The following is a 57,671-nucleotide window of genomic DNA, read 5'->3' as shown; positions in this document are numbered from 1 at the left end:
GACCTTGTGTCTGGAACACTTATGTCAGATTGCCAGGGATGGCAAGAATCTGACCTTGTGTCTGGAACACTTATGTCAGATTGCCATGGATGGCACAAATCTGACCTTGTGTCTGGAACACTTATGTCAGATTGCCGGGGATGGCAAGAATCTGACCTTGTGTCTGGGACACTTATGTCTGATTGCCATGGATGGCACGAATCTGACCTTGTGTCTGGAACACTTATGTCAGATTGCCATGGATGGCAAGAATCTGACCTTGTGTCTGGAACACTTATGTCAGATTGCCAGGGATGGCAAGAATCTGACCTTGTGCAAGCTTGTCCTGTTAGTGGCCCTTAGACTCCCAAGGTGTAATTCCGGTCATATCATCGAGATTATATGGCGTTAGCTGATAGACATAATAGTTAAGCCAATTACTTACCAGTAAACTACCGTGACTATGCCAACGCGCGATAGGTTCTTGCTGTGGATCATCATTTTTAAAGTAGTTTTGCGGTAAGTCAGGTGTTAAACCCTGAGCGAGATCGCGCAGGTATTCATCTTTCAAGGTCGACTTTTGATATTCGGGATGACCCATTACAAACAGGTTTCGATTATTTTTACTGAGCACCATATACGCGCCAGCCTCATCAGATTCGGTCAAGATCTCAAGCTCTGGATGCGCGCGGAGTTTGTCGATATCCATCTCAGCAAAACGTGAATGTGGTGCAAAAAACTCATCATCAAAGCCACGTAGCAAGGGATAGTGTTCAGTGGTGCGACGGTGAGTAAAGACCCCAGAGCGCTTTGTTGTAAGCAATGAACGGTTTAAATCAAACAGATGATAAAGCGCAGCATGCGCAGCCCAACATAGGAAAAGGACTGAGGTAACATGCTGTTGTGACCAATCGATAATCTCACGAATATGATCCCAGTAAGATACGTCTTCAAACTCGATTTGCCCCAGCGGCGCACCTGTGATGATTAGACCATCGTAGTTTTTCTGACGTACTTGCTCGAAATCTCGATAGAAATTATTCATGTGATCAATCGAGGTATGCCTAGACGCTTTATCGTGAATTCGTAGCAGATCTACATCGACTTGTAGCGGAGTATTACCTAAAAGGCGTAACAGCTGGGTCTCGGTCTCAATTTTATTGGGCATTAAATTCAGAATTAATACCTTCATTGGACGAATATCTTGATTCGCAGCCCGAGTTTCGCACATGACGAAAATGTTCTCTGACTCCAAGATCTCTGCTGCGGGCAGATCATCGGGAATTTTAACCGGCATAACGCGCCTCTTTCTAATTTGAGTGACTATCAGAAGAGACGCGCTGGTTAAATTAACTCTCAGTCAATTAATTTAACGCGCCACCTTCTGCACTAAAACTGACATTGGCTCACTTGAGTCCAAATCAATTCGGTAAGATTGTGTGTTAATAAACATCAATTTGTCGTCAAGACTAATGCGCGCCCCTATCGTGTAGGTATGGCCGTCTTCAAATTGATCTCTATTAATCAAAAACTGAAAGGGTGTTGGTGTGCTCACGTCATTACGCTCAAATTCTGCAATCACTTCGGCTGGCGCATCCGCTAAAGACACATCCTGAACCTGAATCGTAATCACCGCATCTTCCGGCAGCATCATGCGTTCTTTGTACCAAACCTCACCTTGGATCTCCACCACTGCATTAGATGTTGCACAACCCGTCAACATACTTGCTGCTACCGCTAAAGGTAATAAAGGCTTAAACCACTGTTTCATATTTACGCTCCTAATAATACATTAAGACTTCTAGAAGTCTATATGTCCGTACTTGAATTTTATATCAGTTTATTAAAAAGTCTTACACACACTAACGACCGATCCTTCAATCAACAAAATGTGTTCTCACAATCCTTGTCACAGCAACAGACAATTAATCTTGTTCTAATACACTTATCTTTCTATGATAAGTTACCTATTCGAAGTCGAATACCCATATGACACAAGCAACTGCAATAATTGTGGGCGCTAGCTCATTACTCAGCCGTGAAATTGCAAAACAACTTGCAGATGAAGGCGTTGAACTGGCCCTATTAGCACAAGATCCACAATCTCTTATCGAGTTTAGCCAATCCTTGCCCACTAAGGTGCAAGTTTTTCCGCTACAAATTGATGAGCCTGACGCCATCATCAGTAGCTTGAATGCGGTTTGGCACTCGCTAGGTGGCGCTCATCTTATATTGGTCAATACTGGTTTAACTCATTATGATCCTGAGCTGCCTTGGCAGCCAGAGCAAGATATCATCACAGTTAATGTGCAAGGCTTTTCAGCCATTTGCAATACGGCCTTTAGGTTATTTCGCGATCAAGGCTATGGTCAGCTTGCAGCCATTAACTCAATTGCTGGTCTGCGCGGTGGCCCGAGTGTGGCTTATCATGCCTCTAAAGCTTATGCACAAAACTACTTTGAAGGCCTAAGTATGCATGCCCAGCGTTTAAAGCTGCCTATCACTATTACCGATATCCAGTTGGGCATGTTAGATAAAGCGGCCATGCAGAAAAATCGCCTCTGGTTATCGCCGCTGCCAGTTGTGGCAAGTCAAGTGATTAAGGCGATGAAAGCGGGTAAGCGTAAAGCCTACGTCACTAAACGCTGGCGCTTAGTGGCATGGTTAACCAAAGGCTTACCGGAGTTTGTTTACAATACTCGCCATTGGAAGACCAAAGAACAGAAGAAAGCTGAGCGCGCCGCTAACAAAGAATCTAAGTAATACTAGACTATCCCGCCCATTAAAAAGGAGCCAAATGGCTCCTTTTTAATGGGCGGGATAGTCCAACTTAGCTAATCTTAGAAAGTGTAACCTACGCTCACCATATAAACCCAAGGGTCGATATCTGTATCAACCTTTTGCGCTGCGTCGCCTAAGTTAAACTTCACATCAGTGCTGATCTGTGCGTACCAAACTGAAGCATTAATTAGCCAGCTATCATTGATTTGATAATCTAGGCCCACTTGGGCTGCCGCTCCCCAAGAGTTTGACAAGCTCAATTCTGACAAACCTAAATCTTTAGCTTCTTGAGTGAACTCATTGTCATAGAAATTAGTGAAGTTAACACCAGCACCGATATAGGGACGTAGTTTAGATTGTGCATCCCCGAAGTAATATTGAACAACTAAGGTTGGTGGTAGCTGCTTAGTCTCGGCGATCTTACCTAACGAACCTAATGAAATATCATGACTAAATGGTGTTGCAGCAAGTAGCTCAATGCCTATGTTATCAGTGATCATATAACCAAAGTTCAAACCAAGCTGGGTATTATCGCTCACACTAAATTCTGCGATATCGGCAACGACTGGGCTAGATTCATTTGGGGCAACTACGGCAACACCGGCACGAACGATAATATCGCCAGCTTGGTGAGCAAGTGCTGAAGAGGTAAAACCAGTAGTGAGCAGGGCCGTCGCAATCAAACCAGAAACGATACTTTTGTTCATTATATTACTCCATCAATACAACATGATATGCTGCTTTTATTATCAATATCCTTACAATTGCGTTCATCCTGCCAGAACATCAGCACTCAAAACTTGATCTAAATCAACTCACAACCGAGATACCCACTTAGATATAGATTAAACCGATCTGGATCACACTAATCAAACACATATAGACATTGCACCTTTGATATTTGTGAGAAAAGCACGCTTTGATCACTTTACACTCAGAGGTATACATTGCTTGTGGACACAATTAATTAACGTACTTTTACAGTTCGATTATCACTAAAGATCAAATATGGGTAATAACAATATTGAGGGGGCTTGATAAATAAGTGGACTCGCAACAAGTCGTTGCTATTCAATGCTTACATAAGCAAATATGCAGTTTTAGAAGTGTGTGGATTTTTCAGCTGATTGACTAAATAAAAAACTTAAGGCACAGCCTTAATAATAGCGACCAGAAACAAACTAAACCGAAATAAACCGTGACCCGAGTGACAATGTCAAATGACAATCTCGAGGGATGAGCTATAAAAATCTGGAACCATAAGCGCGCAAATGAAATGACATATCTAGCCAGCGCTACTGTAACGTTTTGAGGCTCGGTATTTGATAAAGCCAATCAATAGAAATATGACCGTTGAAAGCAAAAAGGCCGTTGAGCCAAAAAGATCTTGCTCTACAAGGTTATAAAGCAGGCCTAAAAACATGACAAACGATCCGATAAAGTAATCACTCGATTTAGATAATAAGTTTGTTTTCATTGGTGATTCCTTTCATCAAAACCAGCACACTAACATGTTAGTAAAGATCAAGCCACCGCCCCCATACCATTAGTCAATGCCGCACCACATGTTGACAAAAGTAGCTCACCACGAAGAGAGGCAATAGCTCAAGCCGTTTAAGTGCCTGTTCTTTAGCTTCGTACTCTTCGTGAAAGCGCAGCGCTTCGTGGTGAGATGAGCATTTTGGAAAGAGTTATGCTGGTCCTAAATTCTCTTCCAATAACTCCTTATGGCCGTCAAGATTAATGCCTAGAACAAGGAAAATCGACTTCCTGATAACTCGCTTATGTTGGCGGATTTTAATGACGATACAATCTGGATAAACAACGGGATAAATAGCATCTAGAGGGCGGATTTGTCATTCATCAAAAGCTTGGACGATATCACGAGTGCTCGCGCCTTGAGAGTAGAACCACAGGATTTTTTCATCCATAGAGGTCAATCTAGATTGCTGCTTTTTGACTAATTGGGGTTCAAAACCACCATCACGCTCACGTGGGGTATTAAGCTCGAGCTGACCATCTTCGGTCTAGATCCGTTTGCTCGTTTTACCGTTACGGCTATTAGGTGAGGTTGATGGGGGGCGTTTCTCATAACCAAGATGCTCATCCATCTCAGCATTAAGGGCGGCCTCTACAGTGATTTTTTTGAGCATCTGACTAAATTGATTTAAGTCTTCAGGTGTTTTAATGCTTTTAGCCGCTTATTGAGCAAAAGCCTCAATATCTTTTTTGTTCATGAGTATCTGCCTATCCTTGACTCTTTTTAGACTACAGTTTGATAAGCAGTGACACAAAGTTAGTTACAGTCTCGGCTGTCACTGTTTCTAAGATCTAATAGCACAGGCTATTTCAGCATACCCGTCTCAATTGCGCCATGAAGCTTAGTTTCAAGCACAGACCAAAGCTTTCTACTGCCTTTACCAATTCGACTGTTCACATTCAGCACTTGCTCTTTAGCAATATCATTCTCTTTCCAGCTATGACCATCACCATGAAGATTGTGCAGTAATGGCGGAACTCGGTCGATAGCCTTAGCAAATCTAGCATCCGCCGTATTCCCCGCTTCAAACTCACGCCACAATGCCAAGTATTGCTCAGCCTGCCCTTGAGGCAACAAGCCGAATATACGCGTTACCCCAGCTTCCTCCTTTGCCTTCAATTCAGGAGTTTCACTGGCATAGATAATGGTATCGCCTGCATCAATCTCTCCCACATCGTGGATAAGTAGCATCTTTATAACACGATCAATATCCACGGGCTCGTTAGCATAGTCCTTTAGTATCAATGCAGTAAGACATACATGCCAAGAATGCTCTGCAGAGTTTTCATAGCGCTGTAAACCTACTGGCCGAGTCTTACGCTGCACATCTTTTAGTTTCTCAAGTTCAATAACAAAATTGAGAATTTGTTCAATATCGTTCAAAATCCATCTCCAATATTTTATTAACCTGTCGGGATAATATCTCAGCAAATATCCTAGTTATGCGAAGCTTTTCTTCAGCCAATAACGGCTGTGTCCTTGGGAGTAATTTTCAAGCTCCCCAAAAACTTCATACCCCTGCTTGATATAAAAGTCAGCAGCTTGATAACTAAAACTTGTTAAGTGAGAATGACTCGCTCCATTTTTGCTCGCCTCGGCTTCAATACGAGTTAATAGCTCAATCCCATAGCCTAACCCTCTAAGACTCTTTGCCACCCATAATGAGTCAATCCAAAGCCAGCCGAAGTTGTCAAAATTACCTTGTACGCCGCCTTTTAATTTACCATCTTGGTCATGAAGCAAAAAAGACAGCTCATAGCGTCCGGTATTACCTACAATTGGTTGCGTAAAACGTTCAATTCCATCCCAAATAGTCTGCTGTTCGTTATCAGATAGCTTATCTTTGCGTGTTATTTCCACTTTCAATTCAAATTTCCTTTTGTCTAAATCCCCAAGCAATTAGCTCCCACGCATTACTTTGCGCTATCCCCTGAAAAGATGCTATTCCCCTGAAAAATGCTCTTCCTGCAACGACTAAATCATGATTATAAAGAGATAGCTATCGCTTAATAAGCAAATTCACTGAGTCAATCGTACTTAAATCATAGCTATAATGTTGCTGGTCTTATTAATTAATCCTATGTTTAGTTGAGTCACTATATTTATTGTTAATAAAAACACTTTACTACTGGAGATTAGGATATGAACAAATGGGTAATAGGCATAGTCACCGTTGCCGTACTAGCCTTTGGGAGCGTGATTGGTTTTAATCTTTTTGTTAATAAGAAAATAGCGACCACTCTCGCCAATCTCCCTGAACCAATCTATCCCGTTACCATAGAGAAATTAACCCCTAATACTTGGGATCAAAACATTAAAGCTATTGGTTATATTGAGCCTAACCAAGGGGTCGATATTTCTAATGAAGTGGCGGGTTTGGTCACTGCTATTAATTTTGAAAATGGCGATAACGCCAAAGCCAATACCACCTTGGTCAGTATCAATTCATCAGTGCAAGCGGCACAGCTAAAGGAGCAACAAGTCCAACTACCCGCAGTGAGAGATGATTACAACAGACAGCTCAGACTCTACCGAGACAAATCTATATCACAGCAAAGTTTGCAGGCTGCTCAAGCGAAATACGAAGCACTGCAAGCCAACATTGAAAGTCTTCAAGCTAATATTGAACTTCGTCAAATCAAAGCGCCATTTAATGGCGTACTTGGGATTAGAAATATCAACCTTGGACAATTCCTTTCAACTGGCACCGATATTGTTCGCCTAGAAGACTTATCGGTAATGCGAGTTCGCTTCAGCGTCCCTCAGTCTCAACTAGGTAAACTGAGTGTTGGTCAAGCGATTACATTAACCGTAGACCCCTACCCTGAACGCATATACTCAGGAAAAATTAACGCGATTGAACCTGTAATCAATTATAAAACGGGCTTAGTGATGATTCAGGCACAGTTGCCCAATGATGATCAAACATTGCGAGGTGGCATGTTCGCCGAAGTCAGTGTTGCCTTAAGTAATCTCGATCAGCAATTTGTTCTGCCGCAGACAGCCATTGTATTTGCTTTATATGGTAACTCTGTATTTGTAATCGATAAGCAAGGTGATGACACCCGAGTTAAACAGGTCACCGTTGAAGTATTACAAAGAAACGGTAACTACGCGTTAGTTAAAGGCGCCTTAAAATTTGATCAAGACGTTGTGACAACCGGTATTCTCAATCTTGGTAATAATACTAAAGTCAGCGTAACACCGAACCCAATTTCGCTTCCAGATAAAATGCCGAAGCTGTAGGAGCGACATATGAATTTCACCGACACTTTTATTCATCGCCCTGTCATGGCGGCTTCACTGAGCATTTTACTCTTTATTCTTGGCCTCAATGCGATAAAAGATCTGCAGGTCAGACAATATCCAGAGATGACCAATACCGTCATTACAGTAACGACGCCATATCCTGGCGCCGATGCCGAATTAATTGAGGGCTTTATCACTCAACCCTTAGAGCAGGCCCTATCTCAAGTAGACAATCTTGATTTTATGACCTCATCAAGCCAACTTGGCACCTCGACTATTATCCTAAATATGGTGCTCAACACCAACCCTGAAGAGGCGCTGGCAAATGTATTATCACAAATCAACTCGGTAACGAACCAATTGCCGAAAGAGGCCTATAATCCTTCGGTCACCTCATCGACAGGGGCGACTACCTCCATCATGTATATCTCTTTTTTCAGTAAAGAACTCGACTCCAGTCAAATCGTCGATTACCTTGAAAGAGTTGTAAACCCTCAGCTATCAACCGTTAACGGTGTCTCCAACATTCAAATGATGGGCGGTACCCCCTTCGCACTCCGAATATGGCCGAACCCAATAAAACTGGGGCAATATAACCTTACCACAGCCGATTTAATCAGTGTTTTACAACAAAATAACTACCAATCAGCAGTCGGTCAGTTTAATAGTAGTTTCACCATTTTAAATGGCACAATTGATAGTCAAGTCGACACCGTTGACGGGCTAAAAAAATTAGTCATTAAAAGTGATAGTGGCCAAATTGTACAGCTACAAGATGTGGCTGATATCAGCCTTGGAAAAAGCAGTGACAGCACTCGTGCGCTCGCTAACGGTCGAGAAGCCGTGATTATTGGTATTAATGCCACTCCGACAGCGAATCCACTTGATGTTGCCGCAGGAATACGTACGCAGTTTACTTTGATTGAAAAAAACCTCCCGACTACCATTCAATCGACGCTAATCTATGACTCTACGCTAGCCATTACAGACTCGATTAATGAAGTGGTAAAAACCATCGCAGAAGCCGCTGCTATTGTCATTGTGGTCATCCTACTTTTTCTTGGTTCCTTCCGTGCGGTTATCATTCCGATTATCACTATCCCACTGTCTTTAATTGGCGTGATGGCTGTAATGCAAGTATTTGGTTTTTCTATTAACCTCATGACATTACTCGCCATGGTATTAGCGATAGGTCTGGTGGTTGATGATGCTATTGTGGTGGTGGAAAATGTAGATAGGCATATCAAAATGGGGGCAAAACCTTTAGAAGCAGCGTTGGTTGCGACGCGAGAAATCGCTGTGCCCGTTATATCCATGACCATCACATTAGCAGCCGTTTATGCGCCGATTGCATTAATGGGCGGCGTTACAGGTTCGCTATTTAAAGAATTCGCCCTCACGCTAGCAGGTTCTGTGGTGATTTCAGGCTTTGTCGCACTGACTCTTTCGCCCATGATGTGCTCAAAGATGCTCAAACCACACTCTCAACCGAGCAAGTTTGAAGAGACTGTTGAACGAGTGCTCGGTGGCTTAACCGCACGCTATCACAAAACGTTGCTTGCGGTACTTGATCATAGGCGTGCAATGGCATTTTTTGCACTCATCGTGCTCGTATCCCTGCCCATCATATTTAGTTTCATTCCTTCTCAACTGGCACCGGATGAAGATCAAGGGGTTGTGGTAGTGATAGGTTCAACACCATCAACATCGAATAATGACTATATCCAAGCCAATATGGAGCTCATTAACCAGATTATCTCCAAGCAGCCACAAGTAGAGGCATCATTAGCATTAGTTGGAGTTCCTACAACGAGTCAAGGGCTAGCTATCGCTCCACTTGTACCTTGGAGTGATAGAGCGCTAAGCCAAAAGCAGATCTCAGCAAACGTTAATAAACAAGCCAAAAAAATCCCAGGGATTACCGCCACCGCTTACCAAATGCCTTCACTTCCAGGGGCGTCTGGCGGCTTACCTATTCAGTTTGTTATCACTAGCCCTGCAAGCTTTGAAACTCTCTATAGCATTGGTAATAAATTATTGGAAAAAGCAAAGAAGAGTCCACTGCTTGTTTATACCGATTTGAACCTAAAATATGATTCAGGCTTGGTACAACTAAAAATTGACCGTGAGGCTGCAGGAGCTTACGGGGTTACCATGCAGGAAATAGGCTCGACACTCGGTACAATGATGGGTGGCGGCTACATTAACAGGGTTAATATTGATGGTCGCTCTTACGAGGTTATTCCCCAAGTGGATCGCGTCTATAGGGCCAACCCTAAGTTAATTGACCAGTTTTATGTCACCGCGCAAAATGGCACAGCTATCCCCTTATCTAGCTTAGTCAGCTATAGCGTCAATGGTAATGCTAAGTCCTTACCCCATTTCAATCAAATGAACTCCATATCGATTGAAGCTGTGCCGGCTCCTAATGTCGCAATGGGTGATGCGATTGCTTATTTCGACCAATTGGCAAAAACAGATTTACCTCCGGGCTATACATACACCTTTATGGGGGAAGCACGCCAATTCGTCGAAGAAGGTAGCTCTTTGTATGTTACTTTCGCCCTCGCTCTTGCCATCATCTTTTTGGTTTTAGCCAGTCAATTTGAAAGTGTACGCGACCCATTAGTCATTATGTTCACCGTGCCTCTCGCAATTAGCGGCGCGTTAATCGCCCTAGGGTGGACACATGTATCAGGTGAAACATCACTTAATATATACTCACAAGTGGGGTTAATTACACTGGTTGGACTGATAACCAAGCACGGCATTTTAATGTGTGAAGTCGCCAAAGAGGAGCAAATACTTAAAGGCGCTTCAAAACATGATGCCATCATTGAAGCTGCCACAGTGAGACTTCGCCCGATTCTTATGACTACGTCTGCCATGATTGCAGGGTTAATTCCATTATTGTTTGCCAGCGGAGCGGGCGCTGCTTCGCGCTACAATATCGGTTTAGTGATCGTTGCAGGACTTGCGGTAGGAACACTGTTCACGTTGTTTGTTCTGCCCGTGATGTACACCTATATCGCGAGTAATCACAAGTTTCATGAAGGGCTTGATGAGCAGCAAAGCAATATAAGCGATGACGCTCAGCTAACACCGCACTAATTCCAAATTAATGCCAAATTAATGCCCCCCCTTTTACCATTGTGAGTAACGATAGCAATGGTAAAGGGCTTGGCGGCATACTAAAAATACCCTCCCCAAAAAAAATATAAAACACAAAAGGCCAATACAAAAACCAATACAAAGACTTAAATACAAAGGCTTAAATAACAAGACTTAAATAGCAAAACCCTAGCCAGATTTTAAACCGAAATTTGAGCATCAACACTCAAATAGCACGACAACTTGATGAGTCACTCCGTGAGTAAAAACTCATTCAAAGGCAAGCAAATTTGCTACAGGCTAAGCTAAAAATGAGGGTGTTAACAGCTTGCTCAATGCCCATACATTTTATCAAAGTTGGGAATTTTCTTTTCCCATATTGGCACCTCTTCTCCAATGATGGCTTTAAGCGTGTTAATAAATAATTTAGTTTTGATGGGAGCGTCTCGATGCGGATACACCGCATAAAACGTACCTAGATCGTTTAAATGTAGCTCAGTCATTATTGGAACAAGCTTCCCCTCGAGAATTTCGTTCTCAATCATCTGCGCTGTAACCACAGCCAGCATATTGCCCGCGACAGCCGTTTTGGTGATCATTTCAACATCATTAACTTTATAAACCACATTCAATTGCAGCTGTTTTGTTTCCTTGCTGGCATCAAGATAAGAGAACTTATCAATAAGCAACCCAGGAGCGGCGTAAACCGCAGCGGGTAAAGCCTCTAGTTGTTCAAGCGTCTTTATTTCACCGTGTTTTTTGATGAACTCTGGAGCGGCCACAATCAATAGCCGGTTTCGCGCAATCTTTCTAGTAATCAGGTTTGAGTCTTTTGGTTTGCCAATACGAAAGCCAATATCAAACCCCTCACCAACCATATCGATGAGCCTATCTTCTAAACGCAGTTCAATATCAACATCGGGATATTGTTGCTGAAAAACCAACACTGCTTGCTGTACATGTTGACGACCAAACAAGGTCGAGCTGGTGATCCGCAGTACGCCTTTGGGTTCAGAATGATAATACTGTGCCAATCGATGGGAGTCATTTAACAAAGTACGCAATGATTTTGCTTGGTTCACCATTTCATGACCCACTGCGGTTAAAGAGAGTGAGCGTGTGGTGCGATTTAGCAAATGCACCCCTAGTTCATGCTCAAGTCGGCTGATCTGTTTAGAGATAACAGATCTATCAACATTTCTTTGTTCGGCCACCTTACTAAATGAGCCCAGTTCAGCGACTTCAAGCAGCAGTAATAATCGACTTGGAAAATCCATACACCCTCTTTGTTGCATTTTTAGCACCAATCAAGTGCCAGTTTACGTATTTTTCTTAGCTTATAACAACTTTATAGTAGCTACACTTTAATGGCTTAAACAAACCGAGCCGACTAAATCATGAGGAAGATATTATGAGCACGTTATCAATTAGCCACAGCGAAGGCATAGCCACTGTTAGCATCAATAATCCACCATCGAATGTAATTACCAGTGATTTGATCAACGAAGTTAACGCCTTTGTTTTATCGTTAAAATATGACCGTGATACTAAAATAGTGGTGTTTAAATCGCTCCACCCACTGTTCTTTTTAGCTCACTTAGATCTGCATGTAATCAACGGTACGCCTGCTGGTCAAGCTGCATCGATTGAGTTTAATCACATGATCACCAACATTAAAGCCATGAAGCAGCTTTCTGTTGCCGTGGTAGATGGCGTCGCTCGCGGCGGTGGGGATGAATTTGTGATGGCCTGTGATTTGGCTTATGCAACAGAAAATGCTGTATTTGCTCAACCTGAAATCCATGTAAACATCCCTACAGGTGGCCAAGGCGCAGTGCAGTATGCTCGCAGGATGGGCAAAAACAAAGCACTACAGGCCTTATTATTAGGTAATGACTTCACAGCTCAACAAGCTGAAGCATTAAATATCATTACTCAGTATGTTCCCAAAGCCGAGATGGATGGCTTCTTAGCCCAGGTACTTGGCGTTATTAGCTCGTTAGAAATTCGTAATATTGTGATGTACAAAGAGATTATCGCGGCATCAATAATAGATGAAGATGCTGGCGCCGAGTTAGAGCTACGCTATTTTCTAGAACGTGCAAAAGAGAATAAAACACAAGCCATCATAGATGCATTTATCAAGCATGGTGGACAAACTGACCGTGAAGCAAAAGATATTCAAGGGATCTTTGTCGATACGGCAGCAGAGCTTGCCAAATAATTCAATGGCTAGATGCTCATCTAGTATGGGCAGCTATAAACACATCTATGGCTGCCATATTATTTACATTTTAAATTAATAAAAAACGTTATTAAATAATTAGATAGCCGTAAACCGGTTAAGTAAAGGTAAAAGTGAGATACGAAGGTAATATTTATCGTCCACCACAAGAGGCGGACGCCTACATACTGCAATGCACAATAGGCTGCTCTTACAACAAGTGCACTTACTGCTCTATGTACAAAGACGTGCGCTACCGTGCAAGGGATATCGGTGAACTGATAGAAGATATTCAGATGGCAAAACGTGCTTTTGGCGTCAATATTAACAAGATTGAAAGAGTATTCTTAAGTGATGGTGATGCTATTTCACTGCCTACTAATATGCTATTAGAAATACTAGCTGAGCTATACTCAGCATTTCCAAACTTAAGCCATGTCAGTACTTATGCTGGTCCACAAAGTACACTGAGTAAGACTGAAGAAGAGTTAATACAATTAAGACAAGCTGGACTCACTATGACCTATTTAGGGGTTGAATCCGGTTCAGATGAAGTACTCAGTATGATTCGTAAAGGCGTTAGCGCCGAAGAGATGCTTGTCGCTGGCCGTAATATTGTTGCTGCAGGCATCAAACTAGTCGCAATGGTAATGATTGGTATAGGAGGACGTGGTGACATATCGCAGACTCACATAAAAGAAACGGCAACATTAATCAATCAGATGAAGCCTTACCTGCTGGGCACATTAACCACAGTTGCCATTGAAGGGACTGCTTTATGTAGGCAAGTTGCCAAGGGGGAGTTTAATTTACTCGACCCTTATGAAGTACTAGAAGAGATGAAGATGTTGCTGGAACATATTGAGCTACCAGACTTATATATTGATGGTACTCACGCATCTAATTTATTGCCGATAAAAGGCTTACTTAAAGATGATAAACTTAAAATGCTAGCATCTATCAATAAGTACTTAGACAACAAAGATGAAAGCTTAATAGGTAAAGCTTACTGTGGCCGATTTTAACGTCAGAGATTTTAACGTCAAAGTAATGCCTATTCGACACAAAAAAGGGCTTGATAATCAGCCCTTTTTATTATGAATTTGATAGCCAATTAGTGTGAATCAACAGGCATATTTATGAGAGATGGGGTCGGCAATCACAATGATGTCGCCTCGGAGCATATAGTTACCGCCATGCAAGTCCATCACCCAGTGATCATCAATGATGTTATCGTCAATCAAGACAGGCTTGCGCTCAGCGGAATTCATATAAAAGTGCGAACGAGGCTCTTGGATCTGCTCACCAAATTCATCGACACTTGAAACCTCATCGGTAAAGGGCTTCTGTGGATCGGCAGATGTCATGGTCATGGTCATGGTACGCAAGTTTGCCTAAAGTTTGCCTAAACTTCACCCAAAGTCATCATAGTGAAAATGGCTGGGACGAGTGGGACCGGTACCAATATCGCTGATATCTTCAAGGCGCTCCATCACGTAAAAACGCACCACGCGACCGCTGCTCAATTCAACGGTATCTTCACGATGGGTGGTTGGAATATGGGGGTTTTCTTGATTTTCTGGGCGCAAGCACCAGCGTGCAAACAGCTAGTAACCATCTATCTTACTGATACACAGCTTGAGCACTTTGCCTGGCTCTGCGGCCACTTCGTACATCTCGGCGTTGATACCGGTGGCGATCAAATCAAGTTCAGTAAACCGCTCCAGATATATCGATACATCATCAAGCCGATGGCTCACCTCTGCGCTTACTAACCCTTTAATCTCTTTTATTGCATCAAGGTACGGGGCCATCGAGTAAGCCACCATTAACAAGCAAAATAAATTTAGAACAACAGCAACGACTAATACGCAAACGCTATCAAACGATATCATTATCGCCCTCTAACAATGCCCTAATGTGTCAGACAATAAATCAACAAAATACATATTGTATGCTCATAAGTTCACCACTTACCATTATCTCGCAGCTTCGGGTAGGTTTCCAACCACCGTTTTTGTGTCACTCTCTGTTCAAACAAAGCACGCTTTGTTTTTGGATTGTGCTGCAAAGATAGATCAAACAGGCAAGCTAGCTCAAACGGACTATGTAAGTTCAATGACACCTCACTTAGTGACCCCGTTGATATGGATATTGTTGATGTTGATGATTTTGCTATTAATTGACAGTTCACCCCAACAGCCGTTTGCTTTTCAGGCCAATAACTCATTGCATCAAGGCTCGATGCATATTCTTGATGCTGGTTTCGTAGATGCATTCTTGCTTGATTCTTAACTGACCATGGATACTTAGGCGCAATACGCTTCAGCTCTGCCTCTAACCCAATATCTTTATCAGGCGATAGATCGCTGGTATCAAAATAAATAAGGTCGATATCATTAAGCGGCGTTTTCAATCCATGCACCTTATCCCAAACTAAGTTGCGGACAAACCCTGCCGCCAGCATCCAATCGTTTAACTTAAGCTGCTCGGCAATGCCGAGCGCATTGAGTCGGTACTCATCTTCAAGTAGCCAGAGCTTTATTTGCTTTTCAAAGTCTATTGTATTGGTCAAACGTTACTCTCTTTAAAAATGTTAAAAAAGCAGTTACATGGCTTCTTGAGCTTAATTCAAGCAATCTCAATTCCGAGTCGAAACAGCCTATTTTAGGCAACAAAAAAGGAGCCTTAGCTCCTTTTCCTGTGGGATTGATTTAAGGCGCTGGCACGGCCTTCATCAACACCTCTGTGGTGTACTTATTGTTATTGATCACAGGGAAGCGATCGTAAGTCTGGAAAATCACTTTTCCTTGATATTGGATCATCGCAACCACGCCATAATGAATGCTGTCGTCAATAGTCTCAGCTGGCAGTAGAAACTTAAATGGTACTGGTGCTCTGACAATATCAAAACTCTTTTGCGCGACAATCACACCAGGGGTATCTAAGTCGATAATTGCGATAGTAATCGAGCTACCTTGAGGCAGTGGTAACTTTTCAAGATACCCCGCAGCACCGTTAACCACGACAGGCGGCTTATCTACAACGGTTACACAAGCTGTGAGTACCAATATACATAAGAGCGCGACACTCTTTTTCATTAATGAAATCATTTTACTTATCCTATTGATAAAAGTGTATCTTGCGTAACGGTTAAGCTTTCGTTGTCATGCGAATAAGGCCTTCTTGCGTGGCTGACGCCACTAATTCGCCTTGTTGGTTAAAGAATTGCCCCCTTACAAAACCACGCCCGCCGCTGGCATTTGGGCTATCTATGCTATAGAGCAACCACTGACTTAAATCGAATGGGCGGTGGAACCACATAGCATGATCTATGGTCGCCATACGCATTCCTGGCGTCAAAAACGATACGCCATGTGGCTGCGCTGCGGTGACCAAAAAGTTAAAGTCAGAGGCGTACGCGAGTAGGTAATCATGAACACTTAAATTGTCTGGCACTTGACCGTTAGCACGGATCCAAACATGCCGAGCCGGCTCAGATGCTTTAGGCGCTATGGGATCACTAGGATTAACCAAGCGCATCTCGATTGGTGTATCAGCCATAAATTTTTCAAGCACTCTCGATGGCACTTTATCACGCAGCGTCATCGCTAATTCTTGTTGGTTAAGTAAACCTTCTGGACCTGGAACATCGGGCATCACAGCTTGATGGTCATAACCCGCTTCATGGGTTTGAAAAGAGCAGGTCATATAGAAGATTGGCCGACCTTTTTGAATGGCTTTGACTCTTCGCGCACTAAAACTGCCACCGTCACGCATGATTTCGACATCGTAGACAATGGGAAGCTTCTCATCACCGGCACGCAAAAAGTATGAATGTAACGAGTGAACTTTACGGTCAGGGCTGACAGTTTGTTTTGCTGCGCTTAAGGCTTGGCCCATGACTTGGCCACCAAATACATGCCCAAAGCCTAAGTCTTGGCTTTGCCCACGAAACAGCCCTTCTTCTATCTGCTCTAAAGAAAGTAACGCTAACAGATCATCTAATACTTGACTCATTGCAACCTAAAACCCGACTAATAATGGCATTAAGCTTAACTCAAGTTCCCCTCACCTCGCCAGCTTTATACCCAAGCCACCTGAAGATGCAGGGTTCAGTGGGAATTTAATGCGCTTTAAGCAAGGCGTTGATTGCAGTTAATGGTTGTTCCCTTAGCAAGATCAATAACGCAGCAGAAAGTGCATTAAACCCCATCGAAGAAGGCTTTGCGCAAGCCCACTTCGTTGTTGCACTAGCTTAAAAGGGAGTTGCCATTCCTACGCTAATACGCCTAAAATTGAACTCGCGCAAGGCCTCTGAAATGAGCATGTTCAAGTCGTTTGGGTATATACCGAAGCGAAACTAACCCTAGGCTGATGAACACGCTAACTTCGATGCATAAAATACTTAGGCATTCATAGTGTTAGCCTAAGAAGGGATCGAGACTTAACCTTAACTCAAGATGATTTAAGCGGTATGGATTACTTTATCTGTATATGACGTTGATTTGCTGAAGCTTTTGCCCAGGCTAGCACTTGCGCTTCGCCACTGCTGTGCACTGTCACTGGTTTTGCGAGATAAATCTCTGGCCAACGCTCAGTTATCACCTCTGGGGTACACTCCTCCGCTTTAAAACGACTTGGAGAGAACTCCACCAACGCGGCATGACTAATACCACCAGCGGCGGCTAATAAGTGTTGTCCTGAAGGACTTTTAGAGCTGCAAAGGTACAACACAGTGGCTGTGACCGTGGTTTTAGAAAATAGCGGTCTTACGGCTGGCGCTAAATGATCTGCGGTCATCGGGGTAACAGCGTGGGGAATGATACTGTTAACACAGATCCCATATTCGGCACCTTCAAGGTGTAAGCTATTGACCAAGCCCATAACGGCCATTTTGCTAGCACTGAAACTGGTTTCATACATATCACCATAGACTGAGCTGGCACTACTCATCACCACGCGCCCATAACCTTGGCGTTTCATTATCGGCCAAACGGCCTGGGTCATATAAAAAGTACCGTTGAGATCGACATCTAAATGATGCTTCCAGTTTGATGCACTCAGTTGCTCAAACGCACAGGGATGATGGATCCCAGCATTATTGATAAGGATATCAACTCGCCCCCAGCTTTGAATAACCTCTTCAATCATCTTGTCGATATCATCAGTGCAAGTAACATCTAATGTAAAAGGCTTAAACTCAGCACCTATAGCGGCAATGGCATCACCGCACGTCTTTAGCCCCGAATCAGGCTCTAAATTTAGCGTCTCACTTGAGCTAACATCCTTTGTTTGAGTTGTTTCATTATCGACTAAAACAACTCTAGCTCCTCGCTCAGCTAAGGCGATAGCATAGGCTCGACCTAAGCCCGATGCCGCGCCTGTCACTATGGCGACTTGTCCCTCAAAACGCATAGTTATCGATCCCTAAAAAAATTTGGTTCATTACAAATGTAGTCGTTGACTGCTCTAAAAGCAGTTGTATATCCAAAGTGTGGATTACAGCTCACATTATTGAGTTCACTCTAGAGATGTAATATTGCATACACTCCTGCCTAACAGATGTGCGCTAGTTCAAAATTTTTCAATCCTCCAAACCTAAAAATGATAATGCAGAGCAATTTGTTAAGCTGACCACTTTTGAGTCGATAAAATCCACTTTTTACGAGTTGTTAAATTTGCTATGCTATGGCCACTTTTTTTACCTTTATGTCATCCTCGCTTGACGTAAACCTCTGTAAGTAAATATAAATCATGAACCCTTGGATACTTGCCATCCGCCCTCGCACCTTGCCTGCGGCGATTGGACCACTGCTGGTTGGTAACGTACTCGCACTGCACCTTGAGCAATTCAGCTTTTTTATCGCTGTTATTTCGATGCTCTGCGCCCTGCTATTACAAATTGCCGTCAACTTGGCTAACGATTATTTCGATTTTAAAAGTGGCGTCGACACTGAAGAACGTGTCGGCCCTGTACGTGTTACCCAAAGTGGCTTGTTAAGCCCTACGGCTGTACGCAATGCAATGACTTTATGTTTGGTACTGGCATTACTCGTTGGTTCTTTGCTTATCTACCATGGCGGTCTACCGATCGCCTTTTTAGCTGCAGCTGCGATACTTGGCGCCCTTGGCTATAGTGGCGGTCCTTATCCACTGGCTTCCCATGGTTTAGGTGAAGTCGCGGCGTTTGTGTTTTTTGGCTTAGTCGCTGTTGTTGGAAGTTACTTTTTGCAAGCGGGTGAAACGGCAACCAGCGCATGGTTATTAGGCAGCGCCATCGGCTTTCTAAACGCGGCAATTATGCTAGTGAATAATACTCGAGATATGGAAACCGATATTAAAGCGGGTAAACAAACCTTAGCGGTCCGCATCGGTTTAGAGCAATCTCGCATCTTCTATCAAAGTTTTGTGTTCTTGCCGTTTGCAATCATTATTAGCGGTTTCTTTATGGGGGCCTTGCCTGGTTTACCCGTACTTTTAGCTGGGTTATCTTTCATTATGGCAAGAACACTAAGCCGTGACTTTAATGAAGTTACAGGCGCTGCGCTAAACCCATTACTTGGACGCACAGCTAAACTTACTATGATTTTCAGCGTGTTGTTTAGCATCGGTCTATTGGCCGATATTTGGATAGGTTAACTTCAAGCGTGATCAGCCATAGCTAAAAACTAAAAAGCCTATCGAATGATAGGCTTTGTAGTTTTTGCGCTCAGAATAAAGATATCGAATTACACCTTCTGTAAGCGACGATCGCCGCTCCAGTTCAAATGATACTTATCACCAGCAGGTTTATCTGTTCGCTCAAAGGTATGTGCGCCAAAATAATCGCGTTGACCTTGTAGTAAACTCGCCGGTAATGTCGCACAGCGATAGCTGTCATAATAGGCTAATGCCGAGCTAATACACGGCGCTGGAATACCACTCATTACGGCAGTCGATACCGCTAAACGCCAATCATTCTGTTTATCTGACAAAGCGTTAGAGAAAGTATCAGCCATCAACAGGTTTTCTAACTCAGCATTTTGCTGATAAGCCTGAGTGATCGACTGCAAGAAGGTGGCGCGGATAATACATCCGGCGCGCCAAATTTTAGCGATTTCAGCAAAGTCTAACTGCCAGTCTTGTTCTTTGGCTTGCATGGCCATCAACTGAAAACCTTGGGCGTAACATGACACTTTGGCGCAATAGAGCGCATTTTCAAGCTGATCGATAAATGTCTGCTTTTCGCCGCTGTTAACCGTGGCTAAAAGCGCTGCGCTTGGTCCTGATAACAGTTTGCTGAGTTGCTGCCTTTGTGCTTTTTGAGTACTGACAGCGCGGGCATAAACCGCTTCAGCAATAGTCGGAGCTGGGCAGCCGATTTGCAAACTGCTTACTGCGGTCCAAAGGCCTGTACCTTTTTGGCCCGCTTTATCTAAAATCATTTGCACCAGCGGCGCGCCAGTTAATGGGTCGGCTTGTTTAAGCACATCGGCGCTTATCTCCATTAAGTAGCTGTTTAAGCTACCTTGATTCCAACGCTCAAACACATCACCCACTTCGCTCGGGCTTAATCCTAACCCCTGACTCAGTAATTGATATGCTTCGCAAATGAGCTGCATATCAGCATATTCAATGCCGTTATGCACCATCTTGACGTAATGACCCGAGCCTGCAGGCCCAATATAAGTGGTGCAAGGTTCGCCTTCTTTTACCGGGTTTCCTGGCTCAAACCGCTCAATAGGTAAACCCGTTTTAGCATCAACCTTAGCAGCAATGGCTTGCCATATAGGCTCAATTCTATTCCAAGCAGTTAAGCTACCACTTGGCATCAAAGATGGGCCAAAACGCGCACCAACTTCACCACCAGAAACCGCGCAACTAAAGAACTGAAAGTCACTGGCATAGCGCTGCTCACGCGCAACCGTATCGGTCCATAAACTGTTGCCCGTATCAATCACAATATCATCGCTTTCGATGCCAGCTTCAATCAGAGACTGGCACACTCCATCGACAGGTGCGCCTGCCGGGACAGATAACAACAGTACACGCGGCTTTTCTAATTTAGATAACATTTCAGAAAGATTGTTACAGCCTACTATTCGAGGCTCAGCTATCTGTTTTAGGTATTGTTTACGCTCACGTTCTTCTTGCTTAACAGTGTCTTGCACCTTGAGCTCATCAAGATCGAACGCAGCAACGCGATACTGGTTATCGGCTATATTGAGCGCGAGGTTCTTGCCCATTACACCTAAGCCAATCACACCGATATCATAAAGCTGATTTTGGTTATTCATGTAAATTTATTCCGTAGGTCACAGAGAATTACCCATCTATTATTTTGTATAAGCAACAATAGCTGACGCTGCTTATTGAGGTGACAGGTTTAATTTTGTTAGCGATTATACAGACTTTGGTAACTTAATTACCAGGCAAAGCCATTTCAGTTAACAATTAGGCGTTAATAATGAACAATAAATTTAGTTCAAAAACAAAAAAGCTGAAACCTAAGTTTCAGCTTTTGTCTGCATTTGCAGGTTAATACCTATCAGTATAAGACCCATCAGCAAGCATCATTCCCCTGACGGCATAAATGCCGACCTACACAAGATCCAGCTATAACGGCTCAATAGCTTTGTCTTAGCTTTCCTCGCTCCTAGGATCTGCTTTTCCTGCTTTTATCGTCTTAGCTTTTCTCGCTGCTAGGATCCTAGAACCTTCTACTTATACATGCGCATCTGCATATCCCATGCGCGTTAAGGTATTACGCACGATATCTAAGGTTGCGGGATCTTCAATGGTTGCTGGCACCTTGTAACTTTGGTTATCGGCAATATTGCGCATGGTGCCTCGAAGGATTTTTCCGCTACGCGTTTTAGGTAGCTTCTGCACCGCACTCACCAGCCTAAAGGATGCCACCGGGCCTATCTCTTGTCGTACTAAACTCATCAGTTGCTGGTTAAGTTCATCATCGTTAAGGGTTACGCCTTTTTTTAGCACCACTAGACCCAGCGGTACTTGGCCTTTAAGCTGATCTTTAACGCCGATAACAGCCGCTTCGGCCACTGCATCATGCTGACAGAGCACCTCTTCGAATCGTCCCGTCGATAGTCTGTGCCCTGCTACATTAATAATGTCATCGATACGGCTCATAATGTATAAGTAACCCTCTTCATCTTTGTATCCGGCATCGCCCGTTAAGTAATAGCCTGGATACATGGAAAGATAACTATCTTGATAGCGCTGCTCATTTTGCCACAAGGTGGTTAATGTTCCCGGTGGCAGCGGCAGTTTAATCACAACATTACCAGACTCATTAGCTGCAACTTCGTCGCCCATGACATCAACAACGTCAATTTGATAACCGGGTACCGCTAATGCAGGCGATCCAGCCTTAACCTCGACAGGGGCGTAGCCCATCAAGTTTGCCGCTACCGGCCAACCGGTTTCAGTTTGCCACCAATGGTCTATAACAGGCTTATTGAGTTTATCTTCGGTCCAGTGCAAAGTATCAGGATCGCAGCGCTCGCCCGCTAAGAACACATTCTTCAAGTAGCTTAAGTCTACGCCCTGCAAATAGTCACCATTGGGATCATCGCGTTTAATTGCTCTAATCGCCGTAGGGGCGGTAAAGAAGCTTTTCACCTTGTATTTCGAGATTATGCGCCAAAATGCGCCAGGATCGGGAGTGCCAATAGGCTTACCTTCATACAGAATACTGGTCGCCCCGACGAGTAATGGGCCGTAGACAATATAGGAGTGTCCCACCACCCAGCCGACATCCGATGCGGCCCAAAAAGCGTCCCCTGCATTAATGTCATAGATATGCTTCATCGACCAAGCAAGTGCCACCGCATGGCCGCCATTGTCACGCACTACGCCTTTGGGTTGCCCTGTGGTGCCAGAGGTATACAAGATATAAAGCGGGTCTGTTGCATCAAGCGGCTGGCAATCAATATTAGGTGCTGCAGCCACCGCGCGTTGCCAATCAATATCTCTTCCAGGCATCAATTCAGCTTCAAGCTGACCTCGGTTTAATATCAAGCAGTGGTCCACTTTATGGCTTGCTTGCTCTAACGCCGCATCGAGTAGCGGTTTATATGGGATAACCCCCGATGGTTCAATGCCGCAAGACGCAGAAAGAATCAGCTTAGGCTTAGCATCATTAATGCGGGTGGCGAGTTCATTGGCGGCGAAGCCACCAAAAACTACAGAATGAATTGCGCCGATACGTGCGCAGGCCAGCATCGCAAATGCCGTTTCTGGCACCATGGGCATATAGATCACCACTCGGTCACCCTTTTTCACGCCAATTGAGTCCATATAACCCGCAAGCCTGCTCACCTGAGCTTGCAACTCTTTATAGGAGATCCCATATTCAGTGTCAGTCACAGGACTCACATATTGCAGCGCAATTTGATCTCCTCGACCCGCTTCAACATGTCTATCCACTGCGTTATAGCAGGTGTTGAGCTTGCCGCCTTTAAACCAGTGGTAAAATGGCGCTTCGCTGTCATCGAGTACGCTATTCCATGGAGAGTACCAATCGATTTGGCTGGCAGCTTGTGCCCAGAATGTCTCAGGTTGGTTAATTGATTTGGTATGTAATTGCTTATTCTTATCTTTCACAATACTGACTCCACTTTGCTAGGGCTCGATAGCTATTGCATCGAATGAGAGCGATTTTCGTCCATTTAATGCTTAATCGCATTATGCTCTGACGATTGATAAATCCCCATTAGACCTTAGAATGAGTAAGTCAAATAGGCTGTAGTACGACTCCAGAGATACATACGTAACAGCTAACATACTGTTTAAATATACTAATATATAAGACCCTCTCCTTTTCCTCTGCTCATCCATCGCTAAACTTGCTCCAGTGGAAAGCGCACTTGACATGAAATCCACTTTATCTAACCGGACCAAACTTTACCTTTACGTAAACTTCATATACCGTGTTATTAATGTAAACAATTATGGTGTTATTTGATGGTAGAGAATCAGCTCCCACAAACGACATACTCAATTAGTGATCTCTCTAAAGAGTTTGATATCACGACTCGTAGTATTCGTTTTTATGAAGACCAAGGTCTTTTAAAACCAAAGCGCCGTGGCCAAACACGGATCTATAGCCTTAAAGATAGGGTGAGGTTAAAGCTTATCTTACGCGGTAAACGCTTAGGCTTTTCATTGGCTGAAACCAGACGTTTATTCGAACTTTACGATGCCGACAAGAATAGCAGTAGCCAACTGCACACCATGCTAGAGCTAGTTGAAGACAAGAAAGTCTCACTACAGCAGCAGATGGACGATATTAAAGTGGTACTGATGGAGCTGAACTCGGCTGAGCAACAATGCCGTGATGCGCTTGAAAATAACGCCCAGTAATGGGCTTTTTTATATCACCATTTTCGTTATAGCAATTAGCAATTAGCAATTAGCAATTAGCAATTAGCAATTAGCAATTAATAGAGTAACCCAATAATTACATAATAAATTGATAAGTATCACGGCATAGATCAGTGAACTTACACTCAACAAAACTTGACAGGACACAAGCAAATGACTCAACTCTACTCATCTCTAAATTTTGGCCTCGGTGAAGAAGTCAATATGCTGCGCGACGCAGTGCAAAGCTTCGCGGCAAATGAAATCGCCCCTATTGCGGCCAAAACAGATCTCGATAACGCTTTTCCTAATGAGCTTTGGCCTGTACTTGGTGATATGGGGCTGCTCGGCGTGACGGTATCAGAAGAGTATGGGGGAGCTGAAATGGGCTACCTGGCCCACGTGGTCGCCATGGAGGAGATCTCCCGAGCCTCTGCATCAATAGGTTTGAGCTACGGCGCCCACTCCAATCTCTGTGTTAACCAAATTAACCGTAACGGTAACAGTGAGCAAAAAGCCAAATACTTGCCAAAATTAGTTAGTGGTGAGCACATTGGCGCGCTTGCCATGAGTGAGCCCAATGCTGGCTCTGATGTGGTTTCAATGAAACTACACGCCCGTAAAGAGGGTGACAGATACATACTCAACGGCAACAAAATGTGGATCACCAATGGTCCCGATGCCCACACCTACGTTATTTATGCCAAAACTGATCTCGATAAAGGTGCCCACGGCATCACCGCATTTATTGTTGAACGCGGCTCTAAAGGCTTTAGCACGGCGCAAAAGCTAGACAAATTAGGCATGCGCGGTTCAAACACCTGTGAATTGGTATTTGAAGATTGTGAAGTACCAGAAGAGAACATTCTTGGCGGCCTCAACAACGGCGTTAAAGTCTTGATGAGCGGCCTCGATTACGAGCGCGTGGTGCTCTCTGGTGGCCCACTTGGGATCATGACCGCCTGTATGGATATCGTTATCCCCTACATTCACGAGCGTGAACAGTTTGGTAAATCAATCGGCCAGTTCCAGCTAGTACAAGGCAAGCTTGCCGATATGTACACAGGCATGAACGCGGCAAAATCTTATATCTACAACGTGGCGAAATCTTGTGACCGCGGTGAAACTACCCGTAAAGACGCCGCTGGTGCCATTTTATATTCAGCAGAGCTTGCCACTAAGATGGCGCTCGATGCCATTCAGCTTCTTGGCGGTAATGGCTATGTCAACGAGTACGCGACGGGTCGCCTACTACGCGATGCCAAGCTGTATGAAATCGGTGCGGGTACCTCTGAAATTCGCCGTATGCTAATTGGCCGTGAGCTATTTAACGAATCAAAGTAACGCTTACTCAGATTGGAATCGAGCCAGGCCTGCAACCGCAGGCCATCCCTAAAAATTCATACTTAGGGGGGACCGTCGGGCAATCACTAAGGTTGCCCTCCTATTTCAGCTTCAAAAGGATTGAAATTGTGACGCAACTTAGCAGCCGTATTAATGCACGTAGCGATGAATTTAAAGCTAAATTTGATGATATGGCCACGGTCGTTCAAGACTTAAAAATAAAAATACATCAAATTGAACAAGGCGGCGGAGAAGTCGCGCGTAACCGTCATCTTTCACGGGGAAAACTTCTGCCTCGTCAGCGTGTTGAGAAGCTGCTAGATCCCGGTTCGCCTTTTCTAGAAATTTCTCAGTTTGCCGCCTTCGAACTCTATGACGATGTGGTGCCAGCCGCAGGGGTCATAGCAGGGATTGGCCGCGTAAGTGGTGTCGAGTGCATGATTATTGCTAACGATGCCACCGTAAAGGGCGGCACTTATTATCCGGTAACCGTTAAGAAGCATCTGCGCGCACAAGAGATTGCTAGCCGTTGCCACCTGCCCTGCATCTATCTTGTGGACTCAGGCGGCGCTAACCTTCCCCGCCAAGATGAAGTGTTCCCCGATAGAGATCATTTCGGCCGCATCTTCTATAACCAAGCGCAAATGTCTGCCAAAGGTATTCCGCAAATTGCCGTCGTCATGGGGCTTTGCACCGCAGGCGGCGCGTATGTACCCGCCATGGCGGATGAATCCATTATTGTAAAAGAGCAAGGCACCATCTTCTTAGCTGGCCCGCCACTCGTTAAGGCTGCGACCGGTGAAGAGGTCACCGCTGAGGAGCTTGGCGGCGCTGAAGTGCACACCAAAATATCTGGCGTGGCCGACCATATGGCGCAAAATGATGAACACGCGCTTGAACTTGCCCGCAAAGCCGTGACTCGCCTTAATCATCAAAAACAAATTGCTGCTCAGCTAAGCCCTGTTAAACCACCAAAATTTGATATTAATGAGCTTTACGGCATCGTAGGCACTGATCTTAAAAAGCCATTCGATGTCAAAGAGGTGATTGCACGCCTTGTCGATGACTCAGACTTTGATGAGTTTAAAGCCAACTACGGTAATACCTTAGTGTGTGGCTTTGCCCGCATTCATGGCTACCCGGTCGGCATTGTCGCCAACAATGGCATCTTGTTCTCTGAGTCTGCGCAAAAAGGCGCGCACTTTATTGAACTGTGTTGCCAACGCAAAATTCCACTCTTGTTCCTGCAAAATATCACCGGTTTTATGGTGGGTAAAAAATACGAACATGAAGGCATAGCAAAACACGGCGCCAAGATGGTGACCGCGGTCTCTTGTGCCAACGTGCCTAAGTTCACGGTGATTATTGGCGGCAGCTATGGCGCGGGTAACTATGGGATGTGTGGCCGTGCATTTGAGCCAACTATGATGTGGATGTGGCCTAATGCCCGGATATCGGTAATGGGCGGCGAGCAAGCCGCTGGCGTACTGGCAACGGTTAAACGTGACGGGCTGGCACGTAAGGGCCTTGAATGGTCAAATGATGAAGAGCAGGCATTTCGTAAACCGATTGTTGAACAATACGATAAAGAAGGCCATCCGTATCATGCCAGCGCCCGTTTATGGGACGACGGTATTATCGATCCGGTTCAAACCCGTGATGTTGTTGGTTTAGCGCTGTCTGCCGCGCTAAACGCACCAATTGAAGAGACTAAGTTCGGTGTATTTCGCATGTAATGGCAGGTTGCCATTTAAGCCAAAAACCATCGACTCAGACAATAAAATGGACCAACAATAATGAATACATCAGTCACCACAGACACCGAACAACTGACCGAGCAATTAGCATATGTAAACTGCTCAGTCGATGGCGGCGTGGCGCAAATGGTGCTCAACCGCAGCGATAAGCATAACGCCTTTGATGAAGTGATGATTAAGGAAATGATCACAGTACTTGAACACTTCGCCGTCAATCCAAAGTGCCAAGTGTTAGTGCTAAAAGCCAACGGAAAAAACTTCAGCGCAGGCGCCGATCTCAACTGGATGCGCAAGCAAGCCAAGATGGATTTTGCGCAGAACTTAGCTGACGCCAATGAGCTAGCCAAGCTGATGTCAGTGCTGGACAAATTCCCAAAACCGACCATCGCACTGGTACAAGGCGCTGCTTTTGGCGGCGCGCTCGGGCTTATTTGCTGCTGTGATATTGCTATTGCCAATGAGCGAGCCAGCTTTTGCTTAAGTGAAGTCAAACTAGGGCTCATTCCTGCGGTCATCAGTCCTTATGTCACTCGCGCTATGGGACAACGCGCAGCGCGCCGCTACATGCTCACCGCTGAGCGATTTGACGCGCCAAAAGCGCTACAACTGCAGGTTATCCATGAGGTAAATGATGATTTAGAGGCGGCAGCCACGCCGATTATTGCGTCGTTACTGAGCAATAGCCCACAAGGTATGGCGTGGGTGAAATCACTGCTTTCAACATTAGAAGATGGCGTCATTGATCAAACAACGTTAGATCGCACCAGCGATCGCATCGCCCGCATTCGTGTATCTGATGAAGGACAAGAGGGCCTCAACGCCTTTTTCGAAAAACGCATCCCACAATGGCCTGCAACCACAGACTTTAACGCTGCAACCCAAAATAATAATCAAAGCGCCAGCGGGCAAGGAGCCAAATAACATGTTCACTAAATTGCTAATTGCTAACCGCGGTGAAATCGCCTGCCGCATCATTAACACCGCCAAAGCGATGGGCGTACGCACCGTTGCGCTATATTCAGATGCCGATATCGACGCCCGCCATGTGGCCATGGCCGATGAGGCGTTTTATTTAGGTGGCAGCGCACCTGCAGACTCATACCTTAAGGGTGACTTGATTATTGAAATAGCCAAACGCGCAGGCGCAGAAGCGATTCACCCTGGTTATGGTTTCCTATCTGAAAATGCCGAGTTTGCCCTTAAATGCGAGCAAGCTAATATCGCCTTTGTTGGCCCAAGTGCAGCAGCGATTGACTCTATGGGTAGCAAAAGCGCCGCCAAAGAGATAATGGGCGCAGCCAACGTACCCCTGGTTCCCGGTTACCACGGCGATGACCAAGATGATGCCTTACTGGTTTCAGAGGCCAATAACATGGGCTTTCCTCTGCTGATTAAAGCCGCCTTTGGTGGCGGTGGTAAAGGGATGCGCATCGTTGAAAACAGCGATGAAGTGCTAGATGCGATTAATTCAGCACGACGTGAAGCCATTAGCTCTTTTGGTAACGATAAACTCCTGATGGAGCGTTACCTGCGTCAGCCGCGCCATGTTGAAGTGCAAGTGTTTGCCGATAGCCAGGGTAACTGTATCTATCTGTCTGATCGAGATTGCTCTATTCAACGTCGCCATCAAAAGGTGGTTGAAGAAGCACCAGCGCCAGGCCTGAGTGATGCACTACGAGTGAAAATGGGGGAAGCTGCGGTTGCCGCGGCCAAAGCAATTAATTATGAAGGCGCCGGTACCGTTGAGTTTTTACTTGATACCGATGACAGTTTCTACTTTATGGAGATGAATACTCGCCTTCAAGTAGAGCATCCGGTCACAGAGTTGGTCACCGGCCAAGACTTGGTAAAATGGCAGCTAATGGTTGCCAGTGGCGGTGAGTTACCGCTGAAGCAAGATGAAGTCCGTATTGTAGGCCACGCCTTTGAGGCACGTATTTACGCTGAAGATCCACAAAACGACTTTTTACCCGCTAGCGGTAAGCTCGACTTTTTACGTGAGCCCACCCAGAGCCAATATGTTCGTATCGACTCTGGCGTGCGTGAAAATGATGTGATCAGTAACTTTTACGATCCGATGATTTCAAAACTAATCACTTGGGATGAATCACGCCCCCGCGCCCTGCAGCGCTTAGTGCACGCCTTAGATGATTATCAAATTGGTGGCCTTAAACACAATATTGAATTTTTAGCCAACATCGCCAAGCATCAAGCCTTTAGCGAAGCGAACTTTAGCACCGACTTTATTGAGCGTTATGCTGATGCACTACTATCAGAGACCGACAATGTACAAGTGTCCACCAGCAGCGATATCACTTTAGGTTTAGCCGCGCTGTATCAGCTTTGTGCTCGCAAGAAACAAGCTCAAATCGATGCACAGACAAGCCATGATCCCTACTCGCCTTGGCATCAAAACAATGGCTTTAGGCTCAACAGTGCTAGTCAGCATCAAGTGGCCTTATTAGATGATAATCATGAGATACATCATCTTGATCTGATTGAGACGCAAGTTGCTGGTCAGTCCCAATATCAACTACAGCTTAGCGATAACTTGCTAACCTTTTCTGGCGAGCTGATTGGCGAGATGCTGCACGCTGAAATTGTCCAGCACAAGCTGGATGATAGACAAACTGAACCTGCTATTAAGACTAACGTTCATAATACTCATAAAACTAACGCCCATAAACTTAAGATCCCGGTCAGCCAAGTGGGTGACGATTTCACCCTGTTTATTGAATCAAAAAGCTATCATTACCGCGCACTGCAATCTGAAGTCATTGAAGAGCAAGACAACTTAGAAGATAAGCTTAAAGCACCAATGAACGGCACCATAGTGACTCAACTAGTGGCGGTGGGCGACTCAGTTAAAGCCGGCCAAGGCATTATGGTGATGGAAGCCATGAAGATGGAGTACACAATAGAAAGCCCATTTGACGGCATCGTCAGTGCATTTTTCTTCGAAGCAGGTGAACTGGTCAGCGATGGCATGTTACTCGCCGAAGTTGAAGCAGAAGTAAACCCTGAAAAGGAAGAAGTCGGATGAAGATGACTAATGTAATAAACGCCATTGAATCCCCGTTTGACGGCATCGTCAGTGCGTTTTTCTTTGAGGCCGGAGAGTTAGTCAGCGATGGCATGTTGCTCGCCGAAGTTGAAGCTGAAGTTGAGTTGACTGATGACGAGGAAGAAGCTGCCGAAGTTGAATCAGCTAAAACTGAGGAAAGTGCATAAATGGCGATTTCTTACCCTCAACAAGTCAGCATCTTCGAAGTCGGTGCCCGTGACGGTCTGCAAAACGAAAAGCCAGTCACCACTCAAGACAAGATTATCTTAATTGAAGACTTGGTCGCTGCGGGCGTAAAGCGTATCGAAGCGGCAAGCTTTGTGTCACCGAAATGGGTGCCTCAGATGGCCGACTCAGGTGATGTATTAAAAAATATCAGCCGAAAAGATAACGTGCGATACAGTGCTCTCACTCCGAATTTAAAAGGTCTGGAACTTGCACTTGACGCTGGCGCCGATGAGGTTGCCATTTTTGGCGCAGCCTCAGAAAGCTTTAGCCAACGTAATATTAACTGCTCGATAGCAGAGTCCATCGAACGTTTTATGCCAGTGATGGCGCTGGCTAAGGCCAAAAACATCCCTGTGCGCGGTTATGTTTCTTGCACCTTAGGCTGCCCATATGAAGGCGAGATTGCGGTTAGCGAAGTCGCTCGGGTGTCTGAATTACTTTACAAAATGGGCTGTTATGAGATTTCACTTGGCGACACCATAGGCGTTGGCACACCGCTTAATGCCCGTAGAATGGTTGAAGCTGTGGCTCAGGTGGTGCCTGTTGAAAAGCTTGCGCTGCATTTTCACGACACCTACGGCCAAGCGCTAGCCAACATTCTGGCCTGCTTAGAAACCGGCGTCAGTGTGATTGATTCATCGGTCGCGGGCCTTGGCGGATGCCCTTACGCAAAGGGCGCTTCAGGTAACTTAGCCACAGAAGACTTAGTGTACATGCTGCACGGACTGGGGATCGAAACTGGCATCGACTTAACGAAACTTGCGAGTGCAGGCAATAAAATCAGTCATGCCCTCGGCCGCCAGTCTGGCTCAAAAGTGGCTAGAGCGATTAGCGAATAAAAAGAAGGTTCTAGGTTCTAGGTTCTAGGTTCTAGGTTCTAGGTTCTAGGTTCTAGGTTCTAGGTTCTAGCATCGGACAGAATAAGGAGATAACAGTAATGGCAGGACTAAATAGAGCGCTAAATCAACAGCCAAATAAAGGACTCAATAAAGTCGTCAGTAGTTATGAAGAAGCTTTAGCAGGCCTAAGCAACGATATGACCGTCATGGTCGGTGGTTTCGGTTTATGTGGCATACCTGAAGGCTTAATTGCGCAAATGGTGAAAATGGGTGTCACTGGACTTACCGCGATCTCAAATAATGCTGGCGTAGACGACTTTGGTTTAGGTCTGTTATTAAAAAGCCGTCAAATCGATACCATGATTGCCTCATATGTGGGTGAAAACGCCACCTTCGAGCAGCAGATGTTATCCGGCGAGCTTAACGTTATCTTGACGCCACAAGGCACCTTGGCTGAAAAAATTCGCGCCGGTGGGGCGGGCATTCCGGCATTCTTTACCGCTACTGGCTACGGTACACCCGTGGCCGAAGGCAAAGAGACCCGTGAAATTGATGGTCGTCACTATGTGTTAGAGCCAGCGCTGAAAGCGGATTTCGCGCTTGTTCGCGCATGGAAAGCCGATACCATGGGTAACTTGGTATTCCGTAAAACGGCGGCCAACTTCAATCCTATGATGGCAACCGCAGGCAAAGTCACCGTAGTAGAAGCTGAGCATATTGTTGAGCCCGGTGAACTTGATCCTGACCATATCCATACGCCTGGTATTTACGTTAATCGCATCATACAAGGCACATTTGAAAAGCGTATTGAGCAGCGCACCGTAAAATCAACAGCAACTGACAAAGCTTAAGGAGGCTGCACTATGGCATTATCAAGAGAACAACTGGCACAACGTGTAGCACAAGAGCTGCAAGATGGCTTTTACGTCAACCTAGGTATTGGTATTCCAACCTTAGTGGCTAACTATATTCCTGAAGGCATTGATGTGATGCTGCAATCGGAAAATGGCCTACTCGGTATGGGCGAGTTCCCAACAGAAGAAACCATTGATGCCGACCTTATCAACGCCGGTAAGCAAACGGTTACTGCAGTAGATGGCGCATCGTTTTTCTCATCAAGCGAAAGCTTTGCCATGATCCGTGGCGGCCATGTGGACTTAACGGTACTGGGCGCATTTGAAGTTGACGAGCAAGGCTCTATCGCCTCTTGGATGATCCCGGGTAAGCTGATTAAGGGCATGGGCGGCGCGATGGACTTAGTGGCTGGCGCCGACAACATTATTGTCACCATGATGCACGCCGATAAAAAAGGTAACTCTAAGTTGTTGCCTAAGTGCGAGCTGCCATTAACAGGTTTTGGCTGCATTAAACGAGTACTGACCGATCTGGCTTTTCTAGAAATTAAAGATGGCGCTTTTCACTTGCTAGAGCGTGCGCCGGGTGTATCAGTTGAAGAGATTGTCTCTAAAACAGCAGGTAAACTTGTAGTGCCTGAGCATGTACCAGAGATGGGCTTTTAACGGCTTATTTTCTAACGAATTGTATTTTAAGGGCTTTTGGTCAAAAATAAGTTCGTTAAAACGACAACAATAACACCCGTCATCAAAAAACGCAGCTCACTATAAGCTGCGTTTTTTTATGTAATGTTCAATTTAACAGTAATGGGTAAACGACAATAGATAGGGACTTGTTATGTCAAAAGTGATCTTAAAAGGGTTTATTTTAGTTCCACAATCCGAGCTATCTGCAGTTAAAGATGAACTCGTTAACCATAAAAGGTTAACACTTGAAGAACCTGGCTGTCGTCTATTTGAAGTGTCGCAAAGCGCAGACAACCGCTGTAAATTTGATGTTTATGAGGAGTTTGTTGATAAACAGTCTTTCGAACAACATCAGAAAAGAGTCAGGTCATCATACTGGGGCAAACTTACGCTCAATGTTGAGCGCCACTACGATATTTTAGAATAACATCTTGGACTACAATCTCGAGCCTGCAATAAACAAAATCAATAGAATGAGCCCTGCATGAATCAAGCATTTTTAAAGCGATACCCTAATGCCCTTTCATTACCTGAAGAGCCTGAATATGGCTTGACCTGCGATATTATCGATCATCTTGATTTTAGCTTCTGGCAACCCCTGACCGAGAAGCTAGCTCCAGATCACCAACTAGCCTTTACGCACTGTATACGCGTTGAGGAAGGAGCAAACCCAGTGTTTATCTATGAGGGCGTGCAAAAGTTCGTATTGAAACTAGTTCCTCCAAATTGGTCTAGGCAAGCTAGTGCAGAACTCACAGGCCTTAAACTATTGGCTCAAGCAACACTGGATTTAGATGTGCCACAGCTTATCTGTCATGGCCGCTTTCGTAACTGGGATTATATTTTCATGAGCTTTGTCGAGGGCGATAATCTCGCAGTTCTTCTGCCTACCCTCACCCAGCAACAGATACAAAATATTGCCTTTCAGTTAGGGGGTTTCTGCCAAAAACTGCATCAGCTGCCAGTTTCTCCCGTCACGGGAGCTATCACAGAGGAAGCTACAGAGCTTAGATTAGACTGGCCACTCTTTTTGCAAACCCAGCGCGATAATATTTACCAAAAACGACAGCAACAAGGTTTAATTGAGCCATTCTTGTCTGACTTAGCGCCTTACTTAAATAGCATTAATATCCAATGCAAACAGGGCCCAGACCATTTCATTCATACCGACCTACATCCAGCGAATCTATTAGTAAAACACACTAAACAAGGGATTAAATTGACCGGAGTAATTGACTTTGGTGATGCTATTATTTGTCCCGATCCCGTATTTGAGTTTACATCTCCAGGAATGTTACTCGCGCTAGCCGATAAAAATGTGTTTATTCACTTTTTACAGGGATATGGCTTTGACTATAGTAATGCACAGGAGCTAGTCGAGCAGTGTATGGCATTGTCTTTGCTGCGCCATACAGGCGAGCTCAACTACATACTTAATACCGTCCCCAATGCTAATACTACTGCGGGCTGGAAACAGTCTGAAAAATACCTTTTCCCACTGTGTAACTCAAACGTGATTGCGTAGTACTGCACGGGTAATGGTAGAGAGAATAGCGACAATATGAACTTGTAACGTTTACAAGTTCATATTGAGATGCGAGCTTACTTGACCTCGCCCTTCTCCGTAATAGGTTGCTCAGCTTGCTTATCAGTTTGTGTATCTGTGATTGGTAACTGACTCAGGGCATTTGTCTCTGCCAGCTTTGACTCACACTGATAGGCATTAGCCATCATGGTTACAGAGCCCATAAAGCCTAACGGTTCGTAGAGATAAATAGTGTCAGCACCAAGCTTGGCAGCCTTAATACGCATTTCATTGAGTGTGCCCCACACCATATCTTTATCGGCATGTAGCCAATAATCATAAAAATGACCTTGAGAACCAATTACGGTGCCTTTGTGAGCGCAGCCAAGTAACGCATCAGTGTCATCCCACAATACTTTTACAGTGTTAGATTCATCCGTTGGAAAGGTGATACAAGCGCTAAGGCTTGAGCACATCAGTGCGATGGCAGCCAGTTTTACAAATTTCATGGTTTACAGTCAAAATTAAAAGGGAGGCGATAATATAGGCTTTATCGCGCTTTTGGAATCCCCCCTCTATGACATTTTTATACAAGGTGATCTTGCTAACAAGAGCGCTTTACTCTCCGGCTAAGCGCAAGTTATCTAACCACTGCTTGATAACGGGTCTTACTGCAGGGTTAACAACGACGCCCATATGAGTCACATCATTTAGCAAGATGACTTCAGCGCGAGTGTACTTTGAGATCTCCGGTTCAAATTTCTCGGCTATATTTGACTCATCCATTGTGCCAACTAACACTAATAATGGCTGCGTTATCGCATTGAGATCTTGCTTATAGTTGCGTGGAGCAAAAGCGGTATTAAGGCGATGGGTGTACGACAAGGTTTCAGTTCCGTTACGGACCTCTTGTGGCATATTAAAATCAATCGCAGTTAAATAATCAAACCTATGAATGCCGATATGATTTAGCATGCTGAGCCCTACAATTCTCAAAGTATAGGGCAGCGCCCATCCACCAGAGTTAGGGCGCATGGTAGGCGCGTTATACTTAAGATATGGAGAAAGCAAAATATAGGCATCAGCTTGCTTACCGTATTGGCTTCCCGCAAAGCTTACCGCCAGCCCGCCCCCAGAAGAGTGCCCTGCAATAATCAGCTTGCAGCCTGGGTTATCGTTTTTAATCTGTTTTATCAAATCGGCTAAGTCATCTTCCATCTGCCCAATATAATCGACATCGCCTCGCCTTTTTGGGGCGAGCCCATGGCCTCGAAGATCTGGCGTGTATACCTGAGCGAGCCCTTCAGAACTGAGATATTTGGCTAAAGGAAACAGATACTGGCTATGCCAGCCTGAACCATGCAAAAAAATAATGACCTTGTCAGTTTGCGCCTCGTAATGACGATACGGCAATCTTTCACCATCTCTTGTTTGATAGGTTTTTAGCTTTGGCAGTTCTGCATCACCTGCTGACTTACCATAGGTCAACTCATCAAAAGACAGGCTACTTTTAGCCATAGCGGGCTTGAACCACTGACCAAAAAAAACACAGCTAAAAGCGATGACGAAATAAATCACAACCGAAATGAGTATGAAGTTAAAAATACTCAACAACACTTTATCCATCTAGCCTCCAACTTTCTTAACTAATTCAATAAAGCTACTGTAAATCTATCCTTTCAAAGGTAGTACATAAACTTCAATTTGTAGCCATAGATTGCACTGTCAAAACCAAGTTAACTTTCACGTCATATACTTAATGAAGTTGGAACAGGATGAATACCTAAATATCCTGTTTAATAAAAAGAAGAGTGAGGTGTAAATCATGCGTAATACCGTTAACGGATTTACCCTAATTGAATTAGTTGTCGTCATTATTATCCTTGGCATTATCAGTGTTATTGCAATCCCTAAATTTATCTCCTTTGAAGATGAATCACGTGATGCGGTTATGAAGCAAGCTCTGGCCTCGGTTAAAAGTGCAATCAGTCTTGTTCGAGCCAAGGGCAGCACTGCCTCAGCTAAAGACTGCAATTCGAGTAATAGTCGATTAGCCACTTTTAAGTCTGTTGATATCAATAATGTGCAAATCTGTGTCGATCCGATACAAGGATTTCCCCATATCGATCTATTTCCCCGCGGCACAGAGTCTGAACAAATTAATGCCATGTTGGACTTAGATAATAACTTTGATCAGGTTTGGTGGTCGGGCGGGTTTTACTTGTACCCTAAAGGGATCACTGATGACCAATCTATGAATTGCTATATTTTTTACGACTTTGATACTAAGACAACTGAAATGGTAAACACTGATTGTTAGATTAACAAAAGATAAGCTAGCCAATATTGCGACCTTGTTTATTCTCATTTAACCGCGAGTCATTTCATGCTTTTTACTATTGAAGCAACCAGTCTTAATCAGCTGCAGTAAAACAAGTATTTTTCAACCGCTATAAAGTAAAAAGTCCGGGAAGTTAACTCCCCGGACTTTTTATTGAGTCACAATATTAACAGCTACTCGCCGCCATTGGTTGCCTTATATTCAGCTTCCCATTTAGGCACAACTTTCTCGATAAAGATGGCTTTGTCAGCATTCATCTTATCCATATCCATGCCTAAAAGAGCCTGCGCTTTAGCTTCAGTTGAAATATCTGGAATAACGACTGCAGTCTTAACACCTTGAGCCGCTAGTACTTTTTCAAGTTTACTGCGGGCTTCAGAGGTTTTAGCTAATGATGTTTCTAAAATACGCAGGCCTTCTTCCGGTGCATGAGCGGCGATACCGTGTGAGGCAATGGCAAAGTCCCAACGCCATTGAGCATGACGGATATCGGTTAACGCAGCGGCCATTTGCTGCTCTGTTGCTCCCGCTTTCCAAGCTGCTGCGGCCTCGAAATGAGCTTTCACCAATGCGTCTTCCGCCTTAAGCTTCAGGGTATTAACCTTATCTTTATTGGCCTGCACTAGCCCTTGTAACTGATCTTTGGTTTGCTCGTGACAATTTGCACAGGTAAATTCAAATTTATCAAACGGATTACCAACATTATGGTCCGTGTATTCCTTACCCTCTGCATCGGTTATCCGTGGCATATGACAATCAGTACAAGAGACGCCCATCTCACCATGAATTCCCTTTGCAGTGGTCTCATAGCCTGGATGTTGAGCTTTTAACATTGGTGCTTTAGATAGTTGATGGGTCCAGTCTTTGAATTTCAGCTTGTCATAGTAAGCTTCCATCTCTTCAACAGAGGTACCATCATCCCAAGGAAATTTGACCCAATTTGGTTGTTCGGCTGTTTTTTCAAAGTAGTACTCCACATGGCACTGGCCGCAGACCATATTTTGTTTTTCGCTCTTCTCTGCCTTATCAAACGGTGTGCCTATTGCAGCGAATGCGCGTTCGGCAAAGGGTCGTGCAATTCTCAACTTAGATGTTCCCGGCTTATGACAGTCGGCGCAACCTAATACATTAACAATTTCAGGGCCACCTTTAGCCCATTTACCCTTGAAGTATTCAGCTTCGCCCTCACCTTCAATCAAGCGCGGCACATCAGGGCTTTTACAGCTCCAACATGCCATCGGCATAGGGCCTTCATCCGCTTTCATCGGCGCTCCGGTTCTTAATGTGCTCCTGATATCTGTAATCACATACTGGTGCCCTCTAGGAGCGTTGTAATCCTTGGAAAAACCATAACCAGCCCAAAGGATGACCAAGTTAGGATCCGCAGCTAATGCATTGGTAACCTCTTTGCTCTCTGACGTTTTTTGCCAACTCTGATATTGCTTTGGAAAGCGCTTCTCGTACTGGGCATTATCTGCAGGATTTGTTTTAGCTATTGCTCCAGCACTTAATATGCTGATACAAACTCCGGCTATCAAGGGTACTTTGTATGCTTTCATAAGGTATCCATCCATAGTGTAAGGGTATTTAGATATATAAAATGTAGTCGCTGGGGACTCATTGTCAAAAGCTACAGCAAATTAATTTTCTTTTTTATTATCAAAGGGGATTTTGAAAGAAACCGATAATTGAAACCACTAAAAACACCCTATATAACCGCAGTGTTTTATAACTAAAATTGGCAATGTTTTACTACAAAAATTTGAAGACTAAGGCAACTTTTATCTACACTTAAATTTAACCTGTCTTTGTCTACAATAAGTTGAAGTTGACTAGGTGCGAGCTCTGTTAATTAGAGCCCTATTAATTAGGGTCTAGCTAATTAGAGCTAATAGATTAGAGTTTGATTGATTGGAGCTCAGATAATTAGAGTAGAGTGAGTCCAAATAGAGTTAACCTGCTTAAGGGGGCAATATTGAACATTGATATCTCTGGCAAACAAACTATTTCCGTGTTTCAGCTAACAGCAGTGTTCAGTATGTTATTTGCCTTGGTTGGCTTTAGCTATAACGTCTGGCGCATGGAGATCACCGAGTACAATAGTAATGTGCGTTCGGCCAGTTTTGAACTGCTGCTACAGCTTTCAGAGTTGGAATCTATCGTGTATGCCGCCCATTACGATCAAGATTTGGTTTTAGGTAATCCACGTAAAGGCTGGGTAAAGGTCAATTTGATTGCCGACTTGAGCATGATAACAGAGCCAGGGCTCAGTGTTGCAGCCGAGGAGCTCAAACTGAGCTGGCAATCAAATTGGCAGCAGCTGACCGATGATGAAGCCAGCGCACAAGCGGTAGTGACCCAAATTGATGAGACACGCGCTAGAGTGCGTCAACTGCTCAAGCAGTTAGATTGAGCCACAATCCAACTGAATCAACATCTAGAAGCCAGCACTTAGACCTAAATAACTCGATTTACTTAACTGCGGCAACAAAGGCAATCTCAAGCAGGTAGCTAGGGCCTGCCAATTCAACTTTCAAACAAGCACGGCTCGGCGCACAACCTTCAGGTAACCATGCCTGCCAAGCCTGATTAAATACCGCTACGTTAGCAAAATCTGTCACATAAATCGTCACAGATAACAGACGAGACTTGTCACTGCCAACACTGGCCAAGGTTGCTTCAGCTTGAGCAAAAACCTGCTCAGTTTGGCTCAACATATTGCCTTCAACATCGGCGGCAATTTCCACAAAATGCACCATGTTATTGAACACAGTTGCATCGGACCAGTTTGCACATGGGTTAACGCGTTGAATATCCATTTTAAACCTTCAAAAAACTCATCGAAATAGAGCTTGGATTTTAGCAGAATTACGTTATTTACCTAGATAAATTGAGCAGACAGCTCCAATATGTTGCTCCGCGCACATAGCGCGATAGGCTTTGATGCTAACATGACTTATCGGTGTTATTTCAGCTTTTGATAATTAAACAATATGACCCTAAGACGCTCATTAGGCCAGCAGTGGAGTAAGTCCATTCTTGCCCACCGCTTAGCACTCACACTGCAAAAATCAGCTAACGTTGTGCAGCTATTTGGCGGCGCCACCTCTCTTAGCACTGTGACCAACACCATTTCAGCATTGGTTTTTATCGAAGGCGAGCCTGTATGGTTGCCTCCAATGGAGAGCAATGAACAAAGCCCACTCGCTAATGAGCTTGCTCTGCACTGTTTGTTTACAGCCAGCCGCTTGTTATTTGTCAAAGAGATTGAGCAAGGTGAATTAAGCCAATCGGAACATTTAGTGTTAACTATCGGCTACCAATGGAGTCAGTCACTATTTAACAGTGAACCTGCTAGCCAAGATCCCGATGCACCACTGAATGATGATGCTAAGCAGCTTTGCCAGCTACTACAGACGATTAATTCTCAGCTTGAAAAAGTGCGTAATGAAAAGCGTCAGTCGAGTCGCAATATGGGCGGTTACCGCTAAGGCTTTATACCCTGTCGCGCCCAAAATAAAGCGTTATAAAAAAAAGCCCGTAAATCAAATTTACGGGCTTTTATTATTTAAAGTGTCACACTCAATGCATTAACGAAATAATCGTTTATCAAGCGCTAACACCTGAAAGTCTTGTTGCATCTGCAGCAAGAAATCGGTGGTTAGCAATGCTAGCCCGCGATAAAAATCAGTTTTAGCATGCGTGCTAGCCAGCTCACAACAACGAAACGCCCAAGGCAATAGATGCTGTTGTAATAGCACCTGAGTAAAACGGATTAACGCTTGGTTATCGGCTTCAACCTGTAAGCGACCAAAAGTTTGATCGAGTACCGCGAAGAATAGTCCGATATGATCCACGGGTTGCTTATAATCGAGTTGCAACTCAACACCGTGGGCACGATAAAAATCCATCAGCTCAACCGTGGTTCTGTCATTAATCAACTGCTCTTCACACAGGTAAACAGAGCCTTGCGGCACAGCTGTCGGTTCGCCTGGTCCAAAGAAAAGTTGGCCATAATCTAGCTTTAAGGTAATTAATGCCTTCTCTGCAGCTTCCGCGCTCACCTCATTCGACCATTGCTGTAAAAAACTTCCCAACAATTGGCGACCAGTGCTATTTTCTTGGCGATGGCTAAATTCAGGCCAGCTGCCAGCCACATCACACTCTTTTAGCCCATTGATAAAATCGGCCTCAGGATAACGAATAAGGCAATGATGCAGTATTCGCGCTAGCCCTTGGTACTCGACAAAGTCCACAGCAATAGATGAGTGGGCTAAAGTTGATGGTGTAAGCGCTGATGGTGTTAACGGCTGCGTTTTTGAAGACATAATTTACCTTACAAGTTAAGCGGGCCTTGCAGCCCGCTCTGCTTGTGATCATTAAATACTAATGCGTGATAACTTAAATAACTTAAATAACTTAAATAACTTAAATAACTTAAAAGTAAGTTAGATAACTAACCAATAACTGAAATTATACTTCAGTTGGGTTAAGGATATCGCCGCTTTGTCCGCCATTCACGTTAGCCTTAATAATAAGGTTTGGTGAAGTGATTGACTCTGGTGGCAGTGGTGCAATGTGACCATCGCCGTTACCGTATTTAGCGCGTAAGTTATCCATAGTGTCAAAGTCTAGTGCACGTAATGGGCAAGACTCAACACATACAGGCTTACGGCCATCAGCGATACGCTCAAAACAACCATCACACTTGGTCATTACTTTACGTTCACGGTCAATTTGCGGCGCATCGTATGGACATGCACGAGCACAGCTCTCACAACCGATACATAGGTCTTGTGCAACGTGTACTAGACCATCTTCACGGCGTTTATGCATCGCGCCTGTTGGGCACGCTTTAACACACACCGGCTCAGAACAGTGGTTACAACCAATTGACATGTAGTAAGCAAATACACTTTGCTCAAAACAGCCATTTTGGCCTTCAGTCCACTGTCCACCACCGTATTCGTACACGCGGCGCCAAGTCACACCATTTAGCGCAGGTACGCCATTTTGTTCAGGATTGGTATTGTTACGGATCTCGTTACCTTGACGGTCTTTACAAGATACATGACACGCTTTACAGCCAGTACACTTAGTGCTGTCGACGTAAAAACCGTATTGAGTTGCTTCAGTCATAATTAACTACTCTCTTAAATCTTTTTAATGGCAACACGAATAGTGTGCTGTGGGTTACCTTTAGCGACAGGGCTAGGCTGGTAGCGAGTTAGCGAGTTGATTGCGCCACCTTCGTCAACGATGTGGCCAGTGCTGCCTCGCTTGTTGCCTGGGTTGTACCAAGCACCTTGTCCTAGGGCAAATACACCTGGAGCAACACGTGGTGTGATACGTACCGTCACTTCAATTGAACCACGCCCGTTGTACATCTCAATCTTGTCGCCAGAGCTTAGTCCGTGCTTAGCGCCGTCCATTGGGTTAACCCAAACCGCATCTTCTACCGCTTCACGTAACCAAGGTACGTTATGGTAGCTTGAATGTGTACGGCCCTTAGTGTGGTAACCCGCTAGCTGAATTGGGTAATCCTCTTTAGTGCCTTCATCTTCATAACCGTCCCACGTTACTGTGTACTGTGGAATAGCAGTGATGGTGTCACCCTTAACGCCAGTTGGGTTTTGAGCACTGCTTTCTTGATCCCAGTTAGCCGCGCGCCATGCAAGTTCAGCAGAGTAGATTTCAATCTTGCCACTTGGTGTTGAAAGCGCTTTGCCTTCTTTAACAAAACTTTGCAGTGCAACGTGATTGTCGTTCATGTTCTTACGGAAGAAACCAATGTCTTGTGCTTCTTTGTAAGTTGCCGGGAACGCTGGAGAAACACCGATGTTGTTGCTGTTAGCTTTAGTGCTTTGGTAAAGCTCTTCTAACCACTCATCTTCGTTCTTGCCGTCTCTAAAGCCAGCGCCAACGCCCATCTTGTCAGCAATCATCGCTGCCGCTTCGTACATAGACTTACAATCCCACATCGTCTCAACAGAAGAAGACATTGCAGTTAGGTAGCCTAGAGAACCTGAAGCGTATGAATCGTTAACTAAGTCGTTTGATTCTAACCAGCTAGTATCAGGTAGGATGATGTCAGCGAACTTAGCGCCCGGTGTCATCCAGCAATCACAAGATACGATGAATAAGTCTTCAGCATTACGGAAGATTTCAGCTGTGTTGTTGATTTCTGCGTGCTGGTTTAATAGCGAGCTATCTGATGCAGACAGGATAAACTTAATGTTAGCGCCAAGTGGCGTATCTAAGCCGTCAGTACCACGAATACCGTGGCTACGTGCCGTCATGGTTTCGCCGTTGTTAATCGCTTCAGACCAAGTGAAGAAAGAGATGCTTTCTTTAACTGGGTTGCTACCCGTTGGAATACCCGCACGAGACATGCTGCTCATGTATGGCAGTTCACCGTTTGATGCGCCGCGTGTACCCAATTTTCCGGTTAGCACTGATAGCATGTATAGAGAACGCATGCTTTGCTCGCCGTTTGCTTGACGGTTAACACCTGCGCCCACAACAATGTATGGCGCTTTAGCTGTCATTAGCTTGCCAGCGATGTAGCGGATTTTCTCTGCAGAAATACCACAGATTTTTTCAGCCCATTCTGGTGTTTTAGCATCAGTGTAAATACCTTTACCTAAAATATAGTCTTGGTAGTTCTCACCTGAATTCATCACCTTAGCGTATTCTTGCTTAGTGGCGTCGCCGCTTTGCGCAAAAATTTGCTTTTGCTCTTCAATTGATTCTTTAGTGAAACCAACAGAGTGCTCAAGTACAAACGGGAGAGATTGACCCGCAAAGTTTGCATGGCTGATCATCTCATGAGCAACGGCTTCAGCGAATGCAGCGTCAGTACCTGGACGAATAGGCAACCAGCTTGACTCTTTACCTAGCATAGAGTCAGTGTAACGAGGGTCGATCATCACCACTTCTAGGCCGTTGTTCTTTTGTAGTGCTTGTAGGTAATCGTAACCTTCACCAGAACCCGACTGACGGATTTCGCTTGGGTTGTAAGCAACGCCTAGGAAAAAGTCACTGTCTTCGATAGTGATGGTTGAAGAACCGCTTGTACTACCGGTACCGAAGGTGTGCTTCGCCGCTTCCATCTGCTGCGCCCAAGAGTAGTTACCGTAAGCATTTAGGCAGCCACCGTTGAGGTTAAATAGACGGTTAAAACAGGCATTTGATGCAAAACCATAGTAAGCACCAGAACCGTAGCTACGAAATACTGACTTAGCGCCGTTTTCTTGTGCGTAAACTGCAGACAGTTTTTCAGCGATAATGCTAGTTGCTTCGTCCCAGCTAATAGGTACGAATTCAGCCTTACCACGCTCGCCAACACGCTTCATCGGTGTTTTTAGGCGGTCAACAGCGTAGTTTCTTTGACGTAATGAACGGCCACGAGCACAAGCGCGAACTTGATGAAGACCATAGTTGTCTTCTACTTCGTGATCGGTTTCAACGCGCGTCACGATACCGTCTTTAGTAAAGACCTTAATTGGACAGTTAGAACCACAGTTAACTAGACAAGATGACCAGTTCACCACTTCGTCAGTCACTGGCGGCTGTGGTGGAATAACATTGGCATCATCAGAGCTAGAATTACAGCCGGTAACTGTTGCAGCGCAGCCCAGCGCAGCACTCATTTTTAAGAAACTTCTACGTTCCATAATCTTGTTTTCCTCAAACTTATTAATATCTGACTCGACCTATTTCAGCTTGTAGCTGAAGGTCAACATCAGTTGATGGGCGTTGTAATTGTGGTTCAGGTCACCCAAAGTGATTAAACCTGGAATGCTACCTTGGGTAACATCGGCACTGTCGGTATCAAAATAACGTTCAAACTGGTAAGCCAGCTTGACTGCCATCTGCTCAGAGATCAGGTATTGACCATATAAGCTCACACTGTGGTTATAGGAGTAATAACTGCCATAGCTGTTGATATTAGAGCTGTCGGTGTTGTAACCATTAACACCTGTATTGCTAGATGAATTAGCAAATAGGTAATCACTACCTAAAATTAATCTGCCATCCATTAGCCCTGAATAGGTCGCGCCTAAGCCTAAGTTAATGAATTCATCATTAATCTCTGTGTGCCACATTGAGGCCTGGTCACCGCTTTGATCTGAATCAATCCACTGTTGGCCAGCAAATGCATACACAGATAAAGGCGCTGTGATTTGGGCATGAACGTTCATGTCATAGCCGTAATCTTTTGCCTGAGTTAGACCTATAACGGTGGCGTCATAGTCGTCATTGGCGTAGTAAGTGCTAACATCGAAGGTCAACCACTCAAGCGGCGCATAACTTGCTCTAGCGTTAACTTCAGTGCGTGTGCGATCGGCAAGGTTATACTTGCGCATCAACGATTCAGTCTCGTCGCTAGTTAACTCATTGGCTTGATAGTCACTACCACCACGCTGGCCATAGCTCACACCAAAATCTAGGGTTAACTTGTCAATCGCACGGATGTTTAGCTTGCTCCAAAACTCGTTGTCACGGGTTTCTTCACGCTCACCATAGCTGCGTTCAACTTGCTTATAGTCGTAACCGGCCTGTAGGCGGTAACCACTAGCAATACGGTAACTTGCGTTGGTTTTGAAGGTTTGGCGCTCAATATCCATTGGGGTGTTTTGTTTAAACGCACCCGAGATAGAATTAAATTCATATTGAGCGAAATCAAATACCGATGAGCGGTTATCACGCTTACTGTAATCGTAACTCGCGCCTAGACGTAAGCGGTTACTGACTCGTGTGCTAGCGGCTAAATTGCTAGTTAGCGTATCAACCTGACCATCCCAGTTTTGAATTGGGTTGCCGCTCATCTGTACTAAGTCTTGGTCTTGGATCATACGACCCGTTACTACACGACCGCTAAATACACTCGATGCCAAACGGTACTGGCCTGATAACGACACTTGGTGTGCTTGGTTATCTGGTGTAGCGCTGTAGACGTCATAAGCGTATGGCAGACTCAAATCACTCATATGGTTGTTATAACGTGAGCCGTTGTAGCTCAGTTCTGACAACCAGTTAGCGCCATCAAGCACAACACCTGCACTGAAATTATCTGTCGTTTCATCGACAGCTTCAGCAAAGTTTGTTGGGCTTGGGCTAGTTAGACTTGCACTGCGGTGACCGGTTTTATCTTCACGGTCGAAACGTGCGTAACTGTTTAGTCCTAGTCCCATGACCTCTGAAAAGTCATATTCAAAGCCGATACCGCTACGCTGTCTTTGTAACTCTAAATCCAAAACACGGGTCTGCTCACTTGGTGTTAGCATGCCGTCGTTTTGCCAAAGATTAGTGGCCGCATTGCTCGCTTGGTTGGTGGTAATCGTCTGGAAATCCAGATCCAGCTTGTAATGACCACTCTTACCCGCCTCCATGCTCACAAAGCCATTGTCCATACCCAATTGATGGGCTTGAACGTTAGCTTTATAACCATTTTGCTGATAAGCAAGGTCGCTATTTACACCTGCAATCGCGCCGTCCTTGCCTGTACCAAACTGGTTCATAGCATGGTTATCATCGGCATCGATAGCGCCAACACTTACCCCAACGCTACCCGTGTAGCCTTGGGGTTCGACACAACGTTTACACTGATAACTACTGGTTTTGATGTTAGCTGTATTGGCATTTTGAATGCCAAAATCTGCAGCCATTGCGCCGCCGCATGTGCCTAACAACGCCAGAGTGATCAGGTTTAGTGAAAAAGGTTTAATTGAACGCATAATAGTCACTCCTAGACTTAACGGGCAAAGTTGCTGCCAGCAGGATGGTTAGAACCATGGATCTTGCTGTGACAATTTAAACAACTCTTACCTGCACTGAATGCATCTAGACCCGCCTGACTTGTCATACGGCTTGCATGACCGTCATCGGCGTGACATTGCTGACACAACTGAGGAGTGCGAGACTTAAGTAAGTTGTCGTTAACACTGCCGTGCGGCGTGTGACAGCTTGAGCAGTCTTCCATTACAGGCGCATGTTCCCATAAGAATGGGCCACGCTTGTCGGCATGACATTCTGCACAAGTCTCATTTAGGCTTGGTTTAATCAGCGCACTTTCGGTCATAGAACCATGAGGGTTGTGACAATCAATACAGGTCATCTGGTCCCACTTCATTGGGTGAGATGAGCGCTTGTTCATGTCGGCTTTTGCGCGAGTGTGACATGAAGTACAGGTGTCATTTACCGTTAAACGGTCAAGTGCAGGATCTTTTGCGGCATGAATATTATGACAATCACTACAAGCGACTTCTTCAAGGTTATGAGTGCTGTTATGCCATGACATTAGATTAGGGTCGTTATGACACCCCTCACACACACTGTTTTGGCTTGCGGCAGATAATTTACTGTCTGGTGCAAAGCTAATCATTGGTTCTTTGCCACCACGATTATGCTTACCCAGTGGGCCATGACAGGCTTCACATTGGATGCCAGCCATAGGTGATTTGCTATTGCTCATGTCACCGTGAACGCCATCAAAGATCTCCATGACCTTGGCACTCTTCTTATGACACATAAGGCAAGAATCCGCTCCTTTGGGAGAGTATTTACCTTCGCTGAACTTCTCTGCTAACTTTTGTTCGAGTTGTGCTGAATCAAGCTTATCCCAAGGAGTCGCTTTGGCAGGAACAACACTGATAAAAAGAGTGAGTAAACTTGTAGCCATTAATTTGGCCATAAAATTCACTGACTTTATGGTTTTTCTGCTAGACATTAACTTACAGGCCGGTTGTATATCGAAGGGGGTATTTTATTCCTTGCAGATATCTAAATTCAAGATTGTGCATATCTACTAATTTACTGAGGCATAAGGCTAACTTTATTAAAAATCGTCTACTGGCTCACAACTTAAAGAGGTAAGTAAGATAGGCCTTTTGAAGTCGCAAAAAAACAAATCAAGTTTATTCAACGGGTTAAGTTATCACTGAGAATGATTATCATCATTGGAGGTTATTAATTTAAATAATCATTGTTAATGATAATGTTTTACTTGATAGGATTTTTGAAGATAGATCACTAAGTTTTTTTCATCGATTCAGCCTTAAGCCAAGAATACCTCATAATAAGTAACCGTATCGGGTAAAAAAACGACATATCAACGTTCATAAAGCAGTCTAACGACAAGCCTTCCCCTGTTTGATACTAAAAAAAGTAGAAACCACAACCTAAACACCTGTACATACACAGATGTGGGGAATTTTAAACTGATGCCGAATGTAACTGCTCGACACGTCATTAGCGTTATCAAGACCTATTTATTGATGAGCGTTATTAGCCTATTATTTTGTTAACGTTCAGATTGACTCACAGGACAAGCTTTGCACTTTTTAAACAATCAGTTAAACAATAAGTTGGAAAACAAGATCCCACCGCCAATCGTCACACTCGTTTTTGCATTCATTATGTGGGCTATTGCACATGTAGGCGTTAGCAGCCCATCAACTGCCCCAGCGCTGTTAAACATTAAGCTTATTGCCACCAGCTCCTTGTTACTGCTAGGTCTGTTATCGGCAATTGCAGGGGTGATCAGTTTTAAACGCGCCAAAACGACGGTTAATCCCTTAAAACCGCAAACCGCATCAGCATTAGTGACATCTGGTATGTACCGCCTAAGCCGCAATCCCATGTACCTTGGAATGGTATTCGCGCTGTGCGCCTGGGCTTGTTACTTAGAATCGATTTGGAGTCTGGTGGGTATTATTGGCTATATGCTTTATATGCAGCGCTTTCAAATTCGCCCAGAAGAGAAGGCGTTAGAAGTTTTATTTGGGCAAGTATTTATCGACTATAAAAGTAAGGTCAGACCCTGGCTATAGCGCCATTGAGTCAGATATAAAGGCCAGAGAAATAGTTAAAGGCAAACATCGGCTATAAAGGGATGTTTGCCTATAGGCAGGCAAAACAAGATGACTAAATAAAGTAACTAAATAAAGTACCTAAATAAGTAACTCTTTCGTCAATTGCAGCTGCTTCAGCCGTTTCTCGGTCAAATCAAGTTGACAGCCCACCATTAAGGGGAAACCCATCGAGCCGTCGGTATGAGTCAGCCTAACCACCTTGCACACATCATTGCGGTACGTTAACCAAGAGGTTTGCGCCTGATTAATTGCTTGAGTTAAGTCAGTATTATTTGTGGCATTTAGGTACTGATGAATAGTATCAATCAGTAACGCTATTTTCAGTTCTACACTGGCCAAGGTTCGCTGCGTGCATTTAACCATGCCCTCAGTGCTGTATGCTTGCTCAGATTGGCAATCGATTCCCGCTGCAGGATCATCACCTAAAATCACAGTACTGACTGTTGTCGGTAGATACCAAGCGCCACCCATGGCTATTTCACGACACTCTCCGGTTGAATAATCGTCAGCTAAAATGAAATCACTACCGTTCCAAATTAACCGCTTTGCCGAAACACAATCGGCTATACCGCGTCCCTTCATAAACTCATCAATGATACCGTTAGCGTAATTTGTCGAACTGTCGGTAATGAACTTAGGCTCAATACTGGGATTATCATCGATAATCCACACTCCGTCGCCATAGTTATAGGCCGCAGACCAGCAAGGTGCTGTTACCACCAGCTGAGTTTTTGCCAACCTAGAAACCTCGAGTTTCAGGTCATCACTATCTGAGGGGACAAAATCACATTGATTGACTGCATATTTTTTCATCCTCCGTTTAAACTCAGGATCGGTTGCCAATCCTCGGTCTTTATCTGTTGTCAGTGTAGCTTGCAGTACCGATGCCGATGTCAGCGGGATTGCAATAACGGGTGCCTGTTTAGGCTGCACAATATCACTTGTGCGCTGGCCTTTTTTTACCATGGCGTAAGGGGTATCGACTAGACCTTGGAAATCATCCATTTTAAGCAACACAGCAGTAGAGCCACTGGTCGATAAATGCCACTCTTTGCCACTGCTGCTAGTAAATGTTATTGAGACGCTCCCCTTCATGGTGAGTGCATTGAGCAACTGACTAACCTGCTGTTGATTAAGCTCCCGTTCACCACTAAAACTAATGCCCTGCTCTTCATAAACAGGTATTTCAGCCCCTAATGGGCTTTGGTAAACGTCATTAATGATCAGTGTGATAGTGTCATTTTGAGCCTGACTGCTACCAGCTTCGTATGAGTTTGCGCCGAATTTAACTTTAGCCTTTATCTGAGCATTACCGCCCGCTTCTCTTTGTAATATGACCGAAACCGGAGCACCGCCATTGTCTTGCGGTTCTTGGTTATAAGAGTGGTAGCCCACTGCACGACAGGTATGGGTATTATCACAGACCACTTGCCAGTCGCCATGAGAAAAACTCTGTTTATCAACCACAGCTGATGCTGATGCTGAAATCAATAATGATAAAAGTCCGACGATACGCATAAAACTTCGCATTATATAAATGCTCCCAAAATAACGACTAAATAAAATGGTCTACGACACAAAATGAAGATTTACCTTAGAGAAACCCGCCGGAATTGATTTTAGCGATTGTTTATCAAACTTGCCCCTAAGAGCTTGGGGATAGTGACACGACTTATCACTACTTGTTGCTATGAAGCTGCAATGTGATTCAATTTCATTGCTACTTTGTGCAATACATCCCAAAACAACGCGCTACCACTCTAGGTGTTTATATTCAATATCGTTACAATCATTCACAGGCTATGGGTAAGCAGCTGTATTTATTATAGAAAGCATACCTAGTCGATTTTTTTATCAGTCACGTCTATTGCTCCCACTATTCACTCATGTAAAAAAGGTCAAGTAACAGCATGGCAAACGCAGTATCTAGGTTGATGCAAACTCAGCTCGGCAAGTATTTGTTTATTATTGCGATCCCTGCTTTGCAATATATAGGTCCCAACTTTTTGATTGGTGTCGTACGTGTCGACCACGAAGGCGTAGGTACGGGTCTGCTGTTTGTCTTTAAGTGCCTGATATGGGTCAGTGGCTTAGTGGTATCGAGCCTGATATTTTCTAAGGTTTTTTATAAAACGATCCGCTTCGGCCTATGGGCAAATAGTCCTTTGGCTATCTTAGTGCTTTTCCAGCTATATCAATATCTGCCCTACATTTTATCTTAAAAATAAGTTCAACGCTTATCGCCACCGAAAACGCTAAGGAACAGCATGACTAATATCTTCGCGCCAAAAACCACTAAGTTACAAAAGCTACTGGGGTATATTTTTATGCTGCTATTAGCACTCATGCTGGTTGCCGTGTTTAGCAACACCTTGGTTAACGACGAAGTTTATGAACAACTCAGTCTAGTCGCTGCCGTGCTATCGGTGCTTTTGCTTGTTGCTATGTTTTGGGGCTTAAAGCAGAAAAATTCGTGGCTAAGAGTTAACCTTGATAATCAGCCTCGTAGCCCTGTAAAGATTATCTTATCTGTCACTATCGGCATTCCCATTTTATTGCACTTTTCATTAGCTAAAGGGTTACCTGTACTACTGCATATCCTGCTCGCCGATAAAGCCATCATGATTGCCACCATCGATGATAAACACTTTGGTTTTTACAGCCGTAGCTGCGATGGCGGCTTATACCTTAGAGGTTATCGATTCTGGGGCAACGATTACATTTGTGGCATTAGCAAACAGGATTGGGATAGTTATCAATCGGGAGACAAGCTCGCGCTATATGGCGATAAGTCACTGATGGGTTTTACCTACCAAAAATACACCCTACTCACCGATGAACTGTTACAACAGATTATTGCCCAATCAGCCGCCTTAAGAGCAGAAGCTATCACGGGCAAAAAACCTATGAACCTTGAACAGGCACGCAAGTTTATTTCTCAAGGTCAATAAAAACAATCAACCCAACATGAGTGCTTGGGCTGACTCTAAACATAAGAGCAATAATATGAGTTTCAACAGCACCTTGTACCTTAAAGATAACGACCTGCCGCTGGACAGCTTTATTAAGCCAAAGGTAACCAAGCTCCACTATCAGCTGACTCGTAACCATCCCGAGTGGTCTGCATTGGCCCGCGCGTTTCCTAATCTAATTGACTTGGAGCTTTCTCATTCAGACAATGTTCCCAGCCGAGTACCAGATGCTGCGTTATTTAGCTGCTTTGATAAACTGGAGTGCCTGCGTGGTTTGGGTCTTCACCTATTTCCTAAGAGCGGACACTTAGAACACACTGCGGCATTAAGCCACTTAATCTTAATCAACTCAGAGGGTGAAACACTGCCACCTTGGTTAAAATCGATAAAAAATATCAGTGGATTAACGCTCGTTAGACCCAGCACGGCGTCCCTTGACGATCTTAATGAATTGCCTTTTCTGTCTACAGTCACGCTAGAACTGCATCATTACGACCATCCCTATGACTTGCCGATTCCAAGCTTCGCGTGTTTGCTTAAGGCTCCCGCCCTAAGCAAACTTGAGCTAGAACTAAGCCCACAAACTCAAGATACGGCCTATCTGACACCTCTAGCCTGCTTGGTCGATTTACCCCAGCACATAGAGCTAAAGCTTAATGTTTATAATCGTATCGCACGCAGTGATGAGCTGAACAAGCTACTGGGAATGTTGCAAAATGCAGAGCTGACTGACAAACAACGACGTCACTACTGGCTGCTATTGTTGGCAACCCCTAAACCCAAAAACCTACAATCTGAAAAACTGGATGCTCGCTTCCATCTGACCTTTATGGAAGCCAAGTTCAATCCAGTTAAGGTGCAGGCACAAGCTTGGCTACGTACCCGCGCACAAACCGATGCACAGCGCCGACCTTTAGGCTCTGATAGCGTGTTGTTTATCTGTGGAAAAAGCGGTTTTAAGGCGACAGAACTCAAAGATAAATCCACCGAACTGGGCTTTATGCTCAGTAAAAAGCTCGATAGCAAGGTGACCCATATTCTATTAGGCAGCAACCCTAAGCAGACCGCCGCCATCGATGTTGAGCAACACTTGATTATCGACGATACGGTGCTCAGCCAATGGTTCAGCACCGATGCACCTAAGTTTTTGCAACAGACAAGCGCCGCGCCGATGCTGGGCAATGTTCTGGATATGCTAGGTTCACCGGACGAAACCAGTCATCTAGTCGCGGTCACTATGCTTGAGCAAGGTGGCATTACATCTGAGATGCAGTTGCCGCTATTTTTAATTATTAAAACCACCGATAACAAAGCATTACGCAAGCAGATCCAGACGTTACTTGCAGGTCTCGGCGATAATGTATTCCAACTGGCGGTGCAAGATAAGGTGATGTTTGATGGCAAGATGCGCGAATTGGATAAGCATGGTGACCCACAAGGTGAAGGCCCGGTCTACAAAAAACTCAAAGGTCTAACCAAGCGCTGGGGCAAAGCCTTATGTGACGAGTTTTCATTGCTGTATTTCAACCGCTTCGGCGAAGGGTTGTTGTGGCTATTGAGTCAAAAAGAAGAGTTAGCCCTCCGTCAACAAGCCATTGAAGCTCTGATTGAGGGAGAGCGACTAAACTGGCATAAAGGCTGTGGCTTTGAACGTATGTTGACACAAGGCGATGACGAGCATCGAGTTAACTGTCATCTCAAACCACACATCTTTCTATGTCATGATGTGCTTCATAATGTCAAAGTGCCATTGCCAACAAAACTGCCAAGTAAAACACGCATTACAGAGCTGGATCTGCATAACTGCTTACTCGGGGAGTTACCAGCCAATATCGTGCACTATGAAGATGTCACTAAGCTCAACTTACACTTCAATCATTTAAGTTCGCTGCCAGCAACATTAGCCATTCTGAGTAAAATAGAAGATTTGGATCTCTCCTATAACCATTTCGATGAATTTCCGGCCGTGCTGGTTAAGCTAACGAATCTGAAACGGCTCGATCTGCGCCGCGCTCGCCAACCCGCTGGACGTATATTTAGCTACCACTATGACACAAGCCAAGGTTATCAGCCTATTCGCGCACCACAAGCTTTTCGCGAGGCCTTTCCTGACTGTGAGATTTTAGAAGATGAATAACCGCAACGAATAGCAACTTAGATTACAACAGTAAACCGATATGGTGGTCCGTCAATGAGAGCACCATACTGGCATTTTTAATTCGGGAATAATGAAGTATTTTATGGTTATTGTATGAAAGTAATGTTTGTAACTTTATTGGCGATATTTATCAGCGGTTGCTCAACGGTTGTTTCTAAGATTCCATCTAATAGCGCCATGGGGATACCATACTCCGGCACTAAATATGCGTTGGTTAATACGTTCAATTGTAATTTACTTGTTTTAAAAGAGTCTCCGCCATTACTCATACTTTCAATCCCTCTGTCTGTGGTAGACCTAGGCAGCTCTGTGGTGGCCGATACGGTATTATTACCGATAGATTTATTACCTCTTGATAGTAATCAAAATTATAAACAGAAAAATAGTGTGTGTACCTTCCATCTTGATTGGCGTTAACGACCGTTAACCATAATAACCAAGCCTAACTAATAAGAATAAATCATGATCCTAAAAAGACTCACGCCAACCCCATTGCGATCGATAACATTAACTATTGCTGCGGGTGTACTGTCAGGTTGTAGTCTGCTACCAAGCAGCATTGAAAAACAAACTGAAATAGAAACCCTGATGCTCGACTTAGGCAGCTGTCAGTTCGATGACAATGATCGCAAAGCCATGTATCAAGCGGCAAGTGCAGGTAACCGACTGCCCTTCCCGCTTCTGCTTTGTGAAGGCAAACGCAGTGAGTCTTTTAAGCAGCGCTGGTTGCAAAGTCGTCGCAGCGTTGATTACAAGGTCCTTGGTAGTTATTTTGAGGGCAGCTCTGGTGCTAATGATGCAGGTTTCGGCGCCGCGCTTATCGAGATCACCATGCCAGACTGGGGCGCCGTATGTATCGATTTAGGTTATGACGATACAACCTGTGATCATTTAGTTTATGGCATTAATGCGCCGCATATCGATAAAGTGTCCGAGCAGAAATCCCTGCAGCTACAGCTTTATCAAAATAAAATGGCGTTGGTAACAAGCATTCCACTTATAAAAGACACCATATTAATGCCGCTCAAACATAATGCCACTGGTCAGTTAATCGCTAATTGGGTAGAAGATGCTGGCGCACAAAGAGCCAATAAAGCGCTAGCCGATAAACTTGGCGAAGTGGTTAGCAATAACGGTAGGCCATTACCTATCAGCAGTTATAACTTGCAATATGATTTGCTACAGCAGCAAGATTTACCCGCCGAGTATCAAGGCGTGTTCTATTACGCGACGCCGCAATATATCGATTACAGTCCACGCCCTTTACCTGAGTACTCAATTCCACTTAGAAATGGCGTACAGGTACGCGGCTATAAAACCACTATTTATCGCGCCTACCCATATTAATAAGATGGTTAACACAACTAAAGAGTACTTATGAAGCAAACCCCGAAACAACTGTTAATTGTTGCAGCATTTCTGCCGATGATGACCTTTAGTGCCAGTAGCTATGCTCAGGCCAGTCTTGAGCAAGAAAACGGTGAGCAAGAAAACTTTGAACCTGAAAAGAATCAACAACAAGATTGCAGCTTAAATCAGTTAAGCAGCGTACTCGATTTTGATGCCGCCCTAGTAACCAGAAAGTACGGGCTAAGTTTAGCGATAGACAATACAGTCTGCAGGGTGTTGCCTCATAACAAAGAGCAAGCATTACTGTCTTACTTTCAATACTATCAATCAGATGAAGATGGCTATTTTAGTAATCTGTGGCGAGTACTATTGGTCAATCGCTACAGTAACAAAGTCGAAGCCAGCTATACGGGTGTGATCCAAGAAAGTAGCACTATAAAAAGTCACTCTGACAGTAATAGTATTGATAGCCGCCAATACGCTCTGAGCGACAATACTCAAGCATTTGGGCTGATCCTCGATCTTGCTAACTACGACACCTCACCACAGGAACAAGCGTACCGCGCATTTAAAACTAGTCGCTTTCTCACCCTGTTTGTACAAGAGGGCGACAAGCTGCGCCCGGTGCTCAAACATCTACCGCTGGATTACGAAATAGAAGCTGCTGATACAGGCGGTAGTAATGGCGGAGTTTACCTGCATTATGGCGTACAAGGCACTGTTGAGCTGTTACCAACCACCAGCCATGGCTACCATGATTTGAAATTAGTGACTCAGGGGCAGCAGTACCGCACTGACGGTGAATACGATCAGGTAGAGCCCATCAATTTTAGCAACGAGCTTAAATATGATGGTAAACGTTACCCGGTTATCACTGAGCGACTCCCCGCCCCAGAGTTTTGGCAAATAAACCAAAACCAAGTAAACCAAACCCAAGTAAACCAACTTGGGGTGAACTTTTTAGGCGAGAGCAACGATGAGAGCGAGAGCAGCCATGAAAGTGCTTCGCAAACCAATCCAAACAGCAGTCAAGCGGAGAGCCAAAATGCTAACTAATAAGCCTTCTTTCACCCCATTCGGCTACAGATTATCCGCTCTATTTAGCAGCACCCTTTTGACTTGCGCGCTTTTGACTTGCGCGCTTTTGACTTGCACGCTAGCGTTCTCGCCAGCAAGCTACGCCAAGCAAGCGTGCAGCACTGATGCCCTTGAAGCGATGGAAAATGACAGTGGTTATTTTCAAGGGCTCACAGCAGCAGTGTGTAAGCAGCTACCTCATCAAGAGCAATTTACCATGGGCGCGTATTTACAATGGACTGACGGTAGCTTTGTTGGCGAAAGGCGTTATACGCTGCGCACGGTGATTATGGACACGCAGACTCATGAGGTTATCGCCCGTCATACAGCAAGTTTAAGCGAGCGCCCAGGATTAACGATTGTTGCCAATCCCCAAACAGACAATGCTACAGAGAATGCTAATGGTACGCATAGTGCCGACAAGAAAGAGCAAAGCACGCCTGCACTGTGGATTGATACCGCCAACTATAAACTTAACAATGACACACGCGCATTAGGTGTGCGAATGATGGCGCAGCAGCGTCCAGAGGGTTCTGCGCAATATGAGGCCGACTACCTCAGTTTATTTGTTCACCAAGGGCATTTTTTAATTCCAGTGGTCAACAACCTGCCTTTATATTATTGGAAAATGTGGCAAGGCGATCCTAAGGCCGAAGATATGACTAATTTCATCATTGAGTCAGGCAAAGGCGCACTGCATATTGAGCCTAAGCAAAACAAAGGCTTTGCCGATTTAAAGCTAATTGTAAAGACCAAGCTATCAGGCGCTTTACCTCAGGCCACAGATACAACACAGAGCCGCACCATTATGACCCGATTACGATTTGATGGTGAGCGCTACTACATTATCGACTCGGAGTTTGGCGACGCGCGAGATTGGCAAAGCACGGAACAATGGTGGAAACGCTGGTAGACCTCAGCGCGAGGCCTTGACGCTTTTTTAACTAGAGCAATCAAGCTGCGCTTGATAAACGTCGTGGCGCTTCGCCCCTTTCTGTTGTTAAGAGCCGAGCCAAGTATATATTAAGAGAGTATATATTAAGAGAGTATATATTAAGAGAGTATATATTAAGAGAATATATATTAAGCCATCCATTATAAATCAACAAGATAATGCTAGTTTTCACTTTTTGATTTCCGAAGAAAACAACATGGCCATCCATATTTATTCCACTTTAATAGAGTCTACAAAATAATCGGGGTGACTGACATACAGTCCCAAGCCTCAAAACCATATTTCTGTGGTGGTACACTAACATTAAGCGTAAAACCGTTTTCAATCACTTAAATTTCGGCTATTTCACCAGTAAGCAAGTAACAAAAATGCCGAACATAGGTTCGGAAG

General features: G+C 44.5%; 53 protein-coding genes and 1 pseudogene. 28 read left to right on the top strand and 26 right to left on the bottom strand.

The annotated features are described in order from the left end of the window. Nucleotides 1–328: 328 nt before the first annotated feature. The gene (metA, locus tag ACVBIL_RS14750) at nt 329–1,276 is read right to left on the bottom strand and encodes a homoserine O-succinyltransferase MetA (protein ID WP_447167728.1); all 948 of its coding nucleotides are present in this window, start codon (nt 1,274–1,276) and stop codon (nt 329–331) included. A gap of 72 nt (nt 1,277–1,348) precedes the next feature. Then, a complete protein-coding gene (locus tag ACVBIL_RS14745) occupies nt 1,349–1,750 on the bottom strand; it encodes a YbaY family lipoprotein (RefSeq protein WP_447167727.1) in 402 nt (133 codons plus the stop codon). Between the two features lie 218 nt (nt 1,751–1,968). Between ACVBIL_RS14745 and ACVBIL_RS14740 the strand changes: the two genes are divergently transcribed. Beyond that, nucleotides 1,969–2,742 carry an SDR family NAD(P)-dependent oxidoreductase gene (locus ACVBIL_RS14740; RefSeq protein WP_447167726.1) on the top strand — a complete coding sequence of 258 codons (774 nt, stop codon included), beginning with the start codon at nt 1,969–1,971 and terminating at the stop codon, nt 2,740–2,742. Between the two features lie 77 nt (nt 2,743–2,819). Here ACVBIL_RS14740 and ompW read toward each other — a convergent pair whose 3' ends face one another. The 5 genes and pseudogenes from ompW to ACVBIL_RS14715 form a co-directional block, all read right to left on the bottom strand. Beyond that, nucleotides 2,820–3,470 carry an outer membrane protein OmpW gene (gene ompW, locus ACVBIL_RS14735; protein ID WP_447167731.1) on the bottom strand — a complete coding sequence of 217 codons (651 nt, stop codon included), beginning with the start codon at nt 3,468–3,470 and terminating at the stop codon, nt 2,820–2,822. A gap of 575 nt (nt 3,471–4,045) precedes the next feature. Beyond that, nucleotides 4,046–4,237 (bottom strand): hypothetical protein, encoded by a 192-nt coding sequence (locus ACVBIL_RS14730; RefSeq protein ID WP_447167725.1) that lies wholly within the window; start codon nt 4,235–4,237, stop codon nt 4,046–4,048. A 238-nt stretch (nt 4,238–4,475) separates the two neighbouring features. Further along, a pseudogene (locus ACVBIL_RS14725) lies at nt 4,476–4,949 on the bottom strand (transposase); the annotation flags it as partial. Between the two features lie 155 nt (nt 4,950–5,104). Then, a complete protein-coding gene (locus ACVBIL_RS14720; protein ID WP_447167724.1) occupies nt 5,105–5,683 on the bottom strand; it encodes an HD domain-containing protein in 579 nt (192 codons plus the stop codon). Between the two features lie 57 nt (nt 5,684–5,740). Further along, nucleotides 5,741–6,199, bottom strand: a complete 459-nt coding sequence (locus ACVBIL_RS14715; protein ID WP_447167723.1) for a GNAT family N-acetyltransferase — start codon at nt 6,197–6,199, stop codon at nt 5,741–5,743. A gap of 243 nt (nt 6,200–6,442) precedes the next feature. Between ACVBIL_RS14715 and ACVBIL_RS14710 the strand changes: the two genes are divergently transcribed. Together ACVBIL_RS14710 and ACVBIL_RS14705 are read left to right on the top strand one after the other, a co-directional pair. Next, entirely contained in the window at nt 6,443–7,546 is a 1,104-nt protein-coding gene (locus tag ACVBIL_RS14710) for an efflux RND transporter periplasmic adaptor subunit (protein ID WP_447167722.1), read from the top strand. Between the two features lie 9 nt (nt 7,547–7,555). Further along, nucleotides 7,556–10,660 (top strand): efflux RND transporter permease subunit, encoded by a 3,105-nt coding sequence (locus ACVBIL_RS14705; protein WP_447167721.1) that lies wholly within the window; start codon nt 7,556–7,558, stop codon nt 10,658–10,660. 332 nt (nt 10,661–10,992) lie between these two features. Here the strand turns inward: ACVBIL_RS14705 and ACVBIL_RS14700 are convergent, their stop codons facing one another. After that, nucleotides 10,993–11,937: a LysR family transcriptional regulator gene (locus ACVBIL_RS14700; protein ID WP_447167720.1), complete on the bottom strand. Its 945-nt coding sequence runs from the start codon at nt 11,935–11,937 to the stop codon at nt 10,993–10,995. Nucleotides 11,938–12,071: 134 nt separating this feature from the next. Between ACVBIL_RS14700 and ACVBIL_RS14695 the strand changes: the two genes are divergently transcribed. Beyond that, nucleotides 12,072–12,884 carry an enoyl-CoA hydratase/isomerase family protein gene (locus ACVBIL_RS14695; RefSeq protein WP_447167719.1) on the top strand — a complete coding sequence of 271 codons (813 nt, stop codon included), beginning with the start codon at nt 12,072–12,074 and terminating at the stop codon, nt 12,882–12,884. A 134-nt stretch (nt 12,885–13,018) separates the two neighbouring features. Continuing rightward, entirely contained in the window at nt 13,019–13,909 is an 891-nt protein-coding gene (locus tag ACVBIL_RS14690; RefSeq protein WP_447167718.1) for a radical SAM protein, read from the top strand. Between the two features lie 99 nt (nt 13,910–14,008). On the opposite strand, the gene ACVBIL_RS14685 is transcribed toward ACVBIL_RS14690, so the two are convergent. The 6 genes from ACVBIL_RS14685 to ACVBIL_RS14660 all read right to left on the bottom strand — a co-directional run bounded on the left by ACVBIL_RS14685 (nt 14,009) and on the right by ACVBIL_RS14660 (nt 18,302). After that, complete coding sequence (locus ACVBIL_RS14685; RefSeq protein WP_447167717.1) at nt 14,009–14,263, bottom strand: hypothetical protein; 255 nt, start codon at nt 14,261–14,263, stop codon at nt 14,009–14,011. A 228-nt stretch (nt 14,264–14,491) separates the two neighbouring features. Continuing rightward, a complete protein-coding gene (locus tag ACVBIL_RS14680) occupies nt 14,492–14,698 on the bottom strand; it encodes a hypothetical protein (RefSeq protein ID WP_447167716.1) in 207 nt (68 codons plus the stop codon). Between the two features lie 152 nt (nt 14,699–14,850). Then, nucleotides 14,851–15,459 carry a nucleotidyltransferase family protein gene (locus ACVBIL_RS14675; RefSeq protein ID WP_447167715.1) on the bottom strand — a complete coding sequence of 203 codons (609 nt, stop codon included), beginning with the start codon at nt 15,457–15,459 and terminating at the stop codon, nt 14,851–14,853. Between the two features lie 139 nt (nt 15,460–15,598). Continuing rightward, entirely contained in the window at nt 15,599–15,997 is a 399-nt protein-coding gene (locus ACVBIL_RS14670; RefSeq protein ID WP_447167714.1) for a YbaY family lipoprotein, read from the bottom strand. A 40-nt stretch (nt 15,998–16,037) separates the two neighbouring features. Beyond that, the gene (tesB, locus tag ACVBIL_RS14665; protein WP_447167713.1) at nt 16,038–16,904 is read right to left on the bottom strand and encodes an acyl-CoA thioesterase II; all 867 of its coding nucleotides are present in this window, start codon (nt 16,902–16,904) and stop codon (nt 16,038–16,040) included. A gap of 462 nt (nt 16,905–17,366) precedes the next feature. Then, nucleotides 17,367–18,302 carry an SDR family NAD(P)-dependent oxidoreductase gene (locus ACVBIL_RS14660; RefSeq protein ID WP_447167712.1) on the bottom strand — a complete coding sequence of 312 codons (936 nt, stop codon included), beginning with the start codon at nt 18,300–18,302 and terminating at the stop codon, nt 17,367–17,369. 339 nt (nt 18,303–18,641) lie between these two features. Here ACVBIL_RS14660 and ACVBIL_RS14655 point away from each other — a divergent pair, with 339 nt between their 5' ends. Continuing rightward, on the top strand, nt 18,642–19,526 hold the full coding sequence (locus ACVBIL_RS14655; protein WP_447167711.1) for a 1,4-dihydroxy-2-naphthoate polyprenyltransferase: 885 nt from the start codon (nt 18,642–18,644) through the stop codon (nt 19,524–19,526). 89 nt (nt 19,527–19,615) lie between these two features. On the opposite strand, the gene gndA is transcribed toward ACVBIL_RS14655, so the two are convergent. Both gndA and ACVBIL_RS14645 read right to left on the bottom strand, forming a co-directional pair. After that, nucleotides 19,616–21,163 (bottom strand): NADP-dependent phosphogluconate dehydrogenase, encoded by a 1,548-nt coding sequence (gene gndA / locus ACVBIL_RS14650; protein ID WP_447167710.1) that lies wholly within the window; start codon nt 21,161–21,163, stop codon nt 19,616–19,618. 427 nt (nt 21,164–21,590) lie between these two features. Continuing rightward, nucleotides 21,591–23,495: a propionyl-CoA synthetase gene (locus tag ACVBIL_RS14645; protein ID WP_447167709.1), complete on the bottom strand. Its 1,905-nt coding sequence runs from the start codon at nt 23,493–23,495 to the stop codon at nt 21,591–21,593. A 360-nt stretch (nt 23,496–23,855) separates the two neighbouring features. Between ACVBIL_RS14645 and ACVBIL_RS14640 the strand changes: the two genes are divergently transcribed. The 11 genes from ACVBIL_RS14640 to ACVBIL_RS14590 all read left to right on the top strand — a co-directional run bounded on the left by ACVBIL_RS14640 (nt 23,856) and on the right by ACVBIL_RS14590 (nt 34,552). After that, on the top strand, nt 23,856–24,254 hold the full coding sequence (locus ACVBIL_RS14640) for a MerR family transcriptional regulator (protein WP_447167708.1): 399 nt from the start codon (nt 23,856–23,858) through the stop codon (nt 24,252–24,254). A 174-nt stretch (nt 24,255–24,428) separates the two neighbouring features. Then, nucleotides 24,429–25,598 (top strand): isovaleryl-CoA dehydrogenase, encoded by a 1,170-nt coding sequence (locus ACVBIL_RS14635; RefSeq protein ID WP_447167707.1) that lies wholly within the window; start codon nt 24,429–24,431, stop codon nt 25,596–25,598. A gap of 128 nt (nt 25,599–25,726) precedes the next feature. Beyond that, nucleotides 25,727–27,334, top strand: coding sequence for a carboxyl transferase domain-containing protein (locus tag ACVBIL_RS14630; protein ID WP_447167706.1), 1,608 nt, complete (start codon nt 25,727–25,729; stop codon nt 27,332–27,334). 60 nt (nt 27,335–27,394) lie between these two features. Then, nucleotides 27,395–28,276 (top strand): enoyl-CoA hydratase-related protein, encoded by an 882-nt coding sequence (locus ACVBIL_RS14625; RefSeq protein ID WP_447167705.1) that lies wholly within the window; start codon nt 27,395–27,397, stop codon nt 28,274–28,276. Between the two features lies 1 nt (nt 28,277). Further along, nucleotides 28,278–30,398 carry an ATP-binding protein gene (locus tag ACVBIL_RS14620; RefSeq protein WP_447167704.1) on the top strand — a complete coding sequence of 707 codons (2,121 nt, stop codon included), beginning with the start codon at nt 28,278–28,280 and terminating at the stop codon, nt 30,396–30,398. After that, entirely contained in the window at nt 30,395–30,586 is a 192-nt protein-coding gene (locus tag ACVBIL_RS14615; RefSeq protein ID WP_447167703.1) for a 3-methylcrotonyl-CoA carboxylase, read from the top strand. Before ACVBIL_RS14620 ends, ACVBIL_RS14615 begins: the two co-directional genes overlap by 4 nt. After that, nucleotides 30,587–31,486, top strand: a complete 900-nt coding sequence (locus ACVBIL_RS14610; protein ID WP_447167702.1) for a hydroxymethylglutaryl-CoA lyase — start codon at nt 30,587–30,589, stop codon at nt 31,484–31,486. A 98-nt stretch (nt 31,487–31,584) separates the two neighbouring features. Next, nucleotides 31,585–32,337, top strand: a complete 753-nt coding sequence (locus ACVBIL_RS14605; RefSeq protein WP_447167701.1) for a CoA transferase subunit A — start codon at nt 31,585–31,587, stop codon at nt 32,335–32,337. A 12-nt stretch (nt 32,338–32,349) separates the two neighbouring features. Then, the gene (locus ACVBIL_RS14600) at nt 32,350–33,006 is read left to right on the top strand and encodes a 3-oxoacid CoA-transferase subunit B (RefSeq protein ID WP_447167700.1); all 657 of its coding nucleotides are present in this window, start codon (nt 32,350–32,352) and stop codon (nt 33,004–33,006) included. 172 nt (nt 33,007–33,178) lie between these two features. Continuing rightward, nucleotides 33,179–33,454, top strand: a complete 276-nt coding sequence (locus tag ACVBIL_RS14595; RefSeq protein WP_447167699.1) for a putative quinol monooxygenase — start codon at nt 33,179–33,181, stop codon at nt 33,452–33,454. 57 nt (nt 33,455–33,511) lie between these two features. After that, nucleotides 33,512–34,552 carry an aminoglycoside phosphotransferase family protein gene (locus ACVBIL_RS14590; protein WP_447167698.1) on the top strand — a complete coding sequence of 347 codons (1,041 nt, stop codon included), beginning with the start codon at nt 33,512–33,514 and terminating at the stop codon, nt 34,550–34,552. 77 nt (nt 34,553–34,629) lie between these two features. Here ACVBIL_RS14590 and ACVBIL_RS14585 read toward each other — a convergent pair whose 3' ends face one another. Further along, complete coding sequence (locus ACVBIL_RS14585) at nt 34,630–35,061, bottom strand: DUF4156 domain-containing protein (protein WP_447167697.1); 432 nt, start codon at nt 35,059–35,061, stop codon at nt 34,630–34,632. 109 nt (nt 35,062–35,170) lie between these two features. Further along, nucleotides 35,171–36,178 carry an alpha/beta hydrolase gene (locus tag ACVBIL_RS14580; protein ID WP_447167696.1) on the bottom strand — a complete coding sequence of 336 codons (1,008 nt, stop codon included), beginning with the start codon at nt 36,176–36,178 and terminating at the stop codon, nt 35,171–35,173. A 199-nt stretch (nt 36,179–36,377) separates the two neighbouring features. On the opposite strand from ACVBIL_RS14580, the gene ACVBIL_RS14575 reads away from it, so the two are divergent. Continuing rightward, a complete protein-coding gene (locus ACVBIL_RS14575) occupies nt 36,378–36,872 on the top strand; it encodes a prepilin-type N-terminal cleavage/methylation domain-containing protein (RefSeq protein WP_447167695.1) in 495 nt (164 codons plus the stop codon). Between the two features lie 194 nt (nt 36,873–37,066). On the opposite strand, the gene nrfA is transcribed toward ACVBIL_RS14575, so the two are convergent. After that, the gene (gene nrfA / locus ACVBIL_RS14570) at nt 37,067–38,452 is read right to left on the bottom strand and encodes an ammonia-forming cytochrome c nitrite reductase (protein ID WP_447167694.1); all 1,386 of its coding nucleotides are present in this window, start codon (nt 38,450–38,452) and stop codon (nt 37,067–37,069) included. Between the two features lie 479 nt (nt 38,453–38,931). Between nrfA and ACVBIL_RS14565 the strand changes: the two genes are divergently transcribed. Beyond that, the gene (locus ACVBIL_RS14565) at nt 38,932–39,306 is read left to right on the top strand and encodes a hypothetical protein (RefSeq protein WP_447167730.1); all 375 of its coding nucleotides are present in this window, start codon (nt 38,932–38,934) and stop codon (nt 39,304–39,306) included. Between the two features lie 58 nt (nt 39,307–39,364). Here the strand turns inward: ACVBIL_RS14565 and ACVBIL_RS14560 are convergent, their stop codons facing one another. Further along, the gene (locus ACVBIL_RS14560) at nt 39,365–39,712 is read right to left on the bottom strand and encodes a RidA family protein (RefSeq protein WP_447167693.1); all 348 of its coding nucleotides are present in this window, start codon (nt 39,710–39,712) and stop codon (nt 39,365–39,367) included. Nucleotides 39,713–39,886: 174 nt separating this feature from the next. On the opposite strand from ACVBIL_RS14560, the gene ACVBIL_RS14555 reads away from it, so the two are divergent. Next, nucleotides 39,887–40,384 carry a hypothetical protein gene (locus tag ACVBIL_RS14555; protein ID WP_447167692.1) on the top strand — a complete coding sequence of 166 codons (498 nt, stop codon included), beginning with the start codon at nt 39,887–39,889 and terminating at the stop codon, nt 40,382–40,384. A gap of 99 nt (nt 40,385–40,483) precedes the next feature. On the opposite strand, the gene ACVBIL_RS14550 is transcribed toward ACVBIL_RS14555, so the two are convergent. From ACVBIL_RS14550 to ACVBIL_RS14530, 5 genes are all read right to left on the bottom strand, one after another. Next, a complete protein-coding gene (locus ACVBIL_RS14550; protein WP_447167691.1) occupies nt 40,484–41,221 on the bottom strand; it encodes a TorD/DmsD family molecular chaperone in 738 nt (245 codons plus the stop codon). A 145-nt stretch (nt 41,222–41,366) separates the two neighbouring features. Then, on the bottom strand, nt 41,367–42,032 hold the full coding sequence (locus ACVBIL_RS14545) for a DMSO/selenate family reductase complex B subunit (protein WP_447167690.1): 666 nt from the start codon (nt 42,030–42,032) through the stop codon (nt 41,367–41,369). Between the two features lie 14 nt (nt 42,033–42,046). Then, nucleotides 42,047–44,569, bottom strand: coding sequence for a DMSO/selenate family reductase complex A subunit (locus ACVBIL_RS14540; protein ID WP_447167689.1), 2,523 nt, complete (start codon nt 44,567–44,569; stop codon nt 42,047–42,049). A gap of 39 nt (nt 44,570–44,608) precedes the next feature. Next, on the bottom strand, nt 44,609–46,633 hold the full coding sequence (locus ACVBIL_RS14535; RefSeq protein WP_447167688.1) for an MtrB/PioB family decaheme-associated outer membrane protein: 2,025 nt from the start codon (nt 46,631–46,633) through the stop codon (nt 44,609–44,611). A 17-nt stretch (nt 46,634–46,650) separates the two neighbouring features. After that, entirely contained in the window at nt 46,651–47,589 is a 939-nt protein-coding gene (locus ACVBIL_RS14530; protein WP_447167687.1) for a DmsE family decaheme c-type cytochrome, read from the bottom strand. A gap of 724 nt (nt 47,590–48,313) precedes the next feature. Here ACVBIL_RS14530 and ACVBIL_RS14525 point away from each other — a divergent pair. After that, a complete protein-coding gene (locus ACVBIL_RS14525; RefSeq protein ID WP_447167729.1) occupies nt 48,314–48,727 on the top strand; it encodes a methyltransferase family protein in 414 nt (137 codons plus the stop codon). A gap of 120 nt (nt 48,728–48,847) precedes the next feature. Here ACVBIL_RS14525 and ACVBIL_RS14520 read toward each other — a convergent pair whose 3' ends face one another. Then, complete coding sequence (locus tag ACVBIL_RS14520; protein ID WP_447167686.1) at nt 48,848–50,299, bottom strand: DUF1176 domain-containing protein; 1,452 nt, start codon at nt 50,297–50,299, stop codon at nt 48,848–48,850. A 380-nt stretch (nt 50,300–50,679) separates the two neighbouring features. On the opposite strand from ACVBIL_RS14520, the gene ACVBIL_RS14515 reads away from it, so the two are divergent. The 7 genes from ACVBIL_RS14515 (at nt 50,680) to ACVBIL_RS14485 (ending at nt 57,239) form a co-directional block, all read left to right on the top strand. Then, nucleotides 50,680–50,991, top strand: a complete 312-nt coding sequence (locus ACVBIL_RS14515) for a hypothetical protein (RefSeq protein WP_447167685.1) — start codon at nt 50,680–50,682, stop codon at nt 50,989–50,991. Between the two features lie 45 nt (nt 50,992–51,036). Then, nucleotides 51,037–51,720 carry a hypothetical protein gene (locus ACVBIL_RS14510; protein ID WP_447167684.1) on the top strand — a complete coding sequence of 228 codons (684 nt, stop codon included), beginning with the start codon at nt 51,037–51,039 and terminating at the stop codon, nt 51,718–51,720. A 55-nt stretch (nt 51,721–51,775) separates the two neighbouring features. Beyond that, entirely contained in the window at nt 51,776–53,878 is a 2,103-nt protein-coding gene (locus tag ACVBIL_RS14505; RefSeq protein ID WP_447167683.1) for a leucine-rich repeat domain-containing protein, read from the top strand. Between the two features lie 114 nt (nt 53,879–53,992). Further along, nucleotides 53,993–54,316: a YceK/YidQ family lipoprotein gene (locus ACVBIL_RS14500; RefSeq protein WP_447167682.1), complete on the top strand. Its 324-nt coding sequence runs from the start codon at nt 53,993–53,995 to the stop codon at nt 54,314–54,316. Between the two features lie 45 nt (nt 54,317–54,361). After that, nucleotides 54,362–55,246 (top strand): hypothetical protein, encoded by an 885-nt coding sequence (locus ACVBIL_RS14495; protein ID WP_447167681.1) that lies wholly within the window; start codon nt 54,362–54,364, stop codon nt 55,244–55,246. Between the two features lie 30 nt (nt 55,247–55,276). Continuing rightward, nucleotides 55,277–56,305 (top strand): PA3715 family protein, encoded by a 1,029-nt coding sequence (locus ACVBIL_RS14490; RefSeq protein ID WP_447167680.1) that lies wholly within the window; start codon nt 55,277–55,279, stop codon nt 56,303–56,305. Then, nucleotides 56,295–57,239, top strand: a complete 945-nt coding sequence (locus tag ACVBIL_RS14485) for a PA3715 family protein (protein WP_447167679.1) — start codon at nt 56,295–56,297, stop codon at nt 57,237–57,239. The genes ACVBIL_RS14490 and ACVBIL_RS14485 overlap by 11 nt, the downstream gene beginning before the upstream one ends. Nucleotides 57,240–57,671 lie beyond the last annotated feature (432 nt).

It is taken from the genome of Shewanella sp. 125m-7 (assembly GCF_052977045.1).
This window is presented reverse-complemented; position numbering and strand designations above follow the sequence as displayed.

What these genes read in the sequence shown, in the direction of transcription:
- gndA (WP_447167710.1), bottom strand. Translation starts at nt 21,163, where the DNA reads ATGAATAACCAAAATCAGCTTTATGATATCGGTGTGATTGGCTTAGGT.
- ACVBIL_RS14555 (WP_447167692.1), top strand. Translation starts at nt 39,887, where the DNA reads ATGACCCTAAGACGCTCATTAGGCCAGCAGTGGAGTAAGTCCATTCTT.
- ACVBIL_RS14580 (WP_447167696.1), bottom strand. Translation starts at nt 36,178, where the DNA reads ATGGATAAAGTGTTGTTGAGTATTTTTAACTTCATACTCATTTCGGTT.
- ACVBIL_RS14575 (WP_447167695.1), top strand. Translation starts at nt 36,378, where the DNA reads ATGCGTAATACCGTTAACGGATTTACCCTAATTGAATTAGTTGTCGTC.
- ACVBIL_RS14705 (WP_447167721.1), top strand. Translation starts at nt 7,556, where the DNA reads ATGAATTTCACCGACACTTTTATTCATCGCCCTGTCATGGCGGCTTCA.
- ACVBIL_RS14695 (WP_447167719.1), top strand. Translation starts at nt 12,072, where the DNA reads ATGAGCACGTTATCAATTAGCCACAGCGAAGGCATAGCCACTGTTAGC.
- ACVBIL_RS14700 (WP_447167720.1), bottom strand. Translation starts at nt 11,937, where the DNA reads ATGGATTTTCCAAGTCGATTATTACTGCTGCTTGAAGTCGCTGAACTG.
- ACVBIL_RS14525 (WP_447167729.1), top strand. Translation starts at nt 48,314, where the DNA reads ATGTGGGCTATTGCACATGTAGGCGTTAGCAGCCCATCAACTGCCCCA.
- ACVBIL_RS14655 (WP_447167711.1), top strand. Translation starts at nt 18,642, where the DNA reads ATGAACCCTTGGATACTTGCCATCCGCCCTCGCACCTTGCCTGCGGCG.
- ACVBIL_RS14550 (WP_447167691.1), bottom strand. Translation starts at nt 41,221, where the DNA reads ATGTCTTCAAAAACGCAGCCGTTAACACCATCAGCGCTTACACCATCA.
- ACVBIL_RS14640 (WP_447167708.1), top strand. Translation starts at nt 23,856, where the DNA reads ATGGTAGAGAATCAGCTCCCACAAACGACATACTCAATTAGTGATCTC.
- ACVBIL_RS14495 (WP_447167681.1), top strand. Translation starts at nt 54,362, where the DNA reads ATGATCCTAAAAAGACTCACGCCAACCCCATTGCGATCGATAACATTA.
- ACVBIL_RS14730 (WP_447167725.1), bottom strand. Translation starts at nt 4,237, where the DNA reads ATGAAAACAAACTTATTATCTAAATCGAGTGATTACTTTATCGGATCG.
- ACVBIL_RS14485 (WP_447167679.1), top strand. Translation starts at nt 56,295, where the DNA reads ATGCTAACTAATAAGCCTTCTTTCACCCCATTCGGCTACAGATTATCC.
- ACVBIL_RS14605 (WP_447167701.1), top strand. Translation starts at nt 31,585, where the DNA reads ATGGCAGGACTAAATAGAGCGCTAAATCAACAGCCAAATAAAGGACTC.
- ACVBIL_RS14670 (WP_447167714.1), bottom strand. Translation starts at nt 15,997, where the DNA reads ATGATTTCATTAATGAAAAAGAGTGTCGCGCTCTTATGTATATTGGTA.
- ACVBIL_RS14520 (WP_447167686.1), bottom strand. Translation starts at nt 50,299, where the DNA reads ATGCGAAGTTTTATGCGTATCGTCGGACTTTTATCATTATTGATTTCA.
- ACVBIL_RS14530 (WP_447167687.1), bottom strand. Translation starts at nt 47,589, where the DNA reads ATGGCCAAATTAATGGCTACAAGTTTACTCACTCTTTTTATCAGTGTT.
- ACVBIL_RS14490 (WP_447167680.1), top strand. Translation starts at nt 55,277, where the DNA reads ATGAAGCAAACCCCGAAACAACTGTTAATTGTTGCAGCATTTCTGCCG.
- ACVBIL_RS14545 (WP_447167690.1), bottom strand. Translation starts at nt 42,032, where the DNA reads ATGACTGAAGCAACTCAATACGGTTTTTACGTCGACAGCACTAAGTGT.
- ACVBIL_RS14590 (WP_447167698.1), top strand. Translation starts at nt 33,512, where the DNA reads ATGAATCAAGCATTTTTAAAGCGATACCCTAATGCCCTTTCATTACCT.
- nrfA (WP_447167694.1), bottom strand. Translation starts at nt 38,452, where the DNA reads ATGAAAGCATACAAAGTACCCTTGATAGCCGGAGTTTGTATCAGCATA.
- ACVBIL_RS14535 (WP_447167688.1), bottom strand. Translation starts at nt 46,633, where the DNA reads ATGCGTTCAATTAAACCTTTTTCACTAAACCTGATCACTCTGGCGTTG.
- ACVBIL_RS14610 (WP_447167702.1), top strand. Translation starts at nt 30,587, where the DNA reads ATGGCGATTTCTTACCCTCAACAAGTCAGCATCTTCGAAGTCGGTGCC.
- ACVBIL_RS14660 (WP_447167712.1), bottom strand. Translation starts at nt 18,302, where the DNA reads ATGCGTTTTGAGGGACAAGTCGCCATAGTGACAGGCGCGGCATCGGGC.
- ACVBIL_RS14680 (WP_447167716.1), bottom strand. Translation starts at nt 14,698, where the DNA reads ATGGCCCCGTACCTTGATGCAATAAAAGAGATTAAAGGGTTAGTAAGC.
- ACVBIL_RS14540 (WP_447167689.1), bottom strand. Translation starts at nt 44,569, where the DNA reads ATGGAACGTAGAAGTTTCTTAAAAATGAGTGCTGCGCTGGGCTGCGCT.
- ACVBIL_RS14585 (WP_447167697.1), bottom strand. Translation starts at nt 35,061, where the DNA reads ATGAAATTTGTAAAACTGGCTGCCATCGCACTGATGTGCTCAAGCCTT.
- ACVBIL_RS14600 (WP_447167700.1), top strand. Translation starts at nt 32,350, where the DNA reads ATGGCATTATCAAGAGAACAACTGGCACAACGTGTAGCACAAGAGCTG.
- tesB (WP_447167713.1), bottom strand. Translation starts at nt 16,904, where the DNA reads ATGAGTCAAGTATTAGATGATCTGTTAGCGTTACTTTCTTTAGAGCAG.
- ACVBIL_RS14615 (WP_447167703.1), top strand. Translation starts at nt 30,395, where the DNA reads ATGAAGATGACTAATGTAATAAACGCCATTGAATCCCCGTTTGACGGC.
- ACVBIL_RS14505 (WP_447167683.1), top strand. Translation starts at nt 51,776, where the DNA reads ATGAGTTTCAACAGCACCTTGTACCTTAAAGATAACGACCTGCCGCTG.
- ACVBIL_RS14635 (WP_447167707.1), top strand. Translation starts at nt 24,429, where the DNA reads ATGACTCAACTCTACTCATCTCTAAATTTTGGCCTCGGTGAAGAAGTC.
- ACVBIL_RS14685 (WP_447167717.1), bottom strand. Translation starts at nt 14,263, where the DNA reads ATGACCATGACCATGACATCTGCCGATCCACAGAAGCCCTTTACCGAT.
- ACVBIL_RS14515 (WP_447167685.1), top strand. Translation starts at nt 50,680, where the DNA reads ATGGCAAACGCAGTATCTAGGTTGATGCAAACTCAGCTCGGCAAGTAT.
- ACVBIL_RS14745 (WP_447167727.1), bottom strand. Translation starts at nt 1,750, where the DNA reads ATGAAACAGTGGTTTAAGCCTTTATTACCTTTAGCGGTAGCAGCAAGT.
- ACVBIL_RS14510 (WP_447167684.1), top strand. Translation starts at nt 51,037, where the DNA reads ATGACTAATATCTTCGCGCCAAAAACCACTAAGTTACAAAAGCTACTG.
- ACVBIL_RS14710 (WP_447167722.1), top strand. Translation starts at nt 6,443, where the DNA reads ATGAACAAATGGGTAATAGGCATAGTCACCGTTGCCGTACTAGCCTTT.
- ACVBIL_RS14620 (WP_447167704.1), top strand. Translation starts at nt 28,278, where the DNA reads ATGTTCACTAAATTGCTAATTGCTAACCGCGGTGAAATCGCCTGCCGC.
- ACVBIL_RS14560 (WP_447167693.1), bottom strand. Translation starts at nt 39,712, where the DNA reads ATGGATATTCAACGCGTTAACCCATGTGCAAACTGGTCCGATGCAACT.
- ACVBIL_RS14595 (WP_447167699.1), top strand. Translation starts at nt 33,179, where the DNA reads ATGTCAAAAGTGATCTTAAAAGGGTTTATTTTAGTTCCACAATCCGAG.
- ACVBIL_RS14500 (WP_447167682.1), top strand. Translation starts at nt 53,993, where the DNA reads ATGAAAGTAATGTTTGTAACTTTATTGGCGATATTTATCAGCGGTTGC.
- ACVBIL_RS14740 (WP_447167726.1), top strand. Translation starts at nt 1,969, where the DNA reads ATGACACAAGCAACTGCAATAATTGTGGGCGCTAGCTCATTACTCAGC.
- metA (WP_447167728.1), bottom strand. Translation starts at nt 1,276, where the DNA reads ATGCCGGTTAAAATTCCCGATGATCTGCCCGCAGCAGAGATCTTGGAG.
- ACVBIL_RS14625 (WP_447167705.1), top strand. Translation starts at nt 27,395, where the DNA reads ATGAATACATCAGTCACCACAGACACCGAACAACTGACCGAGCAATTA.
- ACVBIL_RS14565 (WP_447167730.1), top strand. Translation starts at nt 38,932, where the DNA reads ATGTTATTTGCCTTGGTTGGCTTTAGCTATAACGTCTGGCGCATGGAG.